The organism is Xinfangfangia pollutisoli, assembly GCF_020179405.1.
Lineage (GTDB): Bacteria > Pseudomonadota > Alphaproteobacteria > Rhodobacterales > Rhodobacteraceae > Pseudogemmobacter > Pseudogemmobacter pollutisoli.
Genome location: NZ_JAICBZ010000019.1, coordinates 2356 through 52094 on the forward strand (window position 1 = coordinate 2356; position 49739 = coordinate 52094).

General features: G+C 68.2%; 41 protein-coding genes, 1 tRNA gene and 1 pseudogene. 23 read left to right on the forward strand and 20 right to left on the reverse strand.

The genetic code is table 11. The features are described from left to right. The 3 genes and pseudogenes from K1Y73_RS08185 to hutI form a co-directional block, all read right to left on the reverse strand. Nucleotides 1-733 (reverse strand): annotated as a pseudogene (locus K1Y73_RS08185) (urocanate hydratase); the annotation flags it as partial. A gap of 18 nt (nucleotides 734-751) precedes the next feature. Then, nucleotides 752-2281: a histidine ammonia-lyase gene (hutH, locus tag K1Y73_RS08190; protein ID WP_404819073.1), complete on the reverse strand. Its 1530-nt coding sequence runs from the start codon at nucleotides 2279-2281 to the stop codon at nucleotides 752-754. Next, nucleotides 2281-3456 (reverse strand): imidazolonepropionase, encoded by a 1176-nt coding sequence (gene hutI / locus K1Y73_RS08195; protein ID WP_225027789.1) that lies wholly within the window; start codon nucleotides 3454-3456, stop codon nucleotides 2281-2283. The genes hutH and hutI overlap by 1 nt, the downstream gene beginning before the upstream one ends. Before the next feature lie 68 nt (nucleotides 3457-3524). Here hutI and K1Y73_RS08200 point away from each other — a divergent pair, with 68 nt between their 5' ends. The 3 genes from K1Y73_RS08200 to K1Y73_RS08210 all read left to right on the forward strand — a co-directional run bounded on the left by K1Y73_RS08200 (nucleotide 3525) and on the right by K1Y73_RS08210 (nucleotide 6591). Further along, nucleotides 3525-4865: a formimidoylglutamate deiminase gene (locus K1Y73_RS08200; RefSeq protein ID WP_225027790.1), complete on the forward strand. Its 1341-nt coding sequence runs from the start codon at nucleotides 3525-3527 to the stop codon at nucleotides 4863-4865. Between the two features lie 204 nt (nucleotides 4866-5069). Beyond that, complete coding sequence (locus tag K1Y73_RS08205) at nucleotides 5070-5660, forward strand: DUF2087 domain-containing protein (RefSeq protein ID WP_318248229.1); 591 nt, start codon at nucleotides 5070-5072, stop codon at nucleotides 5658-5660. 55 nt (nucleotides 5661-5715) lie between these two features. Continuing rightward, entirely contained in the window at nucleotides 5716-6591 is an 876-nt protein-coding gene (locus tag K1Y73_RS08210; RefSeq protein ID WP_225027791.1) for a DMT family transporter, read from the forward strand. Here K1Y73_RS08210 and hisG read toward each other — a convergent pair. From hisG to hisS, 3 genes are read right to left on the reverse strand one after another with little or no spacing between them, the layout of a single operon-like run. Beyond that, on the reverse strand, nucleotides 6588-7292 hold the full coding sequence (hisG, locus tag K1Y73_RS08215; protein WP_225027792.1) for an ATP phosphoribosyltransferase: 705 nt from the start codon (nucleotides 7290-7292) through the stop codon (nucleotides 6588-6590). The two genes, K1Y73_RS08210 and hisG, sit on opposite strands and share 4 nt — an antisense overlap. Beyond that, nucleotides 7286-8407: an ATP phosphoribosyltransferase regulatory subunit gene (locus K1Y73_RS08220; RefSeq protein ID WP_225027793.1), complete on the reverse strand. Its 1122-nt coding sequence runs from the start codon at nucleotides 8405-8407 to the stop codon at nucleotides 7286-7288. Before K1Y73_RS08220 ends, hisG begins: the two co-directional genes overlap by 7 nt. Beyond that, the gene (gene hisS / locus K1Y73_RS08225) at nucleotides 8404-9885 is read right to left on the reverse strand and encodes a histidine--tRNA ligase (protein WP_225027794.1); all 1482 of its coding nucleotides are present in this window, start codon (nucleotides 9883-9885) and stop codon (nucleotides 8404-8406) included. Before hisS ends, K1Y73_RS08220 begins: the two co-directional genes overlap by 4 nt. 71 nt (nucleotides 9886-9956) lie before the next feature. Between hisS and K1Y73_RS08230 the strand changes: the two genes are divergently transcribed. After that, on the forward strand, nucleotides 9957-10169 hold the full coding sequence (locus tag K1Y73_RS08230; protein WP_225027795.1) for a SlyX family protein: 213 nt from the start codon (nucleotides 9957-9959) through the stop codon (nucleotides 10167-10169). 46 nt (nucleotides 10170-10215) lie between these two features. Here the strand turns inward: K1Y73_RS08230 and K1Y73_RS08235 are convergent, their stop codons facing one another. Further along, nucleotides 10216-12954 carry a PAS domain S-box protein gene (locus K1Y73_RS08235; protein WP_225027796.1) on the reverse strand — a complete coding sequence of 913 codons (2739 nt, stop codon included), beginning with the start codon at nucleotides 12952-12954 and terminating at the stop codon, nucleotides 10216-10218. Between the two features lie 202 nt (nucleotides 12955-13156). Here K1Y73_RS08235 and K1Y73_RS08240 point away from each other — a divergent pair, with 202 nt between their 5' ends. The 3 genes from K1Y73_RS08240 to K1Y73_RS08250 all read left to right on the forward strand — a co-directional run bounded on the left by K1Y73_RS08240 (nucleotide 13157) and on the right by K1Y73_RS08250 (nucleotide 16436). Then, nucleotides 13157-14173, forward strand: coding sequence for an AraC family transcriptional regulator (locus K1Y73_RS08240; protein ID WP_225027798.1), 1017 nt, complete (start codon nucleotides 13157-13159; stop codon nucleotides 14171-14173). A 102-nt stretch (nucleotides 14174-14275) separates the two neighbouring features. Next, the gene (locus K1Y73_RS08245; RefSeq protein WP_225027799.1) at nucleotides 14276-15469 is read left to right on the forward strand and encodes a serine hydrolase domain-containing protein; all 1194 of its coding nucleotides are present in this window, start codon (nucleotides 14276-14278) and stop codon (nucleotides 15467-15469) included. An 82-nt stretch (nucleotides 15470-15551) separates the two neighbouring features. Then, nucleotides 15552-16436, forward strand: coding sequence for a helix-turn-helix domain-containing protein (locus K1Y73_RS08250; RefSeq protein WP_225027800.1), 885 nt, complete (start codon nucleotides 15552-15554; stop codon nucleotides 16434-16436). A 115-nt stretch (nucleotides 16437-16551) separates the two neighbouring features. Here the strand turns inward: K1Y73_RS08250 and K1Y73_RS08255 are convergent, their stop codons facing one another. Next, nucleotides 16552-18156, reverse strand: coding sequence for a flavin-containing monooxygenase (locus K1Y73_RS08255; protein ID WP_225027801.1), 1605 nt, complete (start codon nucleotides 18154-18156; stop codon nucleotides 16552-16554). 209 nt (nucleotides 18157-18365) lie between these two features. Here K1Y73_RS08255 and dnaE point away from each other — a divergent pair, with 209 nt between their 5' ends. From dnaE to K1Y73_RS08275, 4 genes are all read left to right on the forward strand, one after another. Next, a complete protein-coding gene (gene dnaE / locus K1Y73_RS08260) occupies nucleotides 18366-21860 on the forward strand; it encodes a DNA polymerase III subunit alpha (RefSeq protein WP_225027802.1) in 3495 nt (1164 codons plus the stop codon). A gap of 119 nt (nucleotides 21861-21979) precedes the next feature. Further along, nucleotides 21980-23029 carry a siderophore-interacting protein gene (locus K1Y73_RS08265; RefSeq protein ID WP_225027803.1) on the forward strand — a complete coding sequence of 350 codons (1050 nt, stop codon included), beginning with the start codon at nucleotides 21980-21982 and terminating at the stop codon, nucleotides 23027-23029. A 181-nt stretch (nucleotides 23030-23210) separates the two neighbouring features. Beyond that, nucleotides 23211-25442, forward strand: a complete 2232-nt coding sequence (locus K1Y73_RS08270) for a TonB-dependent receptor domain-containing protein (RefSeq protein ID WP_225027804.1) — start codon at nucleotides 23211-23213, stop codon at nucleotides 25440-25442. 1 nt (nucleotide 25443) lies between these two features. Further along, nucleotides 25444-27252: an ABC transporter ATP-binding protein/permease gene (locus K1Y73_RS08275; protein WP_225027806.1), complete on the forward strand. Its 1809-nt coding sequence runs from the start codon at nucleotides 25444-25446 to the stop codon at nucleotides 27250-27252. On the opposite strand, the gene K1Y73_RS08280 is transcribed toward K1Y73_RS08275, so the two are convergent. From K1Y73_RS08280 to K1Y73_RS08300, 5 genes are all read right to left on the reverse strand, one after another. Beyond that, complete coding sequence (locus K1Y73_RS08280) at nucleotides 27147-28976, reverse strand: SLC13 family permease (protein WP_225027808.1); 1830 nt, start codon at nucleotides 28974-28976, stop codon at nucleotides 27147-27149. The genes K1Y73_RS08275 and K1Y73_RS08280 overlap by 106 nt on opposite strands. A 232-nt stretch (nucleotides 28977-29208) precedes the next feature. Continuing rightward, nucleotides 29209-29285, reverse strand: a tRNA-Arg gene (locus tag K1Y73_RS08285). Nucleotides 29286-29342: 57 nt separating this feature from the next. Further along, the gene (locus K1Y73_RS08290; RefSeq protein ID WP_225027837.1) at nucleotides 29343-30695 is read right to left on the reverse strand and encodes a sensor histidine kinase; all 1353 of its coding nucleotides are present in this window, start codon (nucleotides 30693-30695) and stop codon (nucleotides 29343-29345) included. A gap of 150 nt (nucleotides 30696-30845) precedes the next feature. Continuing rightward, entirely contained in the window at nucleotides 30846-32261 is a 1416-nt protein-coding gene (locus K1Y73_RS08295; protein WP_225027810.1) for a dihydrolipoyl dehydrogenase family protein, read from the reverse strand. Beyond that, the gene (locus tag K1Y73_RS08300; RefSeq protein ID WP_225027812.1) at nucleotides 32258-32968 is read right to left on the reverse strand and encodes a TVP38/TMEM64 family protein; all 711 of its coding nucleotides are present in this window, start codon (nucleotides 32966-32968) and stop codon (nucleotides 32258-32260) included. Before K1Y73_RS08300 ends, K1Y73_RS08295 begins: the two co-directional genes overlap by 4 nt. Before the next feature lie 333 nt (nucleotides 32969-33301). Between K1Y73_RS08300 and rpmH the strand changes: the two genes are divergently transcribed. The 11 genes from rpmH (at nucleotide 33302) to K1Y73_RS08355 (ending at nucleotide 41652) form a co-directional block, all read left to right on the forward strand. Beyond that, a complete protein-coding gene (rpmH, locus tag K1Y73_RS08305; RefSeq protein ID WP_225027814.1) occupies nucleotides 33302-33436 on the forward strand; it encodes a 50S ribosomal protein L34 in 135 nt (44 codons plus the stop codon). A 35-nt stretch (nucleotides 33437-33471) separates the two neighbouring features. Then, on the forward strand, nucleotides 33472-33942 hold the full coding sequence (gene rnpA / locus K1Y73_RS08310; RefSeq protein WP_225027816.1) for a ribonuclease P protein component: 471 nt from the start codon (nucleotides 33472-33474) through the stop codon (nucleotides 33940-33942). Beyond that, on the forward strand, nucleotides 33939-34226 hold the full coding sequence (gene yidD, locus K1Y73_RS08315) for a membrane protein insertion efficiency factor YidD (protein WP_225027818.1): 288 nt from the start codon (nucleotides 33939-33941) through the stop codon (nucleotides 34224-34226). The genes rnpA and yidD overlap by 4 nt, the downstream gene beginning before the upstream one ends. Nucleotides 34227-34257: 31 nt before the next feature. Further along, complete coding sequence (crcB, locus tag K1Y73_RS08320) at nucleotides 34258-34638, forward strand: fluoride efflux transporter CrcB (RefSeq protein WP_225027820.1); 381 nt, start codon at nucleotides 34258-34260, stop codon at nucleotides 34636-34638. Then, entirely contained in the window at nucleotides 34635-35681 is a 1047-nt protein-coding gene (locus K1Y73_RS08325; protein WP_225027822.1) for an RluA family pseudouridine synthase, read from the forward strand. The genes crcB and K1Y73_RS08325 overlap by 4 nt, the downstream gene beginning before the upstream one ends. Beyond that, nucleotides 35678-36385 carry an ATP12 family chaperone protein gene (locus K1Y73_RS08330; RefSeq protein ID WP_225027823.1) on the forward strand — a complete coding sequence of 236 codons (708 nt, stop codon included), beginning with the start codon at nucleotides 35678-35680 and terminating at the stop codon, nucleotides 36383-36385. Before K1Y73_RS08325 ends, K1Y73_RS08330 begins: the two co-directional genes overlap by 4 nt. 250 nt (nucleotides 36386-36635) lie before the next feature. Further along, nucleotides 36636-37652, forward strand: a complete 1017-nt coding sequence (locus K1Y73_RS08335; RefSeq protein ID WP_225027824.1) for an amino acid ABC transporter substrate-binding protein — start codon at nucleotides 36636-36638, stop codon at nucleotides 37650-37652. A 155-nt stretch (nucleotides 37653-37807) separates the two neighbouring features. Next, nucleotides 37808-39085: an amino acid ABC transporter permease gene (locus K1Y73_RS08340; protein ID WP_225027825.1), complete on the forward strand. Its 1278-nt coding sequence runs from the start codon at nucleotides 37808-37810 to the stop codon at nucleotides 39083-39085. A 22-nt stretch (nucleotides 39086-39107) separates the two neighbouring features. Continuing rightward, nucleotides 39108-40526 carry an amino acid ABC transporter permease gene (locus K1Y73_RS08345; protein ID WP_404819074.1) on the forward strand — a complete coding sequence of 473 codons (1419 nt, stop codon included), beginning with the start codon at nucleotides 39108-39110 and terminating at the stop codon, nucleotides 40524-40526. Between the two features lie 13 nt (nucleotides 40527-40539). Continuing rightward, nucleotides 40540-41310 (forward strand): amino acid ABC transporter ATP-binding protein, encoded by a 771-nt coding sequence (locus K1Y73_RS08350; RefSeq protein WP_318248230.1) that lies wholly within the window; start codon nucleotides 40540-40542, stop codon nucleotides 41308-41310. 3 nt (nucleotides 41311-41313) lie between these two features. Next, on the forward strand, nucleotides 41314-41652 hold the full coding sequence (locus K1Y73_RS08355) for a hypothetical protein (RefSeq protein ID WP_225027827.1): 339 nt from the start codon (nucleotides 41314-41316) through the stop codon (nucleotides 41650-41652). 15 nt (nucleotides 41653-41667) lie between these two features. Here K1Y73_RS08355 and K1Y73_RS08360 read toward each other — a convergent pair whose 3' ends face one another. Genes K1Y73_RS08360 through argB form a run of 3 tightly spaced genes read right to left on the reverse strand, consistent with a single transcriptional unit; the run spans nucleotide 41668 to nucleotide 43748 of the window. After that, nucleotides 41668-42171 (reverse strand): SixA phosphatase family protein, encoded by a 504-nt coding sequence (locus K1Y73_RS08360; RefSeq protein WP_225027828.1) that lies wholly within the window; start codon nucleotides 42169-42171, stop codon nucleotides 41668-41670. Continuing rightward, nucleotides 42168-42857: a ferredoxin gene (locus K1Y73_RS08365; RefSeq protein ID WP_225027829.1), complete on the reverse strand. Its 690-nt coding sequence runs from the start codon at nucleotides 42855-42857 to the stop codon at nucleotides 42168-42170. The genes K1Y73_RS08360 and K1Y73_RS08365 overlap by 4 nt, the downstream gene beginning before the upstream one ends. Before the next feature lie 12 nt (nucleotides 42858-42869). Continuing rightward, on the reverse strand, nucleotides 42870-43748 hold the full coding sequence (gene argB, locus K1Y73_RS08370; protein WP_225027839.1) for an acetylglutamate kinase: 879 nt from the start codon (nucleotides 43746-43748) through the stop codon (nucleotides 42870-42872). A gap of 125 nt (nucleotides 43749-43873) precedes the next feature. Between argB and K1Y73_RS08375 the strand changes: the two genes are divergently transcribed. After that, the gene (locus K1Y73_RS08375; RefSeq protein WP_225027830.1) at nucleotides 43874-44605 is read left to right on the forward strand and encodes an SDR family NAD(P)-dependent oxidoreductase; all 732 of its coding nucleotides are present in this window, start codon (nucleotides 43874-43876) and stop codon (nucleotides 44603-44605) included. Nucleotides 44606-44607: 2 nt separating this feature from the next. Here K1Y73_RS08375 and K1Y73_RS08380 read toward each other — a convergent pair whose 3' ends face one another. The 4 genes from K1Y73_RS08380 to yidC form a co-directional block, all read right to left on the reverse strand. Further along, the gene (locus K1Y73_RS08380; protein WP_225027831.1) at nucleotides 44608-46236 is read right to left on the reverse strand and encodes an MFS transporter; all 1629 of its coding nucleotides are present in this window, start codon (nucleotides 46234-46236) and stop codon (nucleotides 44608-44610) included. Nucleotides 46237-46302: 66 nt separating this feature from the next. After that, nucleotides 46303-46947, reverse strand: a complete 645-nt coding sequence (yihA, locus tag K1Y73_RS08385; protein ID WP_225027832.1) for a ribosome biogenesis GTP-binding protein YihA/YsxC — start codon at nucleotides 46945-46947, stop codon at nucleotides 46303-46305. Beyond that, complete coding sequence (locus K1Y73_RS08390) at nucleotides 46947-47711, reverse strand: MOSC domain-containing protein (RefSeq protein WP_225027833.1); 765 nt, start codon at nucleotides 47709-47711, stop codon at nucleotides 46947-46949. The genes yihA and K1Y73_RS08390 overlap by 1 nt, the downstream gene beginning before the upstream one ends. Beyond that, the gene (gene yidC / locus K1Y73_RS08395) at nucleotides 47708-49573 is read right to left on the reverse strand and encodes a membrane protein insertase YidC (protein WP_225027834.1); all 1866 of its coding nucleotides are present in this window, start codon (nucleotides 49571-49573) and stop codon (nucleotides 47708-47710) included. Before yidC ends, K1Y73_RS08390 begins: the two co-directional genes overlap by 4 nt. Between the last annotated feature and the right edge of the window lie 166 nt (nucleotides 49574-49739).

Below are 49739 nucleotides of genomic sequence, written 5' to 3' on the forward strand. Positions count from 1 at the left end.
CCGCATTGCCCAGAAGGCCCACCGATTTCGCCTCGCCCTTGGCCGTCCAATCGGCGATCAGCGCCAGCGCCTCGTCCAGCGTATGCGCCTTGGCGTCCAGATAGCGGGTGCGCAGGCGGAAATCGATGCGGGTCTCGTCCACCTCGACCGCCAGACAGCAGGCGCCCGCCATGACAGCGGCCAAGGGCTGCGCGCCGCCCATGCCGCCCAGGCCCCCGGTCAGGATCCAGCGGCCCTTCAGGCTGCCGCCGTAATGCTGGCGCCCCGCCTCGGCGAAGGTCTCATAAGTGCCCTGCACGATGCCCTGGGTGCCAATATAGATCCAGGACCCGGCCGTCATCTGGCCGTACATCATCAGACCCTTGCGGTCCAACTCGTTGAAATGCTGCCAGTTCGCCCAATGCGGCACCAGATTGGAATTGGCGATCAGCACGCGCGGCGCATCCGCATGGGTGCGCACCACGGCGACCGGGCGGCCCGATTGCACGACCAGAGTCTCATCCGCCTCAAGCGTCTTCAGCGCCGCGACGATGCGGTCGAAATCCTCCCATGTCCGCGCGGCCCGACCGATGCCGCCATAGACCACCAGCTCATGCGGGTTCTCGGCCACGTCCGGGTGCAGGTTGTTCATCAGCATGCGCATCGGCGCCTCGGTCAGCCAGCTTTTGGCGGTGATCTCGGTCCCGGTGGGCGGATAGACGTCGCGCAGGTTGTGGCGGGGGGTCTGGGTCATTGCAAATCCTCCTGTGGCTCAGGCCGAAAGGCCCGGCAGAATGTCGATGCCGACCGCGTCAGTCAGCGCGCCTTCGGCGATCAGGGCGCCCGCGGCCTCCATGTCGCCCGCCATGAAACGGTCCTCGACCAGGGGCGCGATCCGGGCCCGGATCGCATCTTTCGCGGCCCGCAGCCGGGCCGAGGTTTCCAAGGGCCCCCGCATTTCCACCCCCTGCGCGCCCATCATCGCCTCGACGCCCAGGATCCAGAACAGGTTCTGCGTCATCGGCAACAGCCGCCGCGCGCCATGGCAGGCCATGGACACATGGTCTTCCTGGTTCGCGCTGGTGGGCGTGCTGTCGACGCTGGCCGGATGGGCCAGCTGGCGGTTTTCACTCATCAAGGCGGCCGTGGTGACTTCGGCGATCATCAGGCCGGAATTCAGCCCCGGCTTCGGCGTCAGGAAGCCCGGCAGCCCGTAGCTCAGCGCCGGGTCGACCAGCAGGGCCACCCGCCGCTGCGCGATGCTGCCGATCTCGGCCACCGCCAGCGCGATCATGTCAGCGGCCAGTGCCACGGGTTCGGCATGGAAATTCCCGCCCGAGACCACTTCGCCATCCGACAGGACCAGCGGGTTGTCGGTCGCGGCATTGGCCTCGATCTCCAGCGTCCGCGCGGCCTGGCGCAGCACGTCCAGACAGGCGCCGTCCACCTGCGGCTGGCAGCGCAGGCAATAGGGATCCTGCACCCGTTCATCGCCTTCCTGATGCGAGGCGCGGATGCCGGACCCATCCAGCAGCGCCCGCAGGCTGGCCGCCACGTCGATCTGGCCCTGATGGCCGCGCAAAGTGTGGATTTCCTCGGTGAAGGGCGCGGTCGAGCCCATGGCGGCATCGGTCGACAGCGCGCCCGTCACCACCGCCGCCTGCAGCGCCCGCTGCGCCCGGAACAGGCCCGCCAGCGCCAGCGCGGTGGAAACCTGGGTGCCGTTGATCAGCGCCAGCCCTTCCTTCGCCTCCAGCGCCACCGGGGACAGCCCGGCCTGCGCCAGCGCCTCGGCGCCGGCCATGCGCGCGCCGTTCAGGAAGGCCTCGCCCTGCCCCAGCATCACCGCCGTCATATGCGCCAGCGGCGCCAGATCGCCCGAGGCCCCGACCGAGCCCTTTTCCGGGATCACCGGCATCACGCCCCTGGCCAGCATGCCTTCCAGCAGCGCCACCACCTCGGGCCGCACGCCGGAAGCCCCCCGGCCCAGCGACAGAAGCTTCAGCGTCATCACCAGCCGCACGACATCCAGCGGCAAAGGGTCGCCCACGCCGCAGCAATGCGACAGGATCAGGTTCCTTTGCAGAGTGGCCACGTCGTCGCGCGCGATGCGGATCGAGGCCAGCTTGCCGAAGCCCGTGTTGACGCCATAGACCGGCGCATCGCCCGCCGCGACCCGCGCGATCACCGCCCGCGCCCGGTCGATGCCCGCCTGCGCCGCAGGATGCAGCGTCACCGCCAGCCCCTGCCGATAGACCGCCTCAAGATCGGCCAAGGTGGCCTTGCCCGGAACCAGCTGCATCAGACCATTTCCCCCTTGAACCAGCGCTTGCGCAGCGGGTTGAACCCGATCGGGTTCACCAGCTCGGCCGGCGTTTCCACATCCCACAGCGCCAGATCGGCGCTAAGGCCCGGCACCAGCGCCCCGGTTTCGCCTTGCAGGCCCAGCGCCTTCGCCGCGGCCCCGGTTGTGCCCGCTAGGCATTCCGCCACGGTCAGCCCGAACAGCACCGCCGCCATGTTCATCGCCATCAGAAGCGAGGTCATCGGCGACGTGCCCGGGTTGGCATCGGTCGAAACCGCCATGGAACACCCCGCCGCGCGGAAGGCCGCGATGGGCGGCAGTTGCGTCTCGCGCAGCATGTAGAAGGCGCCGGGCAGGATCACCGCCACGGTGCCCGCCGCCGCCATCGCCTGTGCATCGGCTTCGGTCGCATGTTCCAGATGATCGGCCGACAACCCGCCACGCGCCGCCACCAGTGCCGCGCCGCCCTGATGCGACAATTGCTCGGCATGCAGCTTGACCGGCAGGCCCAGCGCCTGGGCGCGGTCGAAAACCCGGGCGATTTCGGCAGGGGTGAAGGCCAGATGCTCGCAGAACCCGTCGACCGCATCGACCAGCCCCTCGGCATGGGCCACCTCCAGCCCCGCCAACACCACATTGTCGATATAGCCCGCCCGGTCATGCCGGTATTCCGGCGGCAGGGCATGGGCGGCCAGCCATGTGGTCCTGATCCGCACCTTGCGCAGGCGCGCCAGGGCCCGCGCCGCGCGCAGCATGTTCAGCTCGGCCTCGACCGACAGGCCATAGCCCGACTTGATTTCCACCGTGCCCACGCCCTCGGCCAGCAGCGCATCAAGGCGGGGCAGGCTTCCTGCCACCAGATCCTCGACCGAGGCTTCGCGCACCGCCCGCATCGTCGAGACGATCCCGCCGCCCGCCGCCGCGATCTCGGCATAGCTGGCGCCGTTCAGCCGCATCTCGAACTCGCGGGCGCGATTGCCGGCATAGACCAGATGGGTGTGGCAGTCGATCAGCGCCGGGGTCAGCAGCCGGCCGCCGCAATCGTGCAGCCGGGCACCCTGCTGCGGGACCGAGGCGCCGATCGACGCGATCCGCCCGGCTTCAAGACGCAGCTCGGCCATCGCGCCATCGGCAAGCCGCGCATTGGTCAGAACCCAGGTCTCGCTGTGCATCTTGGCCCTTCCCCGACTCGTTTTAATATGTATATACATGAAAAGCGGCAGCGGGGAAGACAGATTTCATGAAAACGATTTTCGCGGATTGGGCGCTGCTGCCCGGGGGCTGGGCGCGCGACGTGGCGGTGCAGTTTGATGGCGCCGCGATCGCGCAGGTTCAGACCGGGGCGGCGCCCTCGGGCGCGACCCGGGTTCAGGCGCTGATCCCCGGCATGGCCAACCTGCATTCCCACGCCTTCCAGCGCGGCATGGCGGGCCTGGCCGAGACGCGCGGCGACAGCGCCGACAGTTTCTGGACCTGGCGCGAGGTGATGTATCGCTTCGCCCTGGCGCTGACCCCCGACCAGATGCAGGCCATCGCCGAACTGGCCTATGTGGAAATGCTGGAGGCGGGCTTCACCCGGGTCGGCGAGTTTCACTATCTGCACCACGCGCCCGATGGCGCCACCTATGCCGACCCCGCCGAGATGAGCCTGCGCATCCTGGCCGCCGCCCAGGCCACCGGCCTGCACCTGACCCATCTTCCGGTCTTCTACGCCCATGCCGATTTCGGCGGTGCCCCGCCCGCCCCCGGCCAGCGCCGGTTCATCCACGCGCCCGAGGCTTTCCTGCGGCTGCTCGACTCGCTGGACCGGCAGATGACCCGCCCCCTGGATCGGCTGGGCTTCGCCCCGCATTCCCTGCGCGCCGCGACGGGCGATGAAATCGCCGCCCTGCTGGCCGCCCGCCCGACCGGCCCGGTGCATATCCATGTGGCCGAGCAGCTGCGCGAGGTCGAGGATTGCCTGAAGGCCCATGGCCAGCGGCCGGTCGAACGGCTGCTGGCGACCCAGCCCGTCGATGCGCGCTGGTGCCTGATCCACGCAACCCATCTGACCCAGGCCGAACGGCAGGGCCTGGCGGCCTCGGGCGCCGTGGCGGGCCTGTGCCCGGTGACCGAGGCGAACCTGGGCGACGGGCTGTTCCCCGCGCCGGACTTCCTGGCCGAGGGCGGGCGTTTCGGCATCGGCACCGACAGCAATGTGCGCGTCGCGCTGGCCGGGGAATTGCAGGTGCTGGAATATGGCCAGCGCCTGACCCTGCGGCAGCGCAATGTTCTGGCGGGCGGCCCGGGGTCGACCGGCGGCGCGCTGATCCGTGGCGCGCTGGCGGGCGGCGCGCAGGCGCTGGCCGCACCGGCGGCGGAAATCGCACCCGGCGCGCCGGCCGATCTGGTGGCGCTGCGGGATGACACCGGGCCTGCCCCGCAGGGCGATCGGTGGCTGGACCGCTGGCTTTTCGGGCGCGGCGTTGCCGTGGGCTCGGTCTGGGCCGGCGGGGTGGAATGCGTCAGCGGCGGGCGGCATCGCGATCGCGACCGGGTGGTCGCGGGCTTCCGCCGCGCGGTCGAGGCCGTGCAGGCCTGATCCCCGCCCCACGCGGCACCTGGGCTTTGCGCGGCGGCGCGCGATATGCTAGATCTGCGCCCGGTCGGCAGTTCACCAAGGCGCCGCTGTGTCCGCAAGGGCAAGCTGAACCTGCCCTTCGTCGCGATGCTCCGGTTCCTTCCCCCCGGCCCGTCTCGCCAAGTCAGCGGCCCGCGACGCCTTCAGGGCCGCAAGGGATGACCGATGATGACCCGCGACACGATCCCCCTGCCGGTGGCAGATCTTTCCGCCTTCACCCGCGCCCTGGCGCGGCAACTGGCCGAGACCGCGGCGCCGCCCGCGCATCAAAGCCTGATGAACATGCTGGCCCGCGCCAGCGGCTATCGGAACCTGCAGCACCTGCGCGCCAGCACCAGCGCCTCGGCCCGGCTGCAGGCCCGGATCGCCGCCGCGCCAGAGGATGACGCGGCCATCGACCATGCGCTGATCGCCCGCGCCCTGGGCCTGTTCGACGCAACGGGCCGGCTGGCGCGCTGGCCGGCGCGGCGCGCGGTGCAGGTCCTGTGTCTCTGGGCGCTTTGGGCGCGACTGGCGCCGGGCGGCGGGCTGACCGAGCGGCAGATCAGCGCCGCGCTGAATGCGCTGCACGGCTTCGGCGATGCAGCCCTGTTGCGCCGCGACATGGTGATGCTGGGCCTGCTGCGCCGCGCCGCGGATTGCACCGATTACGCCAGGGTCGAACGCAGGCCCCCGCCCGAAGCGCGGGCGCTGATCCGCCATCTGGCGCGCCTGGCCCCGGCGGCGGCGATGCGTCCAGACGCGGGCCGAAGATAGCACCAGCGCGCCACCGGCCTTTCCCTGACCGCGGCACCTGGCGCAGGGTCGCGGCATGTCTGCGCTGTCGCCCCGCCCCGGCTGGATCCTTGCCGCCCCCGTCATCTTCCTGATCCTGTGGTCGGCCGGCTTTTCGGTGGCCAAGATCGCGCTGGCCCATGCCCAGCCGCTGACCGTGCTGGCGCTGCGCTACGGGCTGACGCTGCTGGTGCTGCTGCCCCTGGCGCTGGTGCTGCGGCCGGCCTTTCCGCGCGGGCGGGCGCTGGTCGATGTGGCCGTGGTGGGGGTGCTGATCCAGGTCGTCTATTTCGGCCTGTGCTATGTGGCCTTCAAGGCCGGGGCCTCGGCCGGGACGGTCGCCGTCATCGTCTGCCTGCAACCGATCCTGACCGCCCTTCTGGCCCCGCACTGGTCGGGCGAGCGGATCGGCCGGCGCGCCTGGGCGGGGCTGGTGCTGGGGCTTGGCGGCGCGGTGCTGGCGGTGCTGGGCCGGGCCTCGGTCTCGATCGAAAGCCCGTTCGGCCTGGCCTGCGCGGCGGTGGCGCTTCTGGGCATCACCTTCGGCACGCTTTACGAAAAGCGGTCGGGCGGCGGCGGCCATCCGGTGGCGGTCAATCTGGTGCAATATGCCGCCGCCCTGGCCTTCTGCCTGCCGGCCGCCCTGCTGACCGAGGAGACGGCCATCGCCTGGACCCCGGGCTTTCTGGGCGCCATGGCCTATCTGGTGCTTGGCAATTCGCTGCTGGCGATGAGCCTTCTCTTGGCGATGATCCGGCGCGGACAGGTGTCGCGCGTGGCCTCGCTGTTCTATCTGGTGCCGCCTTTGTCGGCGCTGATCGCCTGGCCGCTGCTGGGCGAGGCGGTGCCGCCCCTGACCTGGGCCGGCATGGGCCTGGCCGCGGCGGGCGTGGCGCTGGTGGCGCGGCGCTAAAGCGCCGGCACCGCAAGGCCCAGCCGCGCGGCCAGCGTCCCCAGCGCCGCCCGTTCCGCCTTGCCCCAATCGGCCTGGCGCGCAGCGAACAGCGTGGCCTGCGAGCGGTGGATCAGCCCGTCCGACAGGATCTTCAGATGGTTCGCCCGCAGGGTCTCGCCCGTCGAGGTGATGTCGGCGATCGCCTCGGCGGTCAGGTTCTTGACCGTGCCCTCGGTGGCACCCTGGCTGTCGACCAGCGCATAATCGGCCACGCCCTGCTCGGTCAGGAAATCGCGCACCAGGCGGTGGTATTTGGTGGCGATGCGCAGGCGGTGGCCATGGGCCGCGCGGAAGGCCGCGGCGGCGGCATCCAGATCGTCCAGCGTATCGACATCGATCCACGCCGCGGGCACGGCGATGATCAGATCGGCATGGCCGAAGCCCAAAGCCGCCCATTCGGCGACCTGCCGGTCCCAGTCGGCCAGCTTGTCGCGCACCAGATCGCTGCCGGTCACCCCCAGATGGATGCGCCCGGCGGCCAGTTCGCGCGGGATTTCGCCCGCGCTCAGCAGCACCAGTTCCACCCCCTCGACCCCGTCGACCGCGCCGGAATATTCCCGCTCGGCGCCCGACAGCCGCAGCGTCACGCCGCGCGCCCCGAACCAGTCGAAGGTCTTCTCCATCAGCCGGCCCTTGGACGGCACCCCGATCTTCAGCATGCCGCCCCCCGCAATTCGGCCACCAGCCCGGGCCGCAGGATGCCGCCCACGGCGGGGATCGACCTTCCCTGCCCCAGCACCGCGGTCAGCGCGTCATAGCGCCCGCCCGAGGCCACCGGCGGCAGCGCCGGATCGGCGGCCTGCAGGGTGAAGACGAAGCCGTCGTAATATTCCAGCGTGGTACGGCCATGGCTGGCCTCGAAGGGCAGCGCGGCCGTGTCGATGCCGCGCGCCTGCAAGGCGTCCAGCCGGATGGCAAAGGTTTCGACCGCGGGGGCGATGGCGGGCAGAAGCGGCGTGATGCCGCGCAGATGGTCCAGCGCCGCGCGCGCGGGCGCCTCCAGCGCCAGAAGATCATACAGCATCGCGGCTTCGGGCGCGGCCAGGGGCGGGGCCTTGGCGTCTTCCAGCAAGGCCTGGGCCCGGTCGGCGATATCCTCGGGCCCGCGCAGGCCCACAAGCGGGCCGGCCGCGGCGACCAGCGCCTCGGGCGCATCGGCCGCCAGACGGTCCAGAAGGCGGGCCCGCGCTTCGGGCAGGGGCGCGCGGCCCGAGAACCGATCGAGCAGCGCCTTGAAGCGGCGGGGGCGCCAGATGTGGCGCAGAAGGGCGGCCTTGCGACGGTCGGTCGTGGTCAGCCCCTTCACCGCAGCCATCAGAATGCCGATATCGCCAGTGGCGGGGCGCAGGTTCAGATCGGCCAAAAGGCCGTGGAACAGCGCGAAGACCTCGGCATCGGCCTGGGGCGCGTCGCGGTCGAAGACCTCATACCCCACTTGCAGATATTCGCGGGCCCGGCCGTCCAGATGTTCCTGGCGCCGGAACACCTCGCCCAGATAGGCATAACGCGCGGGTTCCGCCCCGCCCGACATATGCTGCTGCACCACCGGCACGGTGAAATCCGGCCGCAGCATCATTTCGCCATTCAGCGGATCGGCGGTCACATAGGCGCGGGCGCGGATGTCTTCGCCGTAAAGATCCAGCAGGGTCTCGGCCGGTTGCAGGATATCGGCCTCGACCGGCACCGCCCCAGCGGCCAGGAAGGCCGCGAACAGCCGTTCGGCCTCGGCCCGGACGGCCGCCTTTTCAAGGGCGCGGGTCGCGGCTTCGGTCATTGCGCCAGCATCTTTCGCACGGCGGCCAGCAGATCGGCGCGCGGCACCTCGACCTGGGCGGGGCGGTCCTTCCATTCCTCAAGCGTGGCGCTTTCGGCGATCTTGGCGCCCAGGACCAGATCCTTCAGGATCACCGTGCCCGCGGCGGCTTCGTTCCCGCCCTGGATCACCGCGACCGGAGACTGGCGCTTGTCGGCATATTTCAACTGGTTGCCGAAGTTCTTCGGATTGCCCAGATAGACCTCGGCCCGGATGCCGGCCTGGCGCAGTTCGGCCGCCATGGCCATGTAATCGGCCATCCGGTCCCGGTCCATCACCGTCACGACCACCGGGCCCGCCGTATCGGCCGTGCTGCGGCCCTTGGCCCGCAGGGCGGCCAGCAGCCGGTCGACGCCGATCGAGATGCCGGTGGCCGGCACGGACTGGCCGGTGAAGCGCTTGACCAGATCGTCATAGCGCCCGCCCCCCGCGACCGAGCCGAAATTGCGCGGACGGCCCTTTTCGTCGGTGACCTGGAAGGTCAGTTCGGCCTCGAAGACCGGGCCGGTGTAATAGCCCAGGCCGCGGACGACGCCGGGGTCGATCTGGATCCGGTCGGGGCCATAGCCCTGCGCGGCCAGAAGGTCGGCGATGGTTTCCAGCTCGTCCACGCCTTCGGCGCCCAGCGCCGAGGCCCCGATCAGGTCGCGCAGCCGGGCCACGGTTTCCGGGCCGGTGGCGCGCTTGGCCGAGACGAAGCCCATCACCACTTCGGCCTGCGCTTCCGACAGCCCCGCGCCCTTGGTGAAATCGCCCGACTCGTCCTTGCGCCCCGCGCCCAGCAGCGCGCGCACCCCGTCCTCGCCCAGCCGGTCGATCTTGTCGATGGCGCGCAGGACGATGCCGCGTTCCTCGGCGAAACGGGCGGGATCGGCGGGGTCCAGGACGCCCGCGACCTCCATCACCCCGTTCAGGACCTTGCGGTTGTTGACCTTGATCACATAGTCGCCGGCCAGGCCCAGGGTTTCGAAAACATCGGCCAGCATGGCGCAGATTTCCGCATCGGCCGCGACCGAAGGCGCGCCGACCGTATCGGCATCGCATTGGTAGAACTGCCGGAACCGCCCCGGCCCCGGCTTTTCGTTGCGCCAGACCGGGCCCATCGCATAGCGGCGATAGGGGGCGGGCAGATCATTGCGATATTGCGCGGCGACCCGGGCCAGCGGCGCCGTCAGGTCATAGCGCAGCGCCAGCCAGTCCTTATCCTCTTCCTGCCAGGCGAAGACACCTTCATTCGGGCGGTCGACATCGGGCAGGAACTTGCCCAGCGCCTCGACCGTTTCCACCGCCGAGGTTTCCAGCGGATCGAAGCCGTAGCGATGATAGACGGCCGAGATCGCATCCAGCATGGATTTGCGCTCGGTCACCTCGGCGCCGAGGTAATCGCGGAAGCCCTTCGGCGGTTCGGCCTTCGGGCGGCGGATCTTGGTGTCGGACATCGGGAAAGCCCCTTGCATCGCTCGGCCGTTCCTGTAGCCCCTGGGGGCGGGCACGGCAAGCGGGGGCGAAGATGGATCGGGACCGGGATCGGATCGACAGTCTTGAGGAAAAGCTCGCGCATCTGATGCGCGCGGTCGAGGATCTGTCGGATGTGGCCGCCCGCCAGGCGCGCGAGATCGAGGTGCTGGAGCGGCGGGTGCGGATGCTGATGGAACGCGCGGCCGAGGATGAGGCGCTGCAGGGCGAAGCGCCCGCGGCCAATGTGCGGCCGCCGCACTGGTAAGGCGCGGCAGGACGGGTCGGCGGGCCGGCTCCGTGGGGCCGAAGGCTCAGATCGCGCCGGCTTCCATTTCCGCCAGAACCCGCGCCAGGCTTTCGCGGCAGAAGGGTTTTTCCAGGCAGGGCCGGTCGACCCGCGACAGAAAGCCTGCCGCCGCCGCGCCCAGCGCGTCGCCGGTGACAAAGGCCAGTCGCCGCAGCAGGGACGGATATTCGGCCGAAAGCCAGGCGTAGAAGGCCGGACCGTCCAGCTGCGGCATGCGCAGATCGCTGAAGATCAGCGCCAGATCGGGGTTCTGCCGGATCCGCGCCTGCGCCTCGGCCACGGACAGGGCGGTCTCGGTCGCATAGCCCTCGTCCTCCAGCAATTCGGCCAGAACCTCGACCAGGCCCGGTTCGTCATCGACGACCAGCGCGCGCGGCCGCCGCCCGGCGCCCGGGCCCGCCAGGCCAGAGCCGGCAGCGGGGCCGGTGTCGGGCGCGGGCTGCGGCGCCGCCGGCCGCTCGACCGCCGCGGGCAGGGTGACGCGGAAGATCGCCCCACCCAGAGCCGGGCCCAGCGCCCCGCCCAGCGCCTGATCCGGGGCGACAAGTTCCAGCAGGCCCTGATGCGCGGTGACCACGTTCAGGCAGAAAGACAGGCCCACGCCCGAGCCGCCGCCCTGCGGCTTGGTGGTGAAGAAGGGCTCGAAAATGCGCGAGCGGATCGCCTCGGGCACGCCGGGGCCGCTGTCGGCAACCTCGATCACCGCGGCCCCGCCCACGCCCTGGCTGCTGGCGCGGGTCACGACGCGGATCACCCGCGGGCCCGGCCGCCCATCCATGGCCTGCTGGGCATTGACCACAAGATTCAGCACCACCTGGGCCAGCAGATCGGCATCGCCCTCGATCTCGGGCAGGTCCGGGTCCAGCTGCAGATCCACCGTCATGCCGGATGTGTGCAGCGAATAGCCCATCAGATCGACGGCCGCCCGCGCCATGTCGTTCAGGCTGGCGCGGCGCGTCTCGGTCGGGCGGCGGCGCGCAAGGCCGAGGAAGGTCTTGGCGATCCGCCCGCAGCGTTCGCCTGCCGCGCGGATCTTTTCGGCCCGCAGCCCCAAGGGGCCGCCGCGGGCCTCTTCTTCCAGCAGTGCCGCCTGCGCCACCACGATGGCAAGCGGATTGTTCAGCTCATGCGCCACCCCGGCCAGAAGCGAGCCCATGGCATTCAGCTTTTCCGACTGGTGCAGCGCCTCGCGCGAGCGTTCCAGATCCAGTTCGGCCGCGCGCTGGGCGGTCAGGTCGATGGCGAAGCCGCCGATCCAGCGCCCTTTGCCATCGGGCGCGGCGACGGGAAAGCGCATGGTCATCGCCCAGTGATAGGGCAAGCCCGGCGCGGCCAGTTCGCCCGTGGTCGACAGGGGCTGACCGGTTTCCAGCACCTGCAGGTCGGCGGCCATGATCCGCTCGGCCGCGGCCGCATCGCTTACCTCGCGCACGGTCCGGCCGATGACCTGATGCAGCGGGCGGCCGATCACGCGGCAGGCCTCGACATTCAGCACAAGATATCGGCCGGCGCCGTCCTTCAGGAACATCGCGACGGGGGCATTGTCCACGAAGGCCGCAAACCGCGCCTCGGATTGCGCCAGCCCCCGTTCGGCGCGGACATGATCGGTCACGTCGCGGCTGTGGCCGATCAGGCCGATCACCTGCCCGGCCTCGTCGCGAAACAGCGTCTTGCGGCTCAGCTGCCAGCCTTCGCGCCCATCGGCTTGCAGCGTCGGCAGGGTCTGGATCCGGCCCTCGTCGCCGCTGGCCAGGAAATCCTGCTCGGCCGCGTCCAGGCTGCGCGCCATCTCGGGCGGCAGGAAATCGGCCTTGCTGCGCCCGATCAGCGCCTCGGCCGAGGGCGCGCCCAGACTGGCGGCCATGGCGGCATTGGCCGCGATGAACCGCCCCTCAAGATCCTTGGCATGGATCGCATCCGGCATGGCTTCGAAGATCCGCCGGTACAGCGCATTCTGCCGGCTGACGCGTTCCAGCGCCTCGGCCCGGTCGCGCGCCGCCGTGATGTCGCGCCCGACCGAGATATAGCCAGCCCGGCGCCCCGCGGCATCGAAGATCGCGCGGTTGGACCAGTCCAGCCAGCGCAATGTGCCATCGGCCATCGCCTGCCGGGCGACAAGGCGGCGCAGCGGCGCCTCGGGCGTCAAAGCCGGCAACTCGGCCCGCAGCCCGTCCTGCGCCTCGGCCGGGCCGCCCGGCGGGAACAGGGTGCCGATCAGCGCCTCGGGCGCAAGATCGTAGAAGCGGCAGGCCTCGGCGTTGCAGAACAGGATCCGCCCCTCGGCGTCCGAGCGGATCACCAGATCGCTCTGGTCATCGACCAGGGCGCGCAGGAATTCCTGCCGGGCATGCAGCTCGGCCTCTTGCGCGCGGCGTTCGGTCAGGTCGCGCAGGCTGGCGGCAAAGATCCGCCCGCCCTCGCCCTCGGCCTCGACGATCGCCAGCTCCACCGGGAAGACATGGCCATCGGCATGCAACGCCTCCAGCTCCATCCGGTGGCCGACGACACGCGACGATTCGCCCGCCGCATAGCGCGCCATGCCGGCCTCATGCGCGGCCCTGTGGTGCCCCGGAACGATCAGCTCGCCAATGCGCCGGCCCAGGGCCGCGGCGCGCCTGTGCCCGAACAGCCGCTCGGCCGCGGGGTTGAACTCGATCACCCGGCCCGTGGCATCGGTGACCACGATCGCGTCAAGCGAGGCATCCAGAACCGCCTGGCCCATTCCGAACGCCTCAAGGCTCATGCCGGTCTCCTCCCGCGCCGCCCCTGGGCCGACTGTGGCGGGACGCAAGCGATGCTGTCAACGCGCGTTCTGCCGCGCCGGGCCGGCGGGCCCGACCAAAGTGTGATCCCGGGCTGCGGCGATCGGGCTTGCATCGCGCGAATTCGTGCTAACCTGCAGCGCAGAAGAAAACCGGAAGCCCAAGCCGAAAGGGAGGTGCGAGATGCTGGAGGAGGCACTCGTTCTGGATGCGGCGGGACGGCCGATCCGGCATGGCGGCCGCACACATTCGGCCGATTGGGACGAGGTGCAGGATTTCTGCCGCACCGTCTACATGCCCTATCGCGTCCGTCCGCTTGATCGCCATGCGCGCCCCGATGCCACGATGATCCCCGCCCGGGTGGGACGGGTCACGATGACGCGTTTTGCCTATGGAACCGGGATCTTCCTGGATCAGTTCGACCCCGCCGCCGGGCGCATCCTGGTGTTGAACACGCTGCGCGGCGCGCTGCGCCACCAGACCGCGGCCGAGCCCGAAACAACCGGCGCCGGCGAAAGCTTCGTCGTCGATTGCTCGCGCACGGATTACTGGCTTGAGGGCAATGACCAGCACATGCAGCTGAACCTGACCGTGCCGCATGAGGTGATGGAGGAAACCGCGGAACGCTGGTTCGGCTTCGTGCCGGACGATTCGCTCTGGACCCAGCGGGTCAAGATCGGCGGGCCGCAATCGCCCTGGCTGAAGCTTCTGGATTATGTGGCGGGGCGGATGGCCGGCCCGCTGCCGCCCGGCCCGGATGGGGCGCTGGCCCGGCATCTTGAGGAAATCCTGTGCCTGGAACTGTTGCGCGAATGGGCGGCGGCGGCGCGGATCCGGCTGGAGGATGGCGCCCGCGCCGCCGCGCCGCATTACGTGCGCCGGGCCGAAGAGATCCTGGCCGCCGAAGCGCGCGAGGCGCCGACGATCGGTGAGGTGGCGCAGCGGGTGGGCGTCTCGGCCCGCACCCTGTCGGGCGGATTCCAGCGCTTTCGCGGCCTGTCGCCGCGCGCCTTCCTGGCCGCGCGCCGGCTGGAAGGGCTGAAGGCCGAGCTGGAAACCGCCCCGGCCGAGCGCACGGTGGCCGATATCGCCGCCGATTGGGGGTTTTCGAATTTCGGCGCGCTGGCCGGGCAATATCGCCGCCGGTTCGGCGAATTGCCCTCGCATACCCGCACCCGCCGCCGCGGCCGGCCCGATTGACTTCGCTTCCGATTCCGGACAGGCCTTGCCGGTTCCGTACAGACCCTGCCGCCGCAAGGCGCCAGCATCGCCCCTGGGAGAAGGAAATCCAGGGAGGATGCTATGAAGGATCTCACAGCGGCCTGCGACGCCGTTCTGCGCGGCGTCACGGCGGGCGCATCGCGGGTGCCGGGCGTGGTGGCGATGGTCACCGACCGCAAGGGCGACATCTATTCGGGGGCTGCGGGCGAAAGGCGGCTGGGCGGCGCGGCGATGACGGAAGACACGGTCTTTGCGATCTTCTCGACCACCAAGGCCATCGCCGGCACCGCGGCGCTGCAATGCGTGGAAGAGGGGCTTCTGGATCTGGACGCCCCGGCCAGCACCTATGCGCCGGCCATCGGCAAATTGCAGGTGATCGAGGGCTTCGATGCCGCCGGCGCGCCGAAGCTGCGGGCGCCGAAACGCGCCATCACCACCCGGATGCTGATGCTGCACACCGCGGGCTTCGGCTATGATTTCTTCTCGGAAACCTACAAGCGGCTGGCCGAAGACCACGGCCAGCCCTCGGTCGTCGCGGCCAGCCGCGCCGCGATCGAGACGCCGCTGCTGTTCGATCCCGGCGAGCGCTGGGAATATGGCAGCAATATCGACTGGGTCGGCCAGGTGGTCGAAGGCATCCGCGGCAAGCGCCTGGGCGAGGTGATGCGGCAGCGCATCTTCGACCCGCTGGGCATGGACGAGATCGCCTTCACCCGCACGGCGGCGATGAAGGCGCGCTCGGCGGTGATCCATGCCCGCATGCCCGATGGCAGCCTGTCGGCGATGGACGATTTCGCCCTGCCCGACAACCCGGAAGTCGATATGGGCGGGCATGGGCTTTACGCCACCATCCCGGAATACATGAAGTTCATCCGCATGTGGCTGAATGACGGCGCCGGGCCGCGCGGCCGGGTGCTGAGGGCCGAAACCGTCGACTGGGCGGTCAAGGGCGCGCTGGTGCCGCCGCAGAAGGTCACCATGCTGCCGGGCGTCATTCCGTCGCTGTCGAACGATGCCGAGTTCTTCCCCGGTCTGGCCAAGGACTGGTCCTATACGTTCATGGTCAATTCCGAAACCGCGCCCACCGGCCGGCCGGCGGGGGCCATCGGCTGGGCGGGTCTGGCCAACAGCTTCTACTGGATCGACCGGCAGAACGGCTTCGGCGGCTATTGGGCGACCCAGATCCTGCCCTTCGGCGATCCGGTCTCGTTCGGCGGCTATCTGGATTTCGAAACCGCCACCTACCGGGCGATGACCGCCGCCCGCGCGGCCTAAGCCTCGGCGCCCGTCACGCGACCGCCGGGCGGGGGCCCTCTTCCCCCCGCCCACCCCCCTTGCCCTGCAGGATGGAGGAGCGATGAGCGGATTGATCCCCTATGAACAGCTGCCCGACTGGGTGCCGGGCCGCGTGCTGCTGGCCAGCGACGATCTGGGCTGGAAGAATGTCGCGCTGCGCGCCTATCACTATCGGGGCCAGGACGTGATCGTGCCGGCGATGCGGGATTTCATGCTGGTCAGCTATCGCGCCGGCTCGACCGCGATGCAGCGCCGCTTTGAGGGCCGCTGGACCCGCGACACGCTGGGGCCCGGCGCCACCTCGCTGCTGACGCGGGCGCAACAGGCCGCCTGGTGCTGGGACCGCGAGATCGAGGTGACCCATGTCTATCTCTCGGCCGCTTTGGTGGCCGAAGTCGCCAGCGAGGTGATGGATTGCCGGGTGACCGAGGTGACGCTGGCCGATGTGCTGCGCACCGAGGATCCGGTGATGGCGGGCGCGGTGCAGGCGATCGCCACCGAGGCGCAGACCCGCGGCCTGGGCGGCGCGCTGTACGTCGATGCGCTGTCGCGCGCGCTGGTCGTGCATCTGCTGCGCCGCTATGCCGCGATCCGCCTGCCCGAAGCGGCGCCGCGCGGCGGCCTGACCCCGCGCCAGGAGCGGCTGATCGCCGAATACATCGCCACCCATCTGGCCGAGGCGCTGGACCTGAAGGCACTGGGCGCGGTGCTGGGCCTGATGCCCTGCCTGTTCTCGCGCCTGTTTCGCAAAAGCTTCGGCCTGCCGCCGCATGCCTATGTCATGGCGGCCCGGCTGGACCGGGCGCGGCGACTGCTGGCCGAAGGCCGCCTGCCGATCAAGGCGGTGGCGGCCGAATGCGGCTTTGCCGATCAGGCCCATCTGACGCGCCAGTTCGCCGCCCATTGCGGCCAGACCCCGGCCGCCTTCCGCCGCCAGGCGCTTTAACCCTTCCCTGCCCTGCCTGCGGCCTTCCTCTCTGCACAAATATCCTGCGGGGAGGTCCGGAGGGGTGCAAAACCCCTCCGGTCGCCGGGCAGAAGCGCCGGGCAAAGGCGCAGGCTCAGCTCATCGCGAAGGCCGGATAGCCCGCCGCCGCCTCTTCCGCGCATTTCGCGCGGTAGGTGCCCACGCCCCCGGTATAGGACAGCACCCGCCGCGGCTTTCCAGCCACGTTCGAGCCGGTATACCAGGAATCGGTCTTCGAGATCAGGGTCGCATTCGCCGTCTCGTCATGATGGCGGACCCAGGCCTCTTCGCCCTCGGCCGTGGGTTCGATCACCGCCTTGTTGGCCCGGCGCAGCGCCGCGATGCAATCGGTGATCCATTCGGTCTGCTGCTGCAGACAGGTGGTCATGTTGCACAGGGCCGCCGAGGGCGCCAGCGGCGCGCCGGTCATGAACAGATTGGGGAAGCCGTGTTTCTGCATCCCCATCGTGGTACGGATGTCGCGCGCCCATTCGTCGCGCAGCTTCATCCCGTCGCGCCCGGTGATGTCGATCCGCGACAAGGCGCCCGAGCCCGCATCGAAGCCCACCGCCATGATGATCACGTCCAGCGGATAGACGGTGCCATCGGCCAGCTTCACCCCTTCGGGGACGATCTCGGCGATCGGATTGTCGCGCACGTTCACCGCCTCGACATTGTCCTTCAGATAGACCTCGAGATAGTTCATCTCCAGCGGCACCCGATGGGTGCCGAAACCGTAATCGCCGGCCTTGGGCACCAGGATGTCGATCAGCTTGGGGTCCTTCAGCCGGGCCACCATCTTCTCGCGCACGAAGGCCGAGATCTCGGCGCTGACCTCTTCGTCGAAGAACATCTCGGCGAAAGAGGCCAGCCACAGCTTCAGCGACCCGTCGGCGTGAACCTCTTCCAGCACGGCGCGGCGCTGGTCGGGGGTCAGATCGGCCCATTTGTGCTGAAAGTCATATTCGAAGCCGGTAAAGCTGCGCGGCAGGTTCTGTTTCAGCTCGGCAAAGCGCGATTTGTACCATTGCTCTTCGGCCGGCCCGTATTTCGGGTTCTTCATCGGCAGCACATATTGCGGGGTGCGGATGAAGACCTTCATCTCGCCCACCACAGGCGCGATGGTCTGGATCACCTGAATGCCGGTCGCCCCGATGCCGATCACGCCGACGCGCTTGCCCTCCAGATCAAGCCCGCCCTTCGGGTAGCGCCCGGTATGGACGATCTGGCCGCGGAAACTGGCCTGGCCGGGGAAACGGTTTTCCAGGGGCGCCGACAGCATGCCGGTGCAGCCGACGAGGAACTGGGTATCGAAACTCTCGCCCTTGTCGGTCGTCACCAGCCAGCGGCCGGTCTCTTCGTTGAACTGCGCCGAGGTGACGGTGGTGGAAAAGCGGATGTCCTTCTTCAGGTCCAGCCGGTCTGCCACATAATTCAGCCAGCGCTCGATTTCCGGCTGGCTGGGGAAGCGTTCCGACCAGGTCCAGTCCTTGTACAGCTCTTCGTCGAAGAGATACTGGTAGATATAGCTTTCGCTGTCGAACTTGGCGCCGGGATAGCGGTTCCAGTACCAGGTTCCGCCCACGCCCGTGGCGGTATCCACCGCCAGAACCTCAAGCCCGTCTTCGCGCAGCTGATGCAGCTGGTACAGGCCCGCGACGCCCGCGCCGATGACCAGCGCGTCCAGTTTCCGTGTCATGCCTTCCTCCCTGATTGTCCCCGCCTGCCTGCCCCCCTCCTCAAGGGCGCCGGCACGCGGGCTGATGACAGGGGGAAAGCCTAGGAAGCCGCGGCGCGCGTGGTCTTGAACGCAGCGGCGGAAGTTTTGAACGATGCGGCGGCCAGGCCCGGACCAAGGGGGCCGGCGGGGGTTTGCCGCCGCCGCGCGAAGACGATAGCTTTGCGGGCATGAGCCAAGGCGCCCCCCGATTCATCCATCTTCGCTGCCATACCGAGCATTCGCTGCTGGAAGGCGCGATCCCGGTCAAGAAGCTGGTCAAGCTGGCCGCAGCGGCCGGCATGCCGGCGCTGGCGGTGACCGATACGAACAACCTGTTCTGCGCGCTGGAATTTTCCAGCCATGCCAAGGATGCGGGGCTGCAACCGATCGTCGGCTGCCAGATCAGCCTGGCGCATGATCCGGCCGCCCCCGGCGAAAAGCCGCGCCTGCCCGCACCCCTGGTGCTGCTGGCGCAGTCCGAAGCCGGCTATGGCAATCTGATGAAGCTGAATTCCGCGCTGTATCTGCGCGGCGACGGACAGTTGCCCCATGTCACGCTGGACGATCTGGCCGCCCATGCCGAAGGGCTGATCTGCCTGACCGGCGGCCCCGATGGCCCGCTGGGCCGGTTCCTGCAGATGGGCCAGGCGCCCAAGGCGCGCGCGCTGATCGACCGGCTGGCCGCGATCTTTGGCGACCGGCTGTATGTCGAATTGCAGCGCCACCCCGGCGAAGGCGGCCGCCTGCCCGCAACCGAAGCGGCCAGCGAACGCGGCACGATCGAACTGGCCTATGAGCTGGGCCTGCCCATCGTCGCCACCAATGATTGCTATTTCCCCAAAGCCGAGATGTACGAGGCGCATGATGCGCTGCTGTGCATCGCCGAGGGCGCCTATGTCGACCAGATGGAGCCGCGCCGCCGGCTGACGCCGCAGCATTATTTCAAATCCGAAGCCGAGATGTGCGCGCTGTTTGCCGATCTGCCCGAGGCTTTGGAGAACAGTGTCGAAATCGCCCGCCGCTGCGCCTTCATGGCCAGGAAGCGCAAGCCGATCCTGCCGCGTTTCGCCGAGGACGAGGTGGAAGAACTGCGCCGCCAGGCCTGGGAAGGGCTTGAGGCGCGGCTTGCGGTGATTCCGATGGCCGCCACGCGCGAGGAATACGAAGACCGGCTGCGGTTCGAGTTGGGCATCATCGAGAAGATGGGCTTCCCGGGCTATTTCCTGATCGTGGCCGACTTCATCAAATGGGGCAAGGCGCAGGGCATTCCGGTGGGGCCGGGCCGCGGCTCGGGCGCGGGGTCGCTGGTGGCCTATGTGCTGACGATCACCGACCTTGATCCGCTGCGCTATGCGCTGCTGTTCGAACGGTTCCTGAACCCCGAGCGGGTGTCGATGCCCGACTTCGACATCGACTTCTGCATGGATCGCCGGGAAGAGGTGATCCGCTATGTGCAGGACCGCTATGGCCGCGACAAGGTGGCCCAGATCATCACATTCGGCGCGCTTCTGTCGAAAATGGCGGTGCGCGATGTGGGGCGGGTGTTGCAGCTGTCCTATGGCCAGGTCGACCGGCTGTCGAAGATGATCCCGGTCGAGGGGGTGAAGCCCGTCTCGATCACCAAGGCGCTGGCCGACGAGCCGCGCTTGCGCGAGGCCGCGAAGGAAGAGGTCGTGGGCCGGCTTCTGTCCTATGCCGAACAGGTCGAGGGCCTGTATCGCTCGGCCGGCACCCACGCCGCCGGGGTGGTGATCGGCGACCGGCCGCTGGACGAATTGGTGCCTTTGTACAAGGACCCGCGCTCCGACATGCCGGCCACCCAGTTCAACATGAAATGGGTCGAGGCCGCCGGTCTGGTGAAGTTCGACTTCCTGGGGCTGAAGACCCTGACGGTGATCCAGAACGCCATCGCCCTGATCCGCAAGGGCGGGCGGCCGCTGCATCAGGCGCAGGACGGCCGCATCCTGTACGAACCGAAGCCCGGGGCCGAGAATGACATCGGCCATATCCCGCTGGACGATAAGGCGACCTATGACCTTTACTCCGCGGCCAAGACCGTGGCGGTGTTCCAGGTTGAAAGCTCGGGCATGATGGATGCGCTGCGGCGCATGAAGCCCACCTGCATCGAGGATATCGTGGCGCTGGTGGCGCTGTATCGCCCGGGCCCGATGGAGAATATCCCCACCTATTGCGAGGTGAAGAACGGGCTCAAGGACATCGAGCCGCTGCATCCGACCATCGACCATATCCTGAAGGAAACCCAAGGGATCATCGTCTATCAGGAACAGGTGATGCAGATCGCCCAGGTCATGGCCGGCTATTCGCTGGGCGGCGCCGACCTGTTGCGCCGGGCGATGGGCAAGAAGATCGCCGAGGAAATGGCCAAGGAACGGCCGAAATTCATCGAGGGCTGCGCGAAGACCCATGGCATCGACGCGAAGAAATCGGGCGAGGTCTTCGACCTGCTGGAGAAATTCGCCAATTACGGCTTCAACAAGTCGCATGCCGCCGCCTATGCGGTGGTCAGCTACCAGACCGCCTGGCTGAAGGCCAATCACCCGGTGGAATTCATGGCCGGCGTGATGAATTGCGATATCCATCTGACCGACAAGCTGGCGATCTACAAACGCGAGCTGGACAAGCTGGGGATCGAAACCGTCCCGCCTTGCGTCAACCGCAGCCTTGCCACTTTCGATGTGGCCGAGGGTCGGGTGGTCTATGCCCTGGGCGCGCTGAAGAATGTGGGCGTCGATGCGATGGGGCTGATCGTCGAAGCGCGCGGCCAGCGGCCCTTCGCGACCCTTTTCGACCTGGCCCGCCGCGCCGATCTGAAGCGGATCGGCAAGCGCCCCTTGGAAATGCTGGCCCGCGCCGGCGCCTTCGACCAGCTGGATGGCAACCGCGCCCGGGTTTTCGAGGCGCTGGACGCGCTGGTCGCCTATTCGGCGGCGGTGCATGAGGCGAAGGCCTCGTCCCAGGTCTCGCTTTTCGGCGACAGCGGCACCGACATTCCCGAACCGCGCCTGCCCTTCCGCGATGACTGGCTGCCGGTGGAACGGCTGGGCAATGAACATCTGGCGGTGGGCTTCTACCTGTCGGGCCACCCCCTGGACGATTACATGCCGGCGCTGCGGCGCAAGGATGTGAAGACGCTGTCGCAGCTGACGGCCGAGGTTGTGGCGCGCAACAGCCCGATGGTGGCCAAGCTTGCCGGCGCGGTCAGCGCCAAACAGGAACGCAAATCCGCCAAGGGCAACCGCTTCGCCTTTGTCGCCATGTCCGATCCGACCGGGCTGTACGAGGTCACCGTCTTCTCGGATGTGCTGGAAGTGGCGCGCGACCTCTTGGAGCCCGGGCGCAATGTCGTGGTCACCGTGCGCGCCGATCCCGATGGCGAAGGCGTCAAGCTGCTGGCCAATTCCGTGGCGCCGATCGACATGGTGGCCGAACAGGCCGGCTCGGCCGATCTGCGCATCCACCTGAACCGGGCCGAAGCGGTCACCTCGGTCGCCTCGCTGCTGGCCAAGGTTGAAGGCCGGGCCCGGGCGCAGATCGTGCTGTGCGTGGCCGATGATGCCGGGCGCGAGATCGACCTGACGCTGCCGGGCACCTGGCCGGTCACGCCGCAGATCAAGGGCGCGATCAAGGCGATGCAGGGCGTGGTGATGCTGGAGGAAATCTAGCCGCCCGCCGGCCGGATTTCGGATTGCGCCGCGGGCCCCGCGCCCGCATAAAGCCCCCATGCCAGCGATCCGGCCCGCCCGGACGATGCCAGCGCCCACCGCAACAAGGGGACTGGCCCATGCAGTTGATCCACGCACAGATACACAATGTCACCCCGGCAGAGATCCTGCCGACCTTCACCGAATTCGCCGAGATGCTTGATCTTGAGGTGGAAACCAGCGCCGAAGGGCTGGCGCTTCAGGTCTCGGGCGGGCGCATCGGCCTGACCCCGGCGGGCAATGGTCTGGCCTTGCGGCTGGAGGCCGAAAGCGACCGGCGGCTGTATCTGTTGCAGCAGATGGTGCTGAACCGGCTGGACCGGATGAACCCGGTGCCGCGGCTGGATTGGGAACGCGTCGATGCCGGCGCCCTGCCCCCCAACCTGTCGATCGCCACGGTCGAGGCGATGCAGCGCATCAGCCCGAACTTCACCCGGGTGCGGCTGCGTTTTCCCGATGTGGCGCGCTATGCCGAGGACGGGTTGCATTTCCGCCTGGTCCTGTCGGCCTTGCCGCCCGATCAGGCGCAGGGCGGCTCGGTGAGCACCTGGCCGGTGATCGACGCGCGCGGCCGCACCCGCTGGCCCGAGGGCGCGGCGGCGCTGCATCGCCCGGTCTATACCCTGCGCCAGATCGACGTGGCGGCGGGCTGGATGGAATTCGACGTCTTCCTGCATGCGGGCGGCCGGGTCTCGGCCTGGACCGAGCGGGCCCGCCCCGGCGACCGGGTCGGTCTGATGGGGCCGACCACGTTGAAGCGCGACCTGCCCGATTGGGTGGCCTTCCTGGGCGACGAAACCGCCCTGCCCGCGATTGCGCTTTACCTGCGCAACCTGCCTGCGGGCACGCGCGGTCAGGCGATCCTGTCCTGCGCCGATCCGGCCGACCGCCAGGCGCTTGAAGTGCCGCCGGGCATCGCCTTGACCTGGGTCGATGGCAGCCCGGGTACGCTTCTGGCCGCCTTGAAGGCCCTGCCCCTGCCGCCGGCCGACCGCTTTGTGTATTTCGCCGCCGAACGCGCCGATGCCGAAGAGGCGCGGCGCTGGCTGCGCGAAGACCGCGGCCTGACCAAGTCGGAAACCAATGTCACCGCCTTCTGGTCGCGCGACGAGGACGGATCGGAAGACTGAAAACACACGCTCTGAGCCGGCGAAACCGCCGGTTCAGAATTCCGTCGGCGGGGCGATCAATAATAGTTGACTTGTTCAGTCGGGAATGATGTATCCGGGACTGAGCTTTCCGGCCTTCCCAGGCCAAAGCCCCGCCGCCAGCGGTATCGCCAGCGCATCCCCCAAAATTCGGAGACCGATCATGCGCTTGCCCGCCAAGCGGCGTGCGCTGCTGCTTGCAACAGCCGCCTGCCCCTTCCTGTTCCTCACCTCGCCCGGCCTTGCCCAGGACGTAACCGACGACAAGACCGAGACGCGCTTTTCGCTTCTTGGCACCATCACCCTTTACGCCGACCGGCTGGGCAAGGCCCTGACCGATGTGCAGGGCCATATCTCGGTCGTCGAGGGCGACGAGATCACCGAGCGCAATGTCCAGTCGCTGGAAGACCTGCTGCGCTACATTCCGGGCGTCACGCCGCTGCGCCAGGCCCTGGGCGCCGATCCGTTCGGCGGCCAGACCGGGGTGCAGATCCGCGGCGTCTCGGGCAACCGGGTGCAGATGGTGATCGACGGCGGCCGGATCCCGGAACGCATCGTCGACGGATCGCGCGACTATCTGGACTTCAACTTCACCAAACAGGTCGATGTGGTGCGCGGCCCGGCCTCGGTCCTGTGGGGGGCCGATGCGCTGGGCGGGGTTCTGGCGCTGCAAACCATTGATCCCGAAGACCTTCTGCAGGGCCGCACCCAGGGCGGCCAGGTGACGCTGGGCTATGGCGAGGTTACCGACTCCACCAACCTTGCCGCGGCCTATGCCTGGCGGCTGGGCAGCGATGTGGCGCTGATGGTCGCGCGGTCGCGCACCATCGACCATGAGCTGACCCTGTCCAATGCCGATCCCGAGGGCGGCCCCTGGACCTGCCCGCGCCCCACGGCCTATGGCTCGGTCGGCTGCAACGCCTTCAACCCGCTGGACCGCACCACCGACCGCACGCTGGTGAAGCTGGTCTGGGATATCGACGACAGCCAGGTGCTGAAATTCAGCTTCGACCATACCGACCGGCTGAGCGAGGTGGATACCACCACCAACCGCTCGGCCACGGTGGTCGCCAATCCGCGGACGCGCGACATCGAACGCAGCCGCTATGCGCTGGATTACGAAGCCACGCTTTCGGGCCCGATCGAGAAGGTGAAGGCCACGCTGGGCTTCAGCCCCTCGGGCTATGACCAGCATGCGATCAGCATCGTGCAGAACGGCAGCGACCGCACCGAAACCCATGATTACACCAGCTTCTCGGAAGATTTCCTGGAACTGGACATCCAGGCCACCGCGCGTTTCGCCACCGGCGGGGCCGAGCATCTGCTGACCTTCGGCTTCGATGGCGACCGGACCGAAACCACCTATGACCGCGCCCGCCGCGTGGTCGATGTGGATGCCGGCACCGAAACCTGGGGCGTGCCGACCAGCTGGAACTTCGCCGATGGCACCACCCAGCGCGCCGACCTGTTCATCCAGGATCAGATCACGCTTCTGGACGGCAAGCTGGAACTGACCCCCGGCCTGCGCTTTGCCACCTACCGGATGGACCCGCGCTTCAACGATTCGGTCGTCGCACTGCCCGGCTATGCGCTGGACGAGAAGACCGAGGACCGGCTGCTGGCCTCGTTCGGGGCGACCTGGAACTTCGATGACCGGCATTCGGTCTGGATGCATTACGGCGAAGGCTTCAAGATGCCGACCTTCCAGCAGCTTTACACCTCGTCGGGGTCGGAAAGCTTCGGGCTGGTGCCGGCGCCCTGGCTGGTGCCGGAAGAGGTGAAAAGCGTCGAGATCGGGCTGCGCGGTGAATATGCCGGCGGGTTCTGGGCGGTGAACGCCTTCCATGCCGATTACGACAACTTCATCGAAAGCTTCTGGAACATCCCCGGAACCTCGGATTACAGCTATCGCAACCTGTCTTCGGTCAAGACCTGGGGGATCGAGGTCGAAACCGCCTGGCAAGTCACCGAAGCGGTGCGTCTGACCGGCTCGCTGGCCTGGATGGATGGCGAACAGCGGGCCGAGGCGGGCGATCCGGCGACGCAGACGCTGGTGCCGCCGCTGACCGCGGTGCTGGGGGTCAGCTATGACGTGCCCGGCCGCGATCTGGTGCTGAGCGCCACGGCCACGCTGGCCGATGGCACCTCCCCCACCAGCGACACGAATTTCGCCCCGCCCGGCTATGGCATCCTGGATCTGGGCGCCCGCTGGACCCTGGCCGAAACCGCGTCGCTGAACCTGGCGGTGAACAATGTCTTCGACAAGAAGTACTACAACTATGCCGCGGCAGGCTATGCGCTGACGCCCAGTTCCAGCGTCGCCGGCACCTCGCCGCTGGAATTGCAGACCGGCATCGGCCGCAGCGTCGCGCTGACGCTGGACTATCGGTTCTAGCATGGCGACCGCGATGCGGGCGGGCCTTCTGGGCCGGATCTGGCGGCTTGCCCGCATTGCCGCCTCGGGCCGGGCCGGACGGCAGGGCCTGGCGCTTTACGCGGTGATCCTGGCGCTGCAATTCGTCGGCGTCTGGTTCACCCTGCAGCTGATCGCCTGGAACAAGGCCTTCTACGATGCGCTGGAGACCCTGGACGCGGCCGAGGCCGCCCGGCAGATCCTGCGCTTCTTCTTCATCATCGCGATCTCGGCCGCGGCCAATCTGGCCAGCACCTGGCTGCGCGGGGTGCTGCTGATCCAGTGGCGCCAGCAACTGACCGAACATGCGCTGTCGCTATGGCTGCAGGGCCGGGCCTATTGGCATCTGCGCGCCGGCTTTTCGCCCGATCCGGTCGACAATCCCGACCAGCGCCTGGCCGAGGATTGCCGCAGCTTCACCCAGGCGCTGATCCGCGAGACGCTGGACCTGATCAGCTCGGCCGTGGCGCTGGTGTCCTATGTGGCGCTGCTGTGGTCGCTGGCCAGTTTCACCCTGGCCTTCACCCTATTCGGGGTCGAGATCAGCCTGCCGCGCTACATGTTCTGGGCGGCCTTCCTTTATGTCGCGCTGGCCAGCGCGCTGACCCATCTTCTGGGCCGACGGCTGAAATCGCGGCTGTTCGTACAGGAACGGCGCGAGGCCGATTTCCGCCATGCGCTGGTGCAGCTGCGCGAAAACGCCGAGACCATCGCGCGCGGCAGCGCCGAAGCGGCCGAAAGCCGGCGGATGGCGGCGCTGTTCCAGGCCCTGCGGCAGAACTGGCGCAGCCTGATCAACCAGCAATTCATCCTGGGCCTGTTCACCCAGCCCTATCACCAGACCGTGCTGCGCATCCCCAGCTTCCTGGCCGCACCCGCCTATTTCGCCGGGGCGGTGACGCTGGGCGGGATGATGCAGTTGGCCAGCGCCTTCAGCCAGGTCACGACGACGCTCAGCTGGTTCATCTTCGGCTATCGCAACCTGGCCGAATTCGCCGCGGTGACCGACCGGCTGCATGGGCTGCTGGAGGCCGCCGCCGATCCGCGCCCGATGCCCGGCCTGCCGCGGCAGATCCAGCGCCTGCCCGCGGACGATGGGCGGTTGCGGGTCAGCGGGCTGCACCTGGTCTCGCCCGGCGGCACGGTGCTGCAGCCCTGGCCCGATTTCACCCTGGAGCCGGGCGACCGGATCTGGATCTCGGGCCCCTCGGGCCAGGGCAAATCCACGCTTCTGGCCGCAATCTCTGGGCTTTGGCCCTATGGCCAGGGCCGGATCGACCGGCCCGGCGGGCGCTGGCTGTTCCTGCCGCAGGGCAATCTGCTGCGCCCCGAGGGCCTGGCCGCCAGCCTGACCTGCCCCGACCCGGCCGAAACCGTGCCGCGCGCCGCGCTTGAGGCGATGCTGCGCCGGGTTGGCTTGGGCGATCAGCTGGCGCGGCTGGACGCGCCTGCCGCGCAATCAATCGCCGGCCTGTCGCAGGGCGAGATGCAGCGCGTCGCCATCGCGCGGGCGCTGTTGGCCCGGCCCGATGTGCTGCTTCTGGACGAGACGACCTCGGCCCTAGACCCAAAGGCCGAGGCGGCGCTGCTGGCGCTTCTGCGCGAGACGCTGCCCCAGGCGATCATCCTGTGCGTCGCCCATCGCCCGCCCCAGACGCTGGAGCCCACGCAATGCCTGCCTGCGGCCTATGCGGGATGGAAAGGAAAGATCACCGGCACCAGCACCAGCGCCACGGCCAGCACGATGCCGACCAGCGGCAGGCCGATGCGGGTGAAATCCCAGAACCTGTAGCCGCCGGGCCCGACCACCAGCGTATTGACCGGCGAGGAGACCGGGGTCAGGAAGGCGGCCGAGGCCGCCAGCGCCACGGTCATCGCGAAAGGATAGGGCGACAGGCCCAGTTCCGCCGCCAGAGCCAGCGCAATGGGCCCCATCAGCACCGCCGTCGCCGTGTTCGAGATGAACAGGCCCAACAGCGTGGTGGCCAGAAACAGCACCGCCAGCGCCAGCCGCGGCGCCGCCTCGCCGATCAGGCCGCGCAGCGCCTCGGCCGCCAGATCGACGCCGCCGGTCTTTTGCAGCGCCAGCGAGAAGGGCAGCATGCCGATGATCAGCACCAGGCTTTGCCAATGGATAGACCGATAGGCGGCCGGCATGTCGACGCAGCCGAACAGCCCCATCAGCAGGCAGCCGATCAGCGCCGCCAGCACATTGGGCACGATCCCGGTGATCATCAGCGCCACCACCAGAAGAAGGATCGCAATCGCCGGCAGGGCGCGCGCGGGGGCTTCCAGCAGGTCGTCCACCTCGCCCGGCAGGGCCAGCACGACCAGATCGCGCTGATGCTGCAGGCGGCGGATCCGCGCCCAGGGCCCGACCGCCAGCAGCACATCGCCGCCGCGCAGCACCGTCTGGGCATCGACATCGCCCAAGGGCGCGCTGTCGCGGCGCAGCCCCACCACCGCCAGCCCATGCACGCTGCGGAATTGCGACTGCGCCAGGCTGCGCCCCACCAGCGCCGAGCCGGGCGGCACGATCAGCTCGGCCATGCCGATGTCCTGTGCCTGATCGGTGAAATAGCGCCCCGAGATCGGCCGGCGCTGCAAGCCGTGGCGGCGGCAGAAATCGCCGATGTCCAGCCCGGGGCCGAACATGTCCAGAAGCAGCGTGTCGCCGGGCTGCAGCACCGTCTCGGCGCGCGGCTGGATCAGCCGCCTTCCATAGGGGGCCGCCCGCTCGATCCCCAGGATGTTGATCCCCGCCGTCGCGCGCAGATCCAGCTGGTCCAGCCGCTGGCCGGCAAAGCCCGAGCCGGGCGCCAGATGCAGCCGAAACTCGCGCCCCGCCAGGCCATAGCTGGCGATCCAATCCGCCAGCCGCGGCCGGGCCGACCGGGCCGCCGGGGCCCTGGCCGCCAGCCAGCGACGGGCGATCAGCATATAGCCGATGCCCAGGATCAGGATCGCCAGCCCGAACGGGGTGAAATCGAAGAAGCCAAAGCCCTGAAACCCCTCACGCCGCATCAGCCCGTCCAGCACCAGATTGGGGGCGGTGGCGACCAGGGTCATCATCCCGCTGATCAGCGCCGCCGCCGACAAGGGCATCATCAGCCGCCCAGGCGCCGCGCCGATCTGTGCCGCGATGCGCAGCACGATCGGCAGAAAGATCGCCACGACGCCCGTCGAACTCATGAACGCGCCGATCCCGGCCACCGCGGCCATCAGAAAGACGATCAGCCGCGTCTCGGAGGCGCCGGCATGGCGCACCAGAAGATCGCCAGTGCCCTGCGCCACGCCGGTGCGCACCAGGGCCTCGCCCAGGACGAACAGAGCCGCGATCAGGATGACATTCGGATCGCTGAACCCGGCCAGCGTTTCCTCAAGCGTCAGCACACCGCTTAGCGGCAGGACCACCAGCGCCAGGATCGCCACCACATCCATGCGCGGCCGGTTCAGCGCGAACATCGCCACCGCCGCGCCCAAAGCCGCAAGGACGATGCAAAGATCTGTCGACATTGTCCTGCCTTTCCAACGGTTTCGCGACAGGCCGCAGGGCCGCCTGGCCGATCCGGTCAAAGCATGGATCGCCCGTCGCCGTCAAACCTGGCCGCCCCGCGCGCCCGGCGTCAAGCAAGGCGCCCGCGCCCGAAGGCCCGCAGGACCGGGCTTCGGCCGGGCAAGAAGCGATCAAACGCGCAGGCCCCGCGGGGCGCGCGGGATGCGTCTGGATTTCGGCAAGTGGGGGAAGTGGCGGACCCGGAGCGATTCGAACGCCCGACCCTCAGATTCGTAGTCTGATGCTCTATCCAGCTGAGCTACGGGTCCGTCGTGGGGGGCGATGTAGCGGTGCCTTCGGCGCTTTGCAAGGGCCAATCGGCAGGTTTATGCATCAACCCCATTGCCGGCCATCACCGCGTCGCGCGGCAGGTGCAGGACGAATTCGGTTCCGTCGGCATCGCTGCGCGACAGTTCCAGCCGCCCGCCATGGCCGCGCACCAGTTCGGCGGCGATGGCAAGGCCAAGCCCGGTGCCGCCCTTGCGCGCCCCGCCCTGGAAGGCCGCGAACAGATGCTCGCGCGCTTTCGCCGGCAGGCCCGGCCCGGAATCGCCGACCTTGATCCACCAGTCGGTCTCGTCCTCGCCGGCCGACACTTCGATCGTGCCCGGTTCCCCGGTGGCTTCCAGCGCCTGGCGGGCATTGCGGATCAGGTTCGACAGCACCCGGAACAATTGTTCGCGGTCGGCGCGGATCACCAGATTCGCCGGCACCTCGATCAGGCAGGTCACCGTGCCCACATCGGCCAGCCCCTCGGCCTCGGCCACTTCGCCGACCATCGGCGCCAGCGCGAAGCGCGACAGGCGGGGCGGCGGTTCCTCGGCCTTGCCGAAGGCCAGCGTCGCCTCGCACAGGTTCACTGCCCTTGTGATCGAGGCCACCAGCTTGGGCGCAGACCGTTTCACCGCCGGATCGGCGCTGCCTTCCAGACGGTCGGCGAACAGCTGGGCCGAGGTCAGGATGTTGCGCAGGTCATGGCTGATCTTCGCGACCGCGCCGCCCAGCTGCGCCAGCCGTTCCTTCTGCTTCAGGGCGCCGGTCAGCTGGGTCTGCATCGAGGCCAGCGCCTCTTCGGCCTGGCGCAGTTCCTCGACCGGAGAATCGGGGGCGATGACGCGGCGGGCATCTTCGGGCGCCTCGGCATAAAGCTGCATGTGCCGCACCACGCGGCGGATCGGCACCACCATCAGCCGCTGCACCGCCACGAACAACAGCACCGCCGTCACCGCCGAAATCAGCGCCGACAGCATCAGGATGCGGCCGGCATAGGCCAGCATCGCCTTGCGCAGCGGCCGTGTTTCCAGCGTGACTTCGATCAGCTGGCCGCCTTCCTGCACCGGATTGCCGATCACCCGCACGATATGGTTCTCGGGCTCGGCCATCACGACGATCGCATCCTTGATCAGCGTCCAGGGCCCGGCGGTGCGCAGGTCGTAATCCCCCGCGATCTGCCCCGGCACCGGCGAGGACAGAACCAGCTGGCGCACATCGTCGCGGCGCAGCACGATGTTGTAGACTTCGGCATTGCGCAGAAGCTCGGCCTCCAGCTCGGGGCTGATCATCTCGTCCGAGGCAAGCTGCACCAGCGCCGCGATCTGCGCCTGTTTCAGCTTCTCAAGCAGGAAATCGGCGCGGAACCGTGCGACCGAGGGCACGAAGATCAGCACTTCGGCCAGCATCAGGAAGGCCAGCGTCAGCAGCAGGAACCGGCCCGACAGGGTGCGGAAGAACGAGCCCCGGGCTTTCGCCCCGGCCGCATGCCGCGCGCTCTGATCGCTCTCCGCCACGTTGCGCCCTGTACCGCCCCCGGGCCCTGCGATGGTCTGCGGTCAGGGCAGCCAGCGCTGCACACCGCGAACCAACCGCCGGATCCAGGGATTACCAAACAGTTTCGCTGCAAAATAGGCGCCTGCGGCGCGTTTGGAAACCTCGGACAGGGTCGGATAGGGCAGGATCATGCCCGCCGGGGCGGAAAGACGCAGCCGGGCCGCCATCGCCAGCGCCCAGGGCGCGATCAGCTCGCCCGCAGAGGGGCCCAGAATGCTGACCCCGATCGGCCTGCCGCGCAGCACGATCAGCTTCAGCAGGCCCGTCTGCCCGGCCGCGCGCGCCCGGTCGTTCTGCGCCAGATCGCTGCGGATCACCTGGATCGCGCTGCCATGCAGGGTGCGCGCCTCGACCTCGGTCAGGCCGACCTGCGCCAGTTCGGGTTCGGTATAGGTCACCCGCGGAATATGGTGGCCGCGCGCCCGCGCCGGCAGGCCCAGCACCGCCTGGCGCACCACCAGCCCGGCGTGATAGCCGGCCAGATGGGTGAACTGGCCCTGCCCCGCCGCATCGCCCACGGCATAGACCCGCCGGTTGCTGACCGAGCGCAGATGCGCATCGACCAGCACCCCGCGCGTATCGAAGGCCACGCCCGCGGTTTCCAGCCCCAGATCCCCCAGCTCGGCCCGCCGGCCGGCGGCGATCAGCAGATGGCTGCCATTGACCCGCCGCCCATCGGCCAGAACCGCCCGCAGCGCGCCCTCGGCGCCTTCGACGCGGGCAACGGCCTGGCCCTCCAGCACCGTCACCCCCTCGTCGCGCAGGGCGCGCAGAAGCGGCGCGACCAGTTCCACATCCTCGCGGCCCAGCGCCCGGCCCGCCTCGATCACCGTCACCGCACAGCCCAACCGGCGATGGGCCTGCGCCATCTCAAGCCCGATCGGCCCGCCGCCCAGAACCAGCAGATGCGCGGGCGCGCTGCGCAGGGCGAAGATCGTCTCGTTGGTCAGATAGGGCACGCCCTCCAGCCCCTCGATCGGCGGCAGCGCCGGGCGCGAGCCGGTGGCGATCACGAAGCGGCGGGCCTGCACCTTCTGCGGGCCGGCCTGCACCATGTCGGGGCCGATGAAGCGCGCCCAGGCGCGGATCACCGTGCAGCCCATCGCCTCGAACCTGTCCTGCCCGTCATGCGGGGCGATGGCGGCGATGGTGGCTGCGACATGGTCCTTGACCGCGGCGAAATCCACCTGCGGCGCCTGCGGCGCCACGCCGGCAAAGCCGCGGCGCTGCGCCTCGGCCGCGGCGGCGGCGGCCAGAAGCGCCTTCGCGGGCACGCAGCCGGAATTCAGGCAGTCGCCCCCCATCTCGGCCGCCTCGATCAGCACGACGCGGGCGCCCAGCTGCGCCGCGCCGGCCGCCACCGAAAGCCCGCCCGATCCCGCGCCGATGATGCAGATGTCGCAGCGAATCGCGGTCATTCGTCACCTACCGGGCGAAAGCGTTTGAACAGGATCGGCAGGGCCGCCAGCGCCGCCAGGCCCAGAAGCGGCCCCAGAATCGAGGGGGTGAAGATCAGGCCCAGATCGGGCGCTTCGCCCCGGGCAAAAAGATCGGAAAGCCCGGCCCCGACCGAGGTATAGACCAGGGCCCCGGGCAGAATGCCCAGATAGGTGGTCAGCGCGAAGCGCGACAGCCGGGTGCCGGTGAAGGCCGGCAGAAGATTGGCCAGGAAGAAGGGCACGACCGGCACCAGCCTCATCACAAACAACCAGGACCACTCATTGGCCCGCAGCCCGCGCAGCGCCTGCGCGACCGGGCCGCGCCTGTGCGCCAGGCGGCGGGCAAGATCGCCGCCCAGGCCTGCCCGCAGCGCCAGGAACAGCAGAACCGCTCCGCTGCCGGCCGCCAGGACATTGTAGACCGTGCCCGGACCCAGCCCGAACAGGAAACCACCCGTCAGGGTAAAGATCAGCGCCCCCGGAAGGGAAAGCGCGACGAAGGTCGCATAGGCCGCGATGAAGGCCAGCGGCGCGGCGACGGGATGGGCGTCGCGAAAGGCCACAAGCGCGCCGCGGTGCCGGGAAAGCGTTGCGAAATCCAGCCCGCCCTGCAGCAGCAGCGCGGCGGCCAATGCGGCCACCAGAAGGATCAGCAGAGGCAGGCGTCTGATCGGCAGGCGGGGCATCGGATCTTTCGGAACGGGCGGATACTGGGGCACGGGTGATCCGGGACAAGCCTGGTCCCGGGCCTGGGCGGCGGGACCGATCGTATCGTCCAGAATGCTGCAAAGACGCCACAGAGCAAGCCCGGCTCACGCGAGGGTGATGCTACAGGGAAAATCCGCATGGGTCTTGCGGGTTTTGCGCGAGCCGATCCTTGGCCGCTGTGCAGAAATGTTGCACAACTGCCGCGGCTGATGCGTTGACAGCGCGGCTGCAAGCCCCTAGAGAGCGGGCCTCAAGTTCCGAAGCCCTCGAATCCTTTCTCGGGTTCGGGCCCCGTCCGATGGAGAGCCGCGATGAAGCGCACTTACCAACCGTCCAACCTGGTCCGCAAGCGGCGCCATGGCTTCCGTGCGCGCATGGCCACCAAGGGCGGCCGTCTCGTGCTGGCCGCGCGCCGCGCCAAGGGCCGCAAGGTTCTGTCGGCCTGATCTTCCTGTTCCCCCAAGCGGGGGAGGAGCGATGCATGACGCCGCCGGTGGCACAGGGTGACAGGCATTCTGCCGAAGCGCCCAATGCGCCCCCGGCGGTTTCCGTTTGTCCGCCCGGCGCTGGGCTGCCGCCCGTGCCGGCGGTGCCCGATGGCCTGTCGACCCTGCAGAACCGGCCCGAGTTTCTGAAAGCCGCCTCGGCGCGGCGCCAGGGCGCGGGCTCGTTCCTGTTGCAGGCGCGCGACCGGCGCGACGGGCAGGCGGGGATGCGCGTGGGCTTCACCGCCTCGAAGAAGGTCGGCAATGCGGTGGCGCGCAACCGCGCCAAGCGCCGCCTACGGGCCATCGCGCGCGAGGTGCTGCCGACGCTGGGCCGCCCGGGCTGGGATTACGTGCTGGTCGCCCGGCCCGAGGCCACGATCGCCCGCCCCTTCGCCGATCTGCTGGCCGATCTGCAATTTGCCATCGCTTCGGTGCATGCCGCGCCGAAAGGGGGCCGCAAGTGACGCCGCTGGCCTTCGCCGTCTCGCTGCCCGTGCGCGCCTATCGGCTGCTGCTCAGCCCCTGGGTCGGCCATGGCTGCCGCTATCAGCCGACCTGCTCGGCCTATGCGATGGACGCGCTCGAGCGGCACGGCGCCGTGAAGGGCGGCTGGCTGGCCGCGCATCGGATCTGCCGCTGCCATCCCTGGGGCGGGCATGGCTATGACCCGGTGCCGGGCGCCGATCCCGCGCATGACCGGGGGCTGCGCAAGGATGGCGGGCCATGCACCGACAAGCCCGCCGGTTGACTCCGACCCGACCTCCCCGCATGAGGCGCCCATGACCACGCATCCGCTTCTTCAGGTCGCCGCCGGCGGCGCGCTTGGCGCGTCCGCCCGCTACCTGACCAATATCGGCCTGGCGCGCCTGCTGGGCACCGGCTTTCCCTGGGGCACGCTGGCGGTCAATGTCCTGGGCGCCTTCGCCATGGGCTTTCTGGTCACCTTCCTGGCCCATAAGGACCTGAACCGCCTGGCCCCCTTGCTGATGACCGGCATCCTGGGCGGCTTCACCACCTTCTCGGCCTTTTCGCTGGACACGATCACGCTTTACGAACGCGGCCAGCCCGCGCTTGCCGCGGCCTATGTCGCGGGATCGGTCCTTCTTTCCCTTGGCGCCATCACCCTGGCGCTTCACCTGTTCCGCGGGGTCTTCGCATGAGCGGCGTCCAGCTTCTGACCATCACCGAGGACGAGGGCGAACAGCGCCTCGACCGCTGGCTGAAACGCCGCTTCCCCCAGATCACCCAAGGGGCGGTGGAAAAGATGTGCCGCACCGGGCAGTTGCGGGTCGAGGGCGGGCGCGCCAAGGCCTCGGACCGGGTGGCCCCCGGCATGACCGTGCGTGTGCCGCCCCTGCCCGAGGGCGAGGCCCCCGCGCAGGAGCGCCCCAAGGGCATCAGCGCCGCGGATGAAAAGATGATCCAGGCTGCCGTCCTGTGGAAGGACCAGCACATGATCGTCCTGAACAAGCCGGCGGGCCTGCCCAGCCAGGGCGGCTCGGGCCAGGGCGAGCGCCATGTCGACGGTTTGGCCGAGGCGCTGAGATTCGGCTACAAGGAAAAGCCCAAGCTGGTGCATCGGCTGGACAAGGACACCTCCGGGATCCTGATGCTGGCCCGCACCGACCGGGTGGCCCGCGCCCTGTCCGAAGCGCTGCGCCACCGCGAGGCGCGCAAGATCTACTGGGCGGTCGTGGCCGGCGTGCCGAACCCGAAACAGGGCTCGATCAAGTTCTATCTGGAAAAGGCGCCCGGCCGGGGCCGCGGTGGCGAAGGCGAGAAGATGGTCTGCATCCATCCCGCCAAGGCCAAGGACCACCCCGAGGCCAAGCGCGCGCAGACCGATTTTTTCACGCTGTGGTTCCTGGGCAGCCGTCTGTCGTGGATGGCGCTGGAGCCGGTCACCGGCCGCACCCACCAGCTGCGCGCCCATATGGCCGAAATCGGCCATCCGATTCTGGGCGATGGCAAGTATGGCGGCGGCGGCTCGGACAATCAGGGCGATGGCTGGGGCGCGGCGATCGGCGGCGAAGTGTCGAAGAAGCTGCATCTGCATGCCCGTTCGATCAGCATCGAGCATCCGGTCACCAAAGAGGTGATGACCTTCACCGCCCCCCTGCCCGACCATATGGCCCGCACCTGGAAGGCCCTGGACTGGAAGGAAGACGACGTGCCGGCCGACCCGTTCGAGGTGTTCAAGTGAGCGGCTGGGCGCCCAAGCGCTTCTGGAAGGAAGCCACGGCCGAGCCCTGCGAGGGCGGTTTCACCGTGCGGCTGGACGGGCGTCCGGTGAAGACGCCGGCCAAGGCGCCGCTGGTCGTGCCGACCCGGGCCATGGCCAAGGCTCTGGCCGCGGAATGGGACGCCCAAGAGGGCGTGATCCGGCCCGAGACCATGCCCGCCACCCGTGCCGCCAATTCGGCGATCGACAAGGTGGGGCCGCAGCGCGCCGAAGTGGCGGCGCTGATCGCGGCCTATGGCGGCTCTGACCTGCTGTGCTACCGCGCCGAGCGCCCCCAGGCGCTGGTCGCGCGCCAGGCCGAGATCTGGGATCCGCTGCTGGCCTGGGCCGAGGCGCGCTTTGCCGCGCCGCTGGCGGTGACCACCGGGGTCATTCCCGTCGCCCAGCCCGAAGCCAGCCTGGCCCGGCTGACCGAACAGGTCACCGCGCTGTCGGATTTCGAACTGGCGGCGTTTCACGATCTGGTGGCGATCTCGGGATCGCTGGTTCTGGCGCTGGCGCTGACCCATCGCCAGATCGCCGCCGAGGCCGCCTGGGACGCGTCGCGAATCGACGAGGACTGGCAGATCGCGGAATGGGGCGCGGATGACGAGGCGGCCGAAACCGCCGCCCGCCGCCAGACCGCTTTCCTGGATGCGCACCGATTCTACGGATTGTGCCGGTAACAATCCTGCGCCGAAGCCGCCGGCCAGAGAAAACTCCTTTCGCCCGGACCGCCCATTTCGCAGACAACGCCCGGAATTTGGGCGTTTTTCCGGGGCGGATGGATCGGTACTTGACCATTCAAAGCGCTTTCGCTGAGACTGATCTGCACTGGGGAGAGACCGACCTCCATGAAAACCCCTGTCGCAAGGCAGGTATAATGAACACCGCCCGGTGTGCATGCCGGCGCGGAAAACACAGGAAGAGGTAAGAATGAAAAAATCCGCATTCCTCGGCGCCCTCGCGGCCACCACCGTGATCGCGGGCGCTGCCATGGCCGGTACGCTGGACGACGTGAAGGCCCGGGGCGAGCTGATCTGCGGCTCGAACACCGGCCTGACCGGCTTCGGCACCCCGGATGCCAACGGCAACTGGACCGGCTTCGACGTCGACCTGTGCCGCGCGCTGGCCGCCGCGATCTTCGGCGACCCGACCAAGGTCAAGTTCATCCCCACCACCGGCGAGACCCGCTTCACCGCGCTGCAATCGGGCGAAGTGGACGTGCTGATCCGCAACTCGACCTGGACCTTCTCGCGCGATACCGAGCTGGCCTTGGATTTCGTGGCGGTGAACTACTATGACGGCCAGGGCTTCATGGTGAAGAAGGACCTGGGCGTGTCTTCGGCCAAGGAACTGGACGGCGCGACCGTCTGCATCCAGACCGGCACCACGACCGAGCTGAACCTGGCCGACTTCTTCAAGCAGAACAACATCAGCTACCAGCCGGTCACGGTGGCCGACGATTCCGAAGCGCAGCGCCAGTTCCTGGCCGGCGCCTGCGACGCCTATACGACCGACGCTTCGGGCCTGGCCGCCAGCCGCGCGACCATGCCGGATGGCGACCAGTACATCATCCTGCCGGAAATCATTTCCAAGGAACCGCTGGGCCCGGTCGTGCGCCATGGCGACAACAACTGGGGCGATGTGGTCCGCTGGACCTTCAACGCGCTGCTGATCGCCGAAGAGAAGGGCGTGACCAAGGCCAATGTGGCCGAAGTGGCCGCCTCGTCGCAGGATGAGGAAGTGAAGCGGCTTCTGGGCGTGTCGGGCGACATGGGCGCCAAGATCGGCCTGCCGAACGAGGCCTTCAAGAACGCCATCGCCGCGGTCGGCAACTATGGCGAAGTCTTTGCCTCGAACATCGGCGAAGGCACCGCGATCAACCTGGCGCGCGGCCTGAACGCGCTTTGGACCCAGGGCGGCCTGCAATACGCGGCCCCCTTCCGCTGATCTGACCCGACCGGGGGCGCCCAACCAGGCGCCCCCGTGTTCCTTTCCCGCTCTTTCCGCCGGCTCAGGCCCGGCAGGACACCCGGAAAACCGGGGTTCGCGCCAAAATAACAACAAGCGGCACAAATCGCCGCACGACATCAGGGGAATACGCCATGGCTTTAGCCAGTGACGTGCCGAAGGACTCCTTTCGGCTGTCGATGCTCATTTACGACACCCGCTATCGATCCATCACGATCCAGGTCTTCGTACTGCTTCTGGTCGGTCTGTTCCTGGCCTGGCTGCTGCAGAACACCGCCGCCAACCTGGCCGCCCGCGGCAAAGAGTTCAATTTCGGCTTCCTGTGGCAGCGCGCCGGCTATGACATCGGCCAGCAGCTGATCCCCTACACCAATGACAGCACGCATTTCCGCGCCCTGCTGGTGGGGTTGCTGAACACGCTGGCGGTGGCGGTGCTGGGCTGCATCCTGGCCACGGTCCTGGGCGTTCTGGTCGGCGTCCTGCGCCTGTCGAACAACTGGCTCGTCTCGCGGCTGATGACGATCTATGTCGAGGCGCTGCGCAATGTGCCGCTGCTGCTGTGGATCCTGCTGACCTATGTGATCCTGTCCGAAGCCACCCCGCAGCCCCGCGATTTCCGCATCACCGACGAGATGGCGGCCGCGGGCGAGGCGCCGGCGGCCTCGATGATCCTGTTCGACACGGTCGCGGTCACCAATCGCGGCACCAATGTGCCGGCGCCGATGTTCACCCGCGGGCTTGGCATGCTGGATCTGGGGCCGCTGTCGATCAACCTGACGACGCTGGCCTTTCTGATCGTTCTGGGCGGCTCGATCTGGGCCTATCGCAGCCTGAAGGCCAGCGCCGATGCCACGCAGGAGGAATCGGGCGTGCGCCCGACGACCTGGTGGCAATCGCTGCTGATCATGGTGCTGCCGGTCAGCCTGCTCAGCGCGGCCCTAGGCCTGCATTGGGAAATCCCCGAGTTGAAGGGCTTTAACTTCGCGGGCGGGATTCTGGTGGCCCACAGCTTCACCGCGCTTTTGGTGGCGCTGGCGCTGTACACCTCGGCCTTCATCGCCGAGATCGTGCGCGCCGGCATTCAGGCGATCTCGCGCGGCCAGTCCGAGGCGGCCTTTGCCCTGGGCCTGCGCCCCGGCCGCACGATGAACCTGGTGATCCTGCCCCAGGCGCTGCGGGTGATCATCCCCCCCCTGATCAGCCAGTATCTGAACCTGACCAAGAACACCTCGCTTGGCATTGCCGTCAGCTATCTTGACCTGCGCGGCACGCTGGGCGGCATCACCCTGAACCAGACCGGGCGCGAGTTGGAATGCATGCTGCTGATGATGGCGATCTATCTGACGATCAGCCTGATCATCTCGGCGGTGATGAACTTCTACAATGCCTCCGTCCAGCTGAAGGCCCGCTGACATGACCGAAGTCTTCGTCCGCATGCAGATGCTGCAACCCGAACCGCCGCCGGCCCGCGAAAGCGGCCTGCCGAAATGGCTGCGCGAGAACCTGTTCTCGGGCTGGCTGAATTCCTCGCTGACCGTGCTTGGCCTGCTGGCCGTGGGCTGGATCCTTTATGCCTCGCTGCCCTGGTGGCTGCATTCGGTCTGGCATGCCTCGTCGCTGGGCGAATGCCGCAAGATCATCGCCGAGACCTGGGGCGAAGGCGCCACCGGCGCCTGTTGGGCCGTGGTGCGCGAGCGCTGGTATCAATGGATCTTCGGCTTCTACGCGCCGGCGCTGTGGTGGCGGCCGATCCTGGCCTTTGGCCTTCTGTTCGCCGCCCTGGGCCCGGTGCTGTTTGCCGGGCAGAAAAAGGCGCTGAGCGTGATCCTGGGCGCGGTCCTGGCCTATCTGGTCGTGACGCTGTGGCTGGCTTCGGCGCCGACCGTGCCGGTCCTGTTGGCGCTGGCGCTGGTGGCCGGGCTGCTGGTGCTGGCACAGGTGGCGCCGGGCAAGCTGATCTGGGTCACGCTGCTGTACCCGTTCCTGTGCTTCTGGCTGCTGTGGGGCGGGTCGATCTGGACGCCGATCGGCGGGCTTCTGGGCTTTATCATCCTTGTCGCCGTGACGATCGGCCTGTCCCGGGTGATCGGCCCTGCCGTCTCGGCCGGGATCGGCCTTGTCGTGGCGGTGCTGTGGTGGCTGTACCTGTCCGGCCCCGTGATGGGCGGGCTGCAGTCGGTGCTGCCCCTGGGCATCGCCTCGGTGAATTCCGACCAGTTCGGCGGCTTCCTTCTGGCGATCACCATCGGCGTCACCGCAATCGGCTGCTCTCTGCCGATGGGCATACTGCTGGCGCTGGGCCGCCAGTCGGACATGCTGATCGTGAAGACCCTATGCGTGGGCTTCATCGAGTTCATCCGCGGCGTGCCGCTGATCACCCTTCTCTTCACCGCCTCGCTGCTGCTGCAATACTTCCTGCCGCCGGGGACGAATTTCGACATCATCCTGCGCGTCATCATCCTGGTCACCCTGTTCGCCGCCGCCTATCTGGCCGAGGTGATCCGCGGCGGCCTGGCCGCCCTGCCCCGCGGCCAGTACGAGGCCGCCGATGCGCTGGGCCTGGATTACTGGCAGGCGCAGCGGCTGATCATCCTGCCGCAGGCGCTGAAGATCAGCATTCCCGCCATCGTCTCGACCTTCATCGGCCTGTTCAAGGACACCACGCTTGTGGCCTTCGTGGGGCTGATGGATCCGTTGAAGGGCATCACCCAGATCGTGCGCGCCGACATCAACTGGAAGGGCATCTACTGGGAGCCCTATATCTATGTCGGCGCGATCTTCTTCCTCATCTGCTTCAGCATGGCGCGCTATTCCATGGCGCTGGAACGCCGGCTGAAGACCGACCACCGTTAAGGAGCCCTGAAAAATGGCCGAAGCTCACGCGATGATGCAGGTCTCGGACGAGGTCGCCGTCCAGATTTCGCAGATGAACAAATGGTACGGGCAGTTCCATGTGCTGCGCGACATCAACCTGACGGTGATGAAGGGGGAAAGGATCGTCATCTGCGGGCCTTCGGGCTCGGGCAAGTCGACGCTGATCCGCTGCATCAACCGGCTGGAGGAACACCAGTCGGGCCGGATCGTGGTGGATGGCACCGAACTGACCAACGATCTGAAGAACATCGACAAGGTGCGCTCGGAAGTGGGCATGGTGTTCCAGCACTTCAACCTGTTCCCGCATCTGACCATTCTGGAAAACTGCACCCTGGCGCCGATCTGGGTGCGCAAGGTGCCGAAGCGCGAAGCCGAGGAAACGGCGATGCATTTCCTGCACAAGGTCAAGATCCCCGAGCAGGCGAACAAATATCCGGGCCAGCTGTCGGGCGGCCAGCAGCAGCGCGTCGCCATCGCGCGGTCGCTGTGCATGCGGCCGCGGATCATGCTGTTCGACGAACCGACCTCGGCGCTTGACCCGGAAATGATCAAGGAAGTGCTGGATACGATGATCCAGCTGGCCGAAGAGGGCATGACCATGCTGTGCGTCACCCATGAAATGGGCTTCGCCCAGGCGGTGGCGAACCGTGTGATCTTCATGGATCAGGGCCAGATCGTCGAGCAGAACGCCCCGAAAGAGTTCTTCTCGAACCCGCAAAGCGACCGGACCAAGCTGTTCCTGTCGCAGATCCTGGGGCATTGACCCATGCGGCGCGGCCTGCTGGCGATGGCTTTCGCAATCGCGGCGGGGCCGGCCCTGGCCGAAATCGACGTGCCGCGCCCGGCCGATTGCCTTCTGGTCATCGACGATCAGAAGCCGATCAGCGGGCGCTGCAGCTTCACGCCGCTGGATGCCGACGGGTCCTTCACCATCGCCGGGCAGGACGGCCGGTTCTTCGCCTATGTGCTGGTGACCGCGCCCGGCCAGGCCGACGGGTTCTGGAACGGCACGCCCAAGGCCCAGCATGCGCATGACCCGCTGGGGCCCCTGCAGCGCATGGATGCCTGCTGGGTCAATGACCACGTCAAGCTTTGCGCCTGGTAGGCGTCAGCCGCGCTGTCAGGCCGCAATCTCGCGCGGGACGACGAAATCGACGGTGATACCCTGGCCGAAGCCGACATCGGCCCAGCTGTCGATGGCGAAATCCACCACCAGCGTGGCGCCGGTCGGGTAGCGGGTGAAATCGCCGGTCATCGGCGTTTTCGACACCAGCCGATGCGCGAATTCCGCGATGCCCGGATTATGGCCGATCATCATCACCACATCGGCCGTGGCGTGGCGCAGCACCGCCATCATGACATCCGGCCCCGCATGGTAAAGCGAGGGCTTCAGCTCCAGCACAGGCGCGCCGGGCAGCGCCGGGGCGATGCCGGAAAAGGTCTTGCGGGTGCGCAGACTGTCGGAACACAGCACCTCGCCCGGAATGTAATCACGGCTGGCCAGCCATTGCCCCAGATCGGCGGCAGCGGCCTGGCCGCGCCCGTTCAGGGGCCTGTCATGATCCGGCGTCAGCGGGTCGTCCCAGGAAGACTTGGCGTGGCGCGTCAGGATCAGGCGCTTCATCGGTGGAACAGCCCCATATGATAGGCGGATTGTTCTGGCAGTCTTGCATAAGCCTGCGAGGCCGGGCAAGCGCGGCGCACAAGACAACCGCCGGAAAGACAATTCTCTCCGCCCGGGCTGTCCAGAAAGCCATGGCAGCGCGGCACGTCATAGCCCTGCGCCCCCAGCGCCCCGGCCGGACAGGCCGCCAGACAGGGCTTTTCCGCGCAGGCCGCGCAGGGCGCGCGGCCCTGCGGCACGTCCACCGCCTCGCGCAGCGCCAGCGCGCCGCGGAAACTGACCCACAGGCCCTGCGCATCATGCACCAGAAGCCGCACCGGGCTGGCAAAGGCCCGGCCCGAGCGCAGCGCCCAAGTGTAGAACGGGTGATAGGGCGGCCCGCCAAAGGGAAACAGCGCCTTGCCGCCCAGATCGCAGGCCAGGCGCCCGATCACCCGGCGCGACCAGCGGTCGACCGGGTCGGGCGCGCCATCCCATTCCGGCTGCGCCTTCAGATGCGGCCAATACTCGGCCCCGCCCGGGCCGATCAGCAGAAGCGTCCTTGTGCCGCGCGGAAAGCCCGGCTCATCCGGCGCGACCGCAAAACCGCCCAGAAGCTGCAGCCGATGCGGCGCCAGCTGCGCCGCGATCCCGGCCAGCGTCACGCCGCCATCGCCCTGCCCCTCGCCCTGGCCCGAGCCGCCCACCGGAGCCCCGCCTTAACGGCGCACCACCGGCTTGACCCGCGGCACGGTCGAGCGGATCTGGCTGCCGGCGCCGTGATCGGTGAACAGCTCGATCAGGCAGGCATTGGGGATGCGGCCGTCCAGAATGGTCACCGCCCGCACGCCCTGATCCAGCGCCATCAGCGCCGTCTCGGTCTTGGGGATCATGCCCCCCGCGATCACGCCCGAGGCGGTCATCTCGCGGATCTCTTCGGGCGTGATCTGGGTCATCACCTGACCATCGGCCCCCTTCACCCCGGCCACATCGGTCAGCAACAGCAGCCGGTCGGCCTGCAGCGCCCCGGCAATCGCCCCCGCCGCCGTATCGCCATTGACGTTGAAGGTCTCATTGTCCTGCATGCCGGTCGCGACCGGCGCCACGACCGGGATGATCCCCGCACCGTACAGATCGCGCAGCACCTGCACGTTCATCTCGACCGGGCGGCCGACATAGCCCAGTTCCGGGTCGTCCGGCTCACAGACCATCAGGTCGTCGTCCTTGCCGGAAATCCCCACGGCGCGACCGCCCGCATCCATGATCGCCTGCACGATCCGCTTGTTCACCAGACCCGAGAGAATCATCTCGACCACCTGCACGGTCGCCTTGTCGGTCACCCGCTTGCCGCGCACGAATTCCGACTTGATCCCCAGCTTCTGCAGCATGTCATTGATCATCGGCCCGCCGCCATGCACCACCACCGGATGCACGCCGACCTGTTTCATCAGCACCACGTCGCGGGCAAACTCGGCCATGGCCGGATCGTCGCCCATGGCATTGCCGCCGAATTTCACCACCACCACGGCGCCGGAAAAGCGCTGCAGATAGGGAAGGGCTTCGGACAGCATCTTTGCGGTGGTCTTGGCGTCTTGCATGGTCAGGGTCTGCTGTTTCATCAGGGCCTCCGGGACTAGGGGCCGCATAAGACTTTTCCCCCCACCTGCCAAGCCTTGCCTTCGGCATCGGCTGGCGTAGGCTGCACCGGCAGCGGAGGATCGCCATGCCCGAACGCAAGACCCTTGTCCTGACCGGCGCGTCGCGCGGGATCGGGCATGCCACCGTGAAGCGGTTCAGCGCCGAAGGCTGGCGGGTGCTGACCTGTTCGCGCCATCCCGTGGACGCGCGCTGTCCCTGGCCGGGCGGCGAAGAGAACCATATCCAGATCGACCTGGCCGATCCGAACAAGACGATCGAGGCGATCGCCACGATCAAAAGCAAGATCCATGGCCGGCTGCACGCGCTGGTCAACAATGCGGGCATCAGCCCCAAGGGTCCGGGCGGGGCGCGGCTGAACACCTTGGACACCGACCTGCGCACCTGGGGCCATGTCTTCCACGTCAATTTCTTCTCCAGCGTGATCCTGGCCCGCGGGCTGAAGGATGAACTGGCCGCGGCGAAGGGCAGCGTCGTCAACGTGACCTCGATTGCCGGGTCGCGGGTGCATCCTTTCGCAGGCGCCGCCTATGCCACGTCAAAGGCCGCGCTGGCCGCGCTGACCCGCGAGATGGCGCATGATTTCGGCCCGCTGGGCGTGCGGGTCAATGCCATCGCGCCGGGCGAGGTGGAAACCTCGATCCTGTCGCCCGGCACCGACAAGATCGTGGAAAAGCTGCCGCTGCAGCGGCTGGGCCAGCCCAAGGAAGTGGCGGATGTGATCTGGTTCCTGTGTTCGGACCAGTCCAGCTACATCTCGGGCGCCGAGATCGAGGTGAACGGCGCCCAGCACGTCTAGCGCTATTCCGCCGGCGGGCCCAAGGGCGGCAGGTCGTCGCGGCGCGGCACCGTGCCGCGTTCGATCATCCGGTGAACATGCGGACGTTCCGGGCCGCGATGCAGCTCGATCAGCCGGTCGTAATTCGTCGCGTCATTGGCGGTGCGGCGCTGGTTGTGGCGCAGATAGTCGGTCCAGGTCGCGACATGGTAGCTTTCGACCCAGATGTCGGGATTTTCCAGATCGCGCAGCAAGGCCCAGTGCCGCGCCCCGTCGCGGCGGCGGAAGGCGCGCCTGTCGGCCATCAGCGCCAGAAAGGCCTCGGTCTTCTCGGGCGGAATGTCCCAGTCGACCATGATCATGATCGGCCCCGACCGCGCCTTCAGATCCAGCCGCAGCGCCGGGGTGTTGAAGCGGTTGGCCGGGTCCAGGTTCACATCGTTCAGATTGGGCATCGGCAGCAGCAGGCCCAAAGCCGCCCCCACAAGGCACAGGCCCGCGGCCAGAAACAGGGCCAGCGGCACCGATCCGGTCTCGGAGACATGGCCCCAGGCCCAGGCCCCCAGCGCCATGCCGCCAAAGGCCATGGTCTGGTAGATCGCCAGCGCCCGCCCCACCACCCAGCGCGGCGTGGCAAGCTGGGTCGAGACGTTGAAATGCGACAGCGCCATCACCCAGGCCGCCCCCGTCAGCAGAAGGCCCGGCAGCGCCAGCCACAGCGTGGTGGCAAAGCCCAGCACCGTGGCCCCGGCCGCGAAGACCAGGAAGGCCGCGGCGACGATCACCTCGATCGAGGCGATGCGGCGCAGGGCCGGGCTGGCCAGCGCGGCCAGGATGGCGCCCAGGCCGAACACGCCCAGCGTGGCGCCAAAGGTGGTGGCCCCGCCCTCCAGCCGGTCGCGGGTGATCACCGGCAACAGCGCCATGACCGACACGGCGGCAAAGCCGAACAGGAAGGCCCGCGCCATCACCCGCACCAGATTGGGCGACAGGGTGACATAGCGCAGGCCCGCCCAGATCGCGCTGCCCAGATGTTCGGCCGGCAGGCTGCGCTCCTCATAGGCGGGGCGCCAGCGCGCCAGCGCATAGATCACCGCCAGATAGCTGACCGCGTTCAGCGCGAACGCCGCCGCAGCCCCCATCGAGGCCACGATGATCCCCCCCGCCGCCGGCCCGACCGAGCGCATCAGGTTGAAGCTGACCGCGTTCAGGGACACCGCCGCCGGCAGATCCTCGCGCGGGACAAGATCGCGCATCGAGGCCTGCCAGGAGGGCAGATGCAGCGCGCCGCCCAGGCCCAGCAGGAAGGTGAAGGACAGAAGGCTCCAGGGGCCGAGCAGATCGAACCAGGCCGCCAGCGCCAGCAGCACCGACACGACGCACATGAAGCCCTGCGCCGACAGCATCACCTTGCGGCGGTCGAAATTGTCGGCCACCGCACCCGCGGCCACCGCCAGAACCATGATCGGCAGCGTGGTCGAGGCCTGGACCAGCGCCACCATCGATTCCGACGGCGTCAACTCGGCCATCTTCCACGAGGCGCCGACACTTTGGATCAGCGAGCCCAGATTCGAGACGGTCGTCGCCGTCCAGATCAGCCGGAAATTCGGGTGCCGCAGCGGGGCAAGCGGCGATTGGGACGTCTCGGGCATCGGCGGCTCCTTGGCGTCAATGTGACGCAGGCCGCCGCCGGATGCCAGAGGGGCAATTGCCGCCGGTCACACCAGCCCGGCGATCAGCGCCCGCAGCGTCTCGATCCCCTCGCCCTTTTCCGACGAGGTGACGACCAGTTCGGGAAAGGCGGCCGGGTGTTTCTTCAGCGCCTCGATCGTCTGGGCGATATTGGCGTCGCGCGTGGCCTTGTTGACCTTGTCGGCCTTGGTCATCACCACCTGGAAGGTCACGGCAGATTTGTCGAGCAGCGTCAGGATCTCGTCATCGACCGCCTTCACGCCATGGCGGGTGTCGATCAGCACGAAGGCGCGGCGCAGCGTGGACCTGCCAGCCAGATATTGCTTCAGCAGCGCCTGCCATTTCGCGACAATGGCCACCGGCGCCTCGGCATAGCCATAGCCCGGCAGGTCGACCATATAGCGGCTGTCGCCCAGGGCGAAATAGTTGATCTCCTGCGTACGGCCGGGCGTGTTGGAGGAGCGCGCCAGGTTCTTGCGGCCGGTCAGCGCGTTGATCAGGCTGGACTTCCCGACATTCGAGCGGCCGGCAAAGCAGATCTCGATCCGGTCGGCCGGCGGCAGTTGCGCCATGGCGGTCACGCCCTTGACGAAATCGACCGGGCCCGCGAACAGCAGACGCCCGGCTTCGCGCGCCTCATCCTCGGGTTCGGGGGCAAGGGTAAACTGCATCAGATCAGCTCCACCGGATCGCCTGCGGCGATCTCTCCACCGGATTCAACCATGGCATAGATGCCGAAATCCTGATGCCCATAGCCGGCCTTCAGCGCCGCCAGCGTCTCGCCCGACTCGCGCCCGGTGGCGGGATCGGTGCAGGTGGCGCGGCAGCGGGTGATGCGCTCGCAGACGGCCAGCACGGCATCGCCGATCCGCAAGCGGCGGCCGATCAGGTCCAGTTCGGCAAAGGGCGCCAGGCCGTCAATCCACAGATTGCCGCGGAAGCGGTGGATCGACAGGTCCATCCCCATCCGCCCCGACAGATCGCGCAGCGAGGCCAGGTTCAGGACCGAGACATATTGCTGCGGCACATCGGTCATCGCACCGTCGCCCGCCGTGGTGACGAAGGCCGGCGCCGGGCGGCTGTCGGGCCAAAGCGGACGCAGCCAGGCCAGAAGCCGCGCCTGATCCTCGGTCCGGTCGGGCGACAGGGTGATCGCTTCGGCCCGCGGATGGCGCAGGGTGATGCGCCGCGCCTGGGGCTGCGAGGCGGCGGCGATCGCCATCAGCTCGGGCCCGGCCACGCCGCGCAGGAAGTTCATCTTCTTCGCCCATTGCGGCGCATCGGGCGCGATCTGCGCCGCCTCATGCGCCACCGCCCAGACCCGATCAAAAGGCAGCGCGCGCCCCGCGGTCAGCGGCACGCGCGCAATTTCCTCATGTCCGATGGATTTGACCGGATGGCGGACAATCGCCGCCAGCCGGATCTCCGCGGTCATTTCTTGCCCGCTTTCGGGGCCCCGCCCTTCGGGGCCTTGTCGGTATTGGCGGCCGCCGTGGCCGGCTTGCGCTTGAAGCCCGACTTGATGTTGCCGAACAGGTCCGGCTTGTGGCCGTGGCTGCGCATGATCAGGTACTGCTGGGTGAAGGTGATCGTGTTGTTGGTGATCCAGTAGACGACCAGACCCGAGGCAAAGCCGCCCAGCATGAACATGAACACCCAGGGCATCCAGGCGAAGATCGAGGCCTGAACCGGGTCGGTGGGCGCCGGGTTCAGCTTTTGCTGCAGCCACATGGTGATGCCCAGCAGGATCGGCAGCGCGCCGATGAAGACCAGATGCAGGATCGTGCCCGCCGCCGGCGCATCCCAGGGCAAGAGCCCGAACAGGTTGTACAGCGACGAGGGGTCGGGCTGCGACAGGTCCTTCAGCCAGCCGAAGAACGGCGCCTGGCGCAGTTCCAGCGTGACGAAGATCACCTTGTACAGGCTGAAGAAGATCGGGATCTGGATCAGGATCGGCAGGCAGCCCGCGGCCGGGTTCACCTTGCGGTCCTTGTAAAGCTGCATCATCTCGCGCTGCAGACGCTGCTTGTCCTCGCCCGCGCGTTCCTTGATCACCTCCATCTCGGGCTGCAATTCCTTCATGCGCGCCATCGAGACATAGGATTTATAGGCCAGCGGCAGCACCAGCACCTTCAAGACGAAGGTCAGCGCGATGATCGCCAGGCCCATATTGCCGATCAGCCCGTGCAGCCAGTGCAGCACCGAGAAGATCGGCTTGGTCAGGAAGTAGAACCAGCCCCAGTCGATCGAATCGATGAAGCCCGGGATCGCGGCCTTGCCGTCGCTGCCGGCCTGATAGTCGCGGATGGTTTCCCATTCCTTGGCGCCGGCAAACAGCCGGGTCGTGGTGGCCGAGGTCTGGCCCGCGGCCACCGTCACCGTCGGATGGCGGATCTCGGTCTGGAAGATGTCGGCATTCGGAACGTGCTTGATGACTTCGGTGAAGGCCTGGCCCTGTTCGGGCACCAGGACCGACATCCAGTAATGGTCGGTGAAGCCCACCCAGCCATCGGCCGTGGCTTCGGACTTCTCGCCATTGTGGCCCTCGCCCTCGATCGGGTCGAGTTTGACGATGTCCTTGTATTTGATCTCGGTCAGCTCGCCATCGGCGCGGCCGACCACGCCTTCATGGACGACGAAGATGTTCTGCAGGTTCGACGGCGTGCCATGGCGCGCGATCAGGCCGTAGGGGCGCAGGGTGATATCGCCGGCGCCGCTGTTCTGCACCGTGTCGGTGACGGTGAACATGAACTTGTCGTCGACCGCGATCTCGCGGGTGAAGCGCTGGCCCTTGGTGTTCTCCCAGGCCAGTGTCACCGGCTCGCCCGGGCGCAGCGTGGCGCCCTTGGCGATCTGCCATTCGGTGTTCGGGCCGGGAACGTCTTCGGCGGTCAGGCTGCCGGCCGGCGCCCAGCCGAACAGCGCGTAATAGGCCTGGCCCTCGCCCACCGGGGTGAACAGCCGGACATCGGGGGAATCCGGGTCAAGCGTGTCGCGATAGGATTTCAGCAGCAGATCGTCGAACCGGCCGCCGCGCATCGAGATCGAGCCCGAAAGCTCGGGCGTGTCGATGGTCAGCCGGGCGGCTTCGGGAACCGGGGCCACTTCGGCCGGCGTCGCGGCGGCGGTGCCGGCGGGCGGGGCCGCGGCGGGGCCGGTGCCGGTCGCTTCGGCCGGGGTCTGGGTCAGATCGGGGGCCGGCGCTTCGGGCGGGGGAAACAGAACGAACCAGACCGTGATGACCAGAAAGCTGAGCACCGTGGCAAGGATCAGGTTCTTGTTGTTGTTTTCTTCCATCAGGAACCACCGCCGGGACAGGATTGGGATCAGCGGTCTTCAACAGAAGGGCCCGGGAAAGGTCAAGCGGATTCCCCCCCGCGGCCGGCCGATCGGGCCGGAAAGCGCGGCGCAGGGCGGCGCAGCGGACGCGCCGAAGGGGCGGGGCGTGCCGAAAGGCCATCCG

What these genes read in the sequence shown, in the direction of transcription:
- hutH (WP_404819073.1), bottom strand. Translation starts at nt 2,281, where the DNA reads ATGCAGCTGGTTCCGGGCAAGGCCACCTTGGCCGATCTTGAGGCGGTC.
- hutI (WP_225027789.1), bottom strand. Translation starts at nt 3,456, where the DNA reads ATGCACAGCGAGACCTGGGTTCTGACCAATGCGCGGCTTGCCGATGGC.
- K1Y73_RS08200 (WP_225027790.1), top strand. Translation starts at nt 3,525, where the DNA reads ATGAAAACGATTTTCGCGGATTGGGCGCTGCTGCCCGGGGGCTGGGCG.
- K1Y73_RS08205 (WP_318248229.1), top strand. Translation starts at nt 5,070, where the DNA reads ATGATGACCCGCGACACGATCCCCCTGCCGGTGGCAGATCTTTCCGCC.
- K1Y73_RS08210 (WP_225027791.1), top strand. Translation starts at nt 5,716, where the DNA reads ATGTCTGCGCTGTCGCCCCGCCCCGGCTGGATCCTTGCCGCCCCCGTC.
- hisG (WP_225027792.1), bottom strand. Translation starts at nt 7,292, where the DNA reads ATGCTGAAGATCGGGGTGCCGTCCAAGGGCCGGCTGATGGAGAAGACC.
- K1Y73_RS08220 (WP_225027793.1), bottom strand. Translation starts at nt 8,407, where the DNA reads ATGACCGAAGCCGCGACCCGCGCCCTTGAAAAGGCGGCCGTCCGGGCC.
- hisS (WP_225027794.1), bottom strand. Translation starts at nt 9,885, where the DNA reads ATGTCCGACACCAAGATCCGCCGCCCGAAGGCCGAACCGCCGAAGGGC.
- K1Y73_RS08230 (WP_225027795.1), top strand. Translation starts at nt 9,957, where the DNA reads ATGGATCGGGACCGGGATCGGATCGACAGTCTTGAGGAAAAGCTCGCG.
- K1Y73_RS08235 (WP_225027796.1), bottom strand. Translation starts at nt 12,954, where the DNA reads ATGAGCCTTGAGGCGTTCGGAATGGGCCAGGCGGTTCTGGATGCCTCG.
- K1Y73_RS08240 (WP_225027798.1), top strand. Translation starts at nt 13,157, where the DNA reads ATGCTGGAGGAGGCACTCGTTCTGGATGCGGCGGGACGGCCGATCCGG.
- K1Y73_RS08245 (WP_225027799.1), top strand. Translation starts at nt 14,276, where the DNA reads ATGAAGGATCTCACAGCGGCCTGCGACGCCGTTCTGCGCGGCGTCACG.
- K1Y73_RS08250 (WP_225027800.1), top strand. Translation starts at nt 15,552, where the DNA reads ATGAGCGGATTGATCCCCTATGAACAGCTGCCCGACTGGGTGCCGGGC.
- K1Y73_RS08255 (WP_225027801.1), bottom strand. Translation starts at nt 18,156, where the DNA reads ATGACACGGAAACTGGACGCGCTGGTCATCGGCGCGGGCGTCGCGGGC.
- dnaE (WP_225027802.1), top strand. Translation starts at nt 18,366, where the DNA reads ATGAGCCAAGGCGCCCCCCGATTCATCCATCTTCGCTGCCATACCGAG.
- K1Y73_RS08265 (WP_225027803.1), top strand. Translation starts at nt 21,980, where the DNA reads ATGCAGTTGATCCACGCACAGATACACAATGTCACCCCGGCAGAGATC.
- K1Y73_RS08270 (WP_225027804.1), top strand. Translation starts at nt 23,211, where the DNA reads ATGCGCTTGCCCGCCAAGCGGCGTGCGCTGCTGCTTGCAACAGCCGCC.
- K1Y73_RS08275 (WP_225027806.1), top strand. Translation starts at nt 25,444, where the DNA reads ATGGCGACCGCGATGCGGGCGGGCCTTCTGGGCCGGATCTGGCGGCTT.
- K1Y73_RS08280 (WP_225027808.1), bottom strand. Translation starts at nt 28,976, where the DNA reads ATGTCGACAGATCTTTGCATCGTCCTTGCGGCTTTGGGCGCGGCGGTG.
- K1Y73_RS08290 (WP_225027837.1), bottom strand. Translation starts at nt 30,695, where the DNA reads ATGCTGGCCGAAGTGCTGATCTTCGTGCCCTCGGTCGCACGGTTCCGC.
- K1Y73_RS08295 (WP_225027810.1), bottom strand. Translation starts at nt 32,261, where the DNA reads ATGACCGCGATTCGCTGCGACATCTGCATCATCGGCGCGGGATCGGGC.
- K1Y73_RS08300 (WP_225027812.1), bottom strand. Translation starts at nt 32,968, where the DNA reads ATGCCCCGCCTGCCGATCAGACGCCTGCCTCTGCTGATCCTTCTGGTG.
- rpmH (WP_225027814.1), top strand. Translation starts at nt 33,302, where the DNA reads ATGAAGCGCACTTACCAACCGTCCAACCTGGTCCGCAAGCGGCGCCAT.
- rnpA (WP_225027816.1), top strand. Translation starts at nt 33,472, where the DNA reads ATGACGCCGCCGGTGGCACAGGGTGACAGGCATTCTGCCGAAGCGCCC.
- crcB (WP_225027820.1), top strand. Translation starts at nt 34,258, where the DNA reads ATGACCACGCATCCGCTTCTTCAGGTCGCCGCCGGCGGCGCGCTTGGC.
- K1Y73_RS08325 (WP_225027822.1), top strand. Translation starts at nt 34,635, where the DNA reads ATGAGCGGCGTCCAGCTTCTGACCATCACCGAGGACGAGGGCGAACAG.
- K1Y73_RS08335 (WP_225027824.1), top strand. Translation starts at nt 36,636, where the DNA reads ATGAAAAAATCCGCATTCCTCGGCGCCCTCGCGGCCACCACCGTGATC.
- K1Y73_RS08340 (WP_225027825.1), top strand. Translation starts at nt 37,808, where the DNA reads ATGGCTTTAGCCAGTGACGTGCCGAAGGACTCCTTTCGGCTGTCGATG.
- K1Y73_RS08345 (WP_404819074.1), top strand. Translation starts at nt 39,108, where the DNA reads ATGCAGATGCTGCAACCCGAACCGCCGCCGGCCCGCGAAAGCGGCCTG.
- K1Y73_RS08350 (WP_318248230.1), top strand. Translation starts at nt 40,540, where the DNA reads ATGGCCGAAGCTCACGCGATGATGCAGGTCTCGGACGAGGTCGCCGTC.
- K1Y73_RS08355 (WP_225027827.1), top strand. Translation starts at nt 41,314, where the DNA reads ATGCGGCGCGGCCTGCTGGCGATGGCTTTCGCAATCGCGGCGGGGCCG.
- K1Y73_RS08360 (WP_225027828.1), bottom strand. Translation starts at nt 42,171, where the DNA reads ATGAAGCGCCTGATCCTGACGCGCCACGCCAAGTCTTCCTGGGACGAC.
- argB (WP_225027839.1), bottom strand. Translation starts at nt 43,748, where the DNA reads ATGCAAGACGCCAAGACCACCGCAAAGATGCTGTCCGAAGCCCTTCCC.
- K1Y73_RS08375 (WP_225027830.1), top strand. Translation starts at nt 43,874, where the DNA reads ATGCCCGAACGCAAGACCCTTGTCCTGACCGGCGCGTCGCGCGGGATC.
- K1Y73_RS08380 (WP_225027831.1), bottom strand. Translation starts at nt 46,236, where the DNA reads ATGCCCGAGACGTCCCAATCGCCGCTTGCCCCGCTGCGGCACCCGAAT.
- yihA (WP_225027832.1), bottom strand. Translation starts at nt 46,947, where the DNA reads ATGCAGTTTACCCTTGCCCCCGAACCCGAGGATGAGGCGCGCGAAGCC.
- K1Y73_RS08390 (WP_225027833.1), bottom strand. Translation starts at nt 47,711, where the DNA reads ATGACCGCGGAGATCCGGCTGGCGGCGATTGTCCGCCATCCGGTCAAA.
- yidC (WP_225027834.1), bottom strand. Translation starts at nt 49,573, where the DNA reads ATGGAAGAAAACAACAACAAGAACCTGATCCTTGCCACGGTGCTCAGC.